Source organism: Zobellia alginiliquefaciens, from assembly GCF_029323795.1.
In the GTDB taxonomy this organism is placed as follows: Bacteria; Bacteroidota; Bacteroidia; order Flavobacteriales; family Flavobacteriaceae; genus Zobellia; species Zobellia alginiliquefaciens.
In genome coordinates this window covers 115,344-173,014 of the sequence record NZ_CP119758.1, presented here as the reverse complement: position 1 = coordinate 173,014, position 57,671 = coordinate 115,344, and the positions used below count along the sequence as shown (strand labels likewise).

The window sequence follows — 57,671 nt, the reverse complement described above, 5'->3', positions numbered from 1 at the left end:
GGCGGACTTTATGAAGATGTAAAATTGATAAAAGCCCCAAAAGGGTTCTCAAATACGCATCAGCACATAGAACTTCTACGGAATAAAACATTTGCCGTGGCGCACGAATTTTCTACAAATGAAGTATTTAGCGATAATTTCGAAAAGAAAGTTATTGATGTGTACAGAAAAATGCTTCCTTTTAGAAGATATCTTAATAAAGCGGTAACTGTAGCGTAAAAATCGTATAAAAAATAAATGTTTTATATACTTTTAGTTCAAGTTTGAGTTAATTTTTTAGATTTGAAAGATTTTTCTTACTATATTAAATGCTGATATGGAATTTGAAGAAGTTAATCCCCTAAATATTTGGATTATAGACGATGACCTGGTATCGTTGTTTGCAGCCCGTTATGGTATAGAGCAGCTAGATAAACCATATCATGTTGTAGACTTTGATAGCGCCGAAGTTGCGCTTAAAGTTTTGTCCGATAGTTTTGAAGGAGACGAACAACTTCCCGATATTATTCTACTGGATTTAATGATGCCAAAAATGGATGGCTGGCAGTTTCTGGAAAAACTTGAAGAAATGCCAGAGTATATAAAAACTACACATGTTTATATTTTATCCGCATTTTTGAGCACCAAAGAGAGGCAGCGGGCATCTCAGCACCCTGAAGTAAAAGGTTATTTTGATAAACCTATTTCTAAACGGGCATTGGGTCGTATATTTGGAGAAAAGGAAGAAGCCCAATAATTTTTATTTCATAATTGTGTGGGTTAAGTTTTCTGCAGACCCAAATATTATTCTCAGTGAAAAACGGTAAAATAAAAAATATCAAGAAAGAGGTACTATCTGATAATTGGTACACTCTTAACAAATACGTATATGAGTACCAAAAAGAAGATGACTCTTGGGAAACTCAAGAACGAGAAGCCTATGACCGTGGCAATGGTGCTGCAATTTTATTGTACAACCAGAAAAAAGGAACTGTAGTACTCACCCGTCAATTTCGTATGCCAACCTATGTAAACGGGAATAGTGACGGAATGATGATCGAAGTCTGCGCAGGTCTTTTAGATGGTGATAACCCTGAGGATTGTATTCGTAAAGAAGTGGAAGAAGAAACAGGTTATCAGATTGAAAACGTAAAAAAAGTTTTTGAATCGTATATGTCACCGGGTTCGGTTACTGAAATACTTCACTTTTTTGTTGGTGCTTACGAGGAAAAGATGAAAATAGGCGATGGTGGCGGAGCGGAAGATGAGACCGAAAACATTGAAGTTTTGGAATATCCGTTTGATGTGGCTATGAGCATGATAGCTTCCGGCGAAATCAAAGATGCAAAAACCATGTTGTTGTTACAATATGCCGCTGTTCACAAGTTACTATTGCCATAGTTGCTTTTCATAGGTACCTTAGATTTTATCAATAGGTATCTGCTATCTGGCGGAGTACATTTTGTATTTTCCTCTTTACTTCAGAGGTGGGTTGCTGATAATGATTGTTCATAAAACTGAAAATCAATGTTTTTCCTGTTTTGGTGATGAGGTATCCGCTTAGGCAATAATTGTTGCTTAAGCTTCCGGATTTGGCGTAGAGTTTCGGAAACCCTCCATCATAATCCCATGTTTCAAGAGTTCCTGAAACGCCACTCTCCGGAAAAATGGAGAACAGGCGTTCCTTTGGGATATTTTGGTACATTTTGTTAAGTATGGTAACCATAGATTCCGGTGAGAACAAGTTGTAGCGTGAAAGCCCGGAACCATCCACCCATCTAGGTGGCTGTTTAAGGTCTGCTAAATGATTTTCCAGAATATACTTCCTTGTTTTTTTGCCGCTCAGCGTATCGGAAAGGATTGAAGATGATAAAACTAGCAACTGTTCGGCAATGAAATTATCACTTTCGTGCATCATTCGCACATACAGGGAGTCAGACGGTTGTCCGTAAAGTATTTGTTTTTCGCCGGGAATAAGTTGTTTGGTCAAAGTAATTTTTTTGTTCAGTGCGGATTCCAATAATTGCCTGGTCAAAACAGAATCTGTTCGGTAGGGAATTTCAATAGTGTCCTTACGAGACGGTGAAAAGTAAAAGGTATTATGGTCCAACTCTCGGTTTTGTTTATACCATGTACGCACCACATTTTCTTTAAATAGGTTTGGGGTTACGTTCAGTCCGTTTGTATTTGAGATACTTGTAACATTCCCGTAAAGTGGCAAAGCGGTTATTTCTGGTTGGTAGTAATATTGGTAATCGTCCCACGCCCAACCTTGACCTAATTTTTCGTCTTCTAAGTTATTTAGGTCAAAAACTATAGTATTATAATTTTTTAAAAAATTGAAAGCTGTACGGTCTTCAAAATGCGGATGGAGGAGAGAAGGGTCTCCCGTTCCCTGAACATATAAAGTACGGCCTTCTACCATGTATTTTAAAGCTGGAACATTTTCTGGTAATAATTGTAAAGAAGCAAAGAGTGTAAATATTTTGGTGTTGCTGGCAGGTGTAAAGTATTTCTCACTTTGGTGTGAGTACAGGGTGTCTTTCGTCTCTGGGTCCAAAACTAACAATCCTACGAATTGATTTTTGTAAAAATCGGATAAAATAAGATTGTCCGTAGACCTTTGTATGGTCTTTTTAGTTGAACTACAGCTAGTTGCAAAAATAAGAATAACCAAGGCAAATAGAATTTTTTTCATCTTTTTTTAGTCTGGGACCGCCCGTTATACGGCTATTTAACAAGAATTTAGCTAAGATTTAACTACACTAATGCAATATAGTAAATGCATAATTGTTTAACTTTAGGAAGAGAGAATATCTCTTAAGACAACTAATAACTTAAACATTTTGAAATATGGCTAGAGCTATGCTTGAATACTCTAAAACAGTATTGAAAAAAGTAAGTTTTGACTCAAGATTATTTATTAAAGAATTACAAAAAGCAATATCAATGCTACTTCCAGAAGAAGTAGATGAATTAAAACTCTGGTTACAGCAATTCATTACTGATAAACCGGAGCTAAAACAAACACTTATTTATATTAAGTCATAACAAAAAAAAAGCCCTCCATTAGGAGGGCTTTTTTAGTATTAGAGCTTTATCCTACACTAGTATAGCACACTAAGTGTGGCTTATGAATGGGTCATGGTCTATTTGTTAATAGGACTTATAATTTGTACATCCTGAAAAGCGATAGCTCCTCTAACAATACTGGATATCACATCTCTTAAAGCGTCCGTAATTTGAATTTTCAATTCACTTTTGTGATATATTAAACTTATTTCACGAGCCGGAGAGGGAGCTTCAAAGTATTTTAATTTAATTTTCTTTTTCTCATCCAATACTAAAGTATTCAAATAGGGTAGAAGGGTCATCCCTAAATTTTCATCGGCTAAATTAATCAGGGTTTCAAAGCTGCCACTTTCCAAACGAAACTGCTTATTGTCCAAATTTCTAGGTGCTTTACAAAGATTAATGACATTGTCCCTAAAGCAATGCCCATCTTGCAATAGGAGAACATCACTAATATCCAAATCTTCCGGCTTTAGTTTGTCGGCCTTTCCAAGTCTATGTTCTTTGGGAACATAGCCCACAAAGGGCTCATAGTATAGCGGACGCTCCTTTATAAATTCAATTCCTAAAGGTGTAGCCGCTATGGCTGCATCTATATGCCCGTCTTGAATGTTCCGGATAAGTGTTTCTGTACTCTGTTCTTTTATTATTAAGTTCACTTTTGGATACTTATTAATAAAGGATTTTAGAAACATGGGCAGCAATGTGGGCATTATAGTAGGTATAATACCTAGCGTAAAATCCCCTCCTATAAACCCTTTTTCTTGGTCTACTACATCTTTAATTCTGCTGGCCTCATTGACTATGTTCTTGGCTTGGGCCACTATTTTTTCTCCTACTTCGGTAATGGAGATCGGCTTTTTTCCTCTGTCAAAAATTAACACGTCTAGCTCGTCTTCCAACTTTTGTACTTGCATACTTAAAGTGGGTTGCGTTACAAAGCTTTTTTCAGCTGCTAGGGTAAAGTTTTTATACTCGGCAACGGCCAGTACATATTGTAATTGAGTAATTGTCATTAGCTATAAGTTCGAATGATAAAAATATAAAAACTATCAATGATATCAATCATGAAGCAGGGTCTAATATTCAGTACCTTTATACTATATTTTAAACAACAAGAACCATGAAACTAAATAGTATAGGATTAAGCGAAAAAGATTCAAAATCACTAAGTGAAGATTTGAATGAACTATTAGCCAATTTTCAGAGATATTACCAAAATTTAAGAGGTATTCATTGGAATATAAAGGGGAAACGTTTCTTTGAACTTCACCCAAAATTTGAAGAGTTATACAACGAAGCTAACCTTCATGTAGATGAGATTGCTGAGCGTGTACTTACCCTAGGAGGAGTACCGTTACATACTTTTGAAGATTATATTAAAAATGCAAAAGTTCCTGTAGGTAAGAATATTACCCAAGACGAAGATGCTATTCGATTGATAGTAGATTCATTAAAAGAACTTTTGGTAATCGAAAGACGTATTCTAGATGCTTCGGACAAATCTGGAGACGAAGGAACCAACTCTATGATGAGCGATTTTATCACAGGTCAAGAAAAGACCGTTTGGATGATGAAAGCTTGGTTGGCAGAAGAAATATAATTTTAGTGTTTTAAATGAAGAATCCCTGATGGACAATTGCGTTCGTCAGGGATTTTTTTATTTCTTGTTTTTCTTTTTGCTGCTTTTGGCCAAAGGATTGAAATCTAGGCAGAGTTGAATCCATTTTGCTAAATCTTCATCCGTATCCAATCCATCGGCAAAAACGTAGACATACCCTTTCATGGCACGACCGGTAAAGTTCATTGGCCCGCAATGGGGTTGTTGCAACGCCTTTTCGTAATTTTCTGTTCCTACCCTTGCCATCATACGAGACTCCCCGGATTTTTTATCGGAATCAAGTCCAAAACACATTTTTTCATCGACCATAAAACAAAGACCTCCCATCATTTTCTTTTCTTCAAAGAAGACATGCTTTTGTTTTAAGATTTGTCTGGATCGGTCAGCTAAATATTCATCGTAGGCCATAGTTTTAGTTTTTAAGCATTTTCCCCTGTAACCAAAAATACGCTTTAAAGAGTAACAGTTCATTTATTTCAGGATGAACCCGGCCTGATTATGATGGGTTATGTTTATATTCGAGCAACGAAAAAGCAATAACGAAATGAAGGTCTTATTTATAGGGGGAACAGGGAATATCAGTACGGCATCTAGTCGTTTGGCCGTAGAGAAAGGTATTGAATTGTATCATTTAAACAGAGGTACGAATAAAGCAGGCATGGAAGGTGTCAATACTATTTTTGGTGATATCAATAAACCGGAAGAACTGTCCGAACTACAAAAACATTCTTGGGATGTGGTCGTAAACTGGATTGCTTTTACACCGGAAGATATAGAGCGTGATATTCAATTATTTCAAGGGAAAACCAAACAATATATTTTTATCAGTTCCGCATCATGCTACCAAACTCCATTGCAATACCCTATTATAACTGAATCAACCCCGCTTAGTAACAATTTATGGGATTACTCCCAGGACAAAATTAGAAGTGAGGACCGCTTAATGAAAGCGTATAGAGAAACTGGATTCCCCATCACTATTGTTCGCCCATCTTTAACGTATGACACTGTAATTCCTATTGCAATTGGTGGTTTTAGGGAATACACTACCGCAGACCGAATTTTAAAGGGAAAGGAAATTATTGTTCATGGTGATGGTACTTCCTTATGGACCGTAACCCACGCAGATGATTTTGCAAAGGGTTTTGTAGGGTTATTGGGTCTTACTACCGCAATAGGGCATGCATTTCATATTACTTCAGATGAAATATTGAGTTGGAATATGATTTATACGATTCTTGCCGATGCTTTAGGTAAAGAAGCTAAAATAGTACACATAGCTTCCGATTTTATTTGTAAAATTGAACCTTCGTTTACGGGGACATTATTGGCTGACAAGGCTGAAAGTGTCATTTTTGATAATTCAAAGATTAAAACCTTTGTTCCTGATTTTAAAGCTACGATTCCGTTTTCTGAAGGAATAAGAAGAACTTTGAAATGGCTGGATAATAACCCGCAGCATAAGGTTATAAACAAGGAGAAAGATGATCAGATAGAGCGTATACTAAAAGCCTATCAGTCTTTGTAAGCACAGCTATTTATTTTTCATAGCCTTAGCTATTTCAATGCTCATAGGGTTTTTGGTGTCTTCGAGCTCCTCAATAATTTTCGGGTGGTCCTGTTCTCTGTTTTGAGAAAGTTTATATTTTGCCTGGATATCTGTTATTTCAATCTGAAAACCGACGACGCCTTTTACCTGTTTGAGGGTGTGTGGAGACATATTATGAAGCGAAACAGGATTTTTGGAGTTTGCTTCGTACTTGTCTACCAGTCTATGCATGGAAGCCATTACTTCTTCTTCGCTCAAGATTTTTAACTTCCCATACACATGAACGGCAATATAGTTCCAAGTTGGTACCTCTTCCTCTTTGTACCATGAAGAAGAAATATAGGAATGCGGACCGTTAAAGATACAGAGTACTTCTTCATTTTGGTCAAACTCGCGCCATTGTGGGTTGGCTTTGGCAATATGGGCGGTCAAAACTTCTTTTCCATCAGCATTGATTTCTAGTTCTAAAGGAATATGGGTAGCCCATGGTCTGTCATTATATTGACTTACCAAGATGCCAAAACTGTTCATTTTTAGAAAATCTCTGATTTCAGATGCGTTTTCATTGCGTTGATGGTCTGGAATGAACATAGCTGAATTTAGGTTGATTCGATTTAGATTTTTTCTCTTTAAGAAATTGTAAAAAGTAAGTATTGGGTGAATTTTAATGTCAATCGAGCAATAATCATTACCGTTATTCTTGTAATTTTAAATTCACTTTAAAAATAAATATATGCCATTTATAACGAACAAAAAAGGAAAAGAACCCGTAGATATTTTTTACGAAGATTATGGGTCGGGACAGCCGGTTATACTTATTCATGGGTGGCCTTTGAGTCAAAAAGCGTGGGAGCAACAAGTTTGGAAAATTGTTGAGGAAGGTTACCGCTGTATTTCTTACGATAGACGTGGATTCGGTATTTCTTCAGCACCATGGGGAGATTATGATTATTCGGCACTGGCAAGCGATTTGAATACGATAATAGAAGGTTTGGATCTAGAAGATGCCGTAATTGTTGGTTTTTCAATGGGTGGTGGTGAAGTTGTTCGCTATTTCACGGATTATGGAGCCGATAAAATTGCAAAAGCTGCTTTGATCAGTTCTATTATTCCATTGGTCAAGAAGAAGGACGATAATCCTGATGGTGTACCGGAAGAAGCTTTAGACGGCATTAAGGATGCTTTACAGCAAGACCGAGCCGGCTTTTTACAGGAGAAATTTTTGACCGGATTCTATAATTTTGAAGAAAATAAGGATAGGGTAAGTCAAGCGCAACTAGATTATGATTTCAGTATTGCTTCTCATGCTTCGCCAAGAGCAACAATTGAAACGGCATTGGCTTGGATGCATACCGATTTTAGACCCGAGCTTAAAAATGTTACCGTACCAACCTTAATCGTACACGGTGATGCAGATGCCACGGTGCCTCAGGCCACTTCTGCAAATCAAGCGGCAAAAGGTATAGCCGATAATCAATATGAAGTGATTAAAGGAGCGCCGCATGGGTTAAATGTTACGCATGCAGATGAACTTAATCGTATTTTGATCGATTTTTTAAAAAAGTAAAAGCAAAATAGAATAAACGAAGCCAGGCCAACGGTCTGGCTTTTTTGTACCAAAAAAATATACGGTGCACTAGAGCGAAGGAGATTAATGAGGTATTTTTCAAACATATTTTTGAGTGTAGCAATAGCTTGTTTATTTGTGAACTGTAAACAAGTAAGAAAAGCTACTGATTTGATAACGAATCCTTCAGCACGTGAATTGTACGCGCGTGAATTTGAGGATGATTCCGTGCATTTTCCACAATGGGAAAGAGCGTTCGAAGCTAGTCGTGATGATAGTTTGCAAATTGATTTGCCTTACTCGGAAACGGGCACCTATTTTTCTAAACTCTACAGGTCTTATGCATACGATTTTCATCTTCAAAAAGGAGAAAGCCTGTTTGTGGATGTTGAAACGGATTCCGTTGGTAAAAAGGTGTTTCTGGACTTGTACAATATTTCAACTGATTCTTTAGCAACCTTGAAACACATAAAAAGCAATGACAAAGGAAAGGTTTCATTGGAATACAGCGTAGAACAATCGGGAGAATTTAAGCTAATAGTCCAACCGGAAATTACTACGACCACACGATTCTTTCTCAGAATATATACAAAATCCTTGTTCGGTTTTCCTGTTGCGGGGAAGGACAACAAGGCTATTCAAAGTTTTTGGGGGGCTTCGAGGGATGGAGGGAAAAGATCACATGAGGGACTTGATATTTTTGCCGACCGTGGTACGCCTGTTTTGGCAGTTGCGGACGGTAGGGTGAGCTCAACAGGAAATCGTGGTTTGGGAGGAAAGCAGGTTTGGCAGAGAACAGGGATGTTCGGCTATGCTTTGTATTACGCTCATCTAGATAGTATTTTGGTTTCATCAGGAGCAAACCTTAAAATTGGTGATACTCTGGGACTTGTTGGAAATACAGGTAATGCAAGGACAACCAGCCCTCATCTTCATTTTGGTATTTATGAGGGCTATAGAGGCGCTATAGACCCATTGCCGTTCGTACAAACTTCAGAAATTCCTGAATTTGACTATTCGGAAAATCAGCAGGAATCACCCGTCCTCGTTATAAACGCTTCGCGGGCAAATCTTCGAAATTCACCTACTATAAACGGTCAAAAAATTGGTGAGGCTATCAAAAATGATACACTGTCCCTATTGGGTAAAACAGATGCTTGGGCACATATACAGAACAAGGAAGGTAGGAAGGCATTTGTACATCTTAGCCTAGCTACCATATCTGAGCTCCCCAATTAATTAATCTACTTTAACGCTTAGTTTGGCCAGGACGGGAAGATGATCGGAAATATGTTTGTTATTTTCCATTCGGTCATCAATATGAATGTATTCCTCAACTTCCAAGCCTTCAACAAAAACATAATCTATACGATGGTCCAGTACTTTGGAGTGGTCAAAACCGTTAAAGGTTCCTGTTGGTCCATAAAATGGTTTGGAAGACGCCTCTTGTCCGTCGGTCAGCTCTTTTTTAAAAAATTGAATAGCCGTGGTTTCCGGGGCTAAATTTAAATCGCCCATAAGAACAACTGGCGTGTCATCCGTATTGATTTTATTGATTTGCTCTATGATAAGTTCCGCTGATTTATCACGTGCTGTAGTTCCTCGGTGATCAAAATGAGTGTTGAATATCCAGAATTTTTGTTTTGTAACTATGTTTTCAAACAGCCCGTACGTGCAAATACGCTCCATAGCAGCATCCCAACCCACACTGATTTTATCCGGCGTAGGTGATAACCAAAAGGTATTTGATTGTAGTACTTTAAACTTTTTGCTATTAAACAGAATAGGGGAGAACTCTCCTTTTTTCTTTCCATCATCCCTGCCCACACCTATATATGTATAGTTTTCTAGTGCATCGTTTAGATACGAAAGCTGATGAAACAATACCTCTTGCATACCAACAAATTCAGGAGCGTAATATTTCACAAGATTGACCATAGACGCTCTTCGGTCATTCCAATTATTGACCGTATCGTTGGTATTGTCATATTTTATGTTGTAGCTCATTACCTTCAGGTCTTGGGCATGTGCAAGGTGAATCGTTAAAAAGAAAATTGAAGCGAGAAGTGTTCGTAAAGCCATTTGATTGTAAAGGTTGTTTATTGAAATGGCAATGTAAGTAATTCGGATTGTGATTCTTCAAATCGAAAATTATAAAATCATTATTTTTCTGGAAAGTTTCACTTTTGAACAAAGAAAAACCGCCAATAGAAAAGAAGTCTTGTCTATTGGCGGCAAATCAGTAAATCAGTTGAGTCGCTAGTATTTAATCTTCCCTACGGGATCTATTGGAATTATTACGATTTCGGTTTCCCGAATTTCGGTTACTTGAATTTCCCGAGTTATTGTTTCTGTTCCTATTTCTATTGCGATTCCTGTTTCTATTATTGTTTCTGGAATTGTTGGAATTAGGTCTTTGTCGCGGTTTATTTTCTTCTGCAGGTGCTTCACCTTCATCACCATCTACAAACGGATGCTCTGGCATACGAGGTACTTGTTGTTTGATGAGCTTTTCAATATCCTTCAAATAAGCGCGCTCTTCCTTATCGCAAAAAGATAATGCAATACCACTGGCACTGGCACGGCCTGTTCTCCCGATACGGTGTACATATGTTTCTGGTACATTTGGCAAATCGTAATTTACAACAAGAGAGAGGTCCTCTACGTCAATTCCCCTTGCTGCAATATCGGTCGCAATCAAAACACGGAGTTTTCCGTCCTTAAATTCGCCTAATGCTTTCTGCCTGGCAGTTTGTGACTTATTACCGTGTATGGCCGCGGATTTAATATCGGCCTGGGCTAATTTCTTTACAATTTTATTTGCGCCATGTTTGGTACGTGAAAACACCAAAACGGAATCCGTAGGACGCTCATTGATAAGGTGGACCAGTAATTTTGGTTTGTTAGGTTTTGTAACGAAATAAACCCCTTGTTCAACTTTTTCGGCCGTAGCCTGTTGCGGTTTAATGGTTACCCTTTCAAAATCACCCAATAACGTTTTTGAAAGTTCAACAATACTTGAAGGCATGGTAGCCGAAAAGAAAAGTGATTGTCTTTGTTTGGGCAGCTTCGCGATAATTTTCTTGATATCGTGAATAAAACCCATATCCAACATTTGGTCGGCTTCGTCTAAAACCACAAATTCAATATCCCGCAAAGAGATAATGTTCTGGTTCATTAAATCCAATAACCTTCCTGGTGTTGCAATTAAGGCATCAACTCCATTACGCAATGCGTTTACTTGGCGTTGCTGTTTAACGCCACCAAAAATCACCGTGTTCTTAATACGGGTGTGTTTGCTGTAAGCTGTAAAGTTATCGGCAATTTGAATGGCAAGTTCTCGAGTAGGGGTTACAATCAGCGTGCGTATGCGGCGCTTACCTCTAGTCTGCTCTTGATCCGTATGTAAATGATGAATAATAGGAATACTGAAGGCGGCCGTTTTTCCGGTTCCTGTCTGTGCAACTCCTAAAAGGTCTTTTTTGTTGAGTAAAATGGGAATGGCTTGTTCCTGAATGGGAGTGGGATTCGTATATCCCTGTTCCTCAATAGCTTTGAGTATAGGCAAAGCAATACCTAAATCTTTAAATGTCATGTATGTTTAATATGCCGCAAAGATACGGCTAATGTTTTTGATATACCTGATATTGCAATTGAACATTAAATCACTGGTGTCTACATATTATATTCTACCAACTGCACATTTATACTAATAGAAAAGTTTTTAATAAGATATATTTAGTTTTTGTAATAATAATGTTTTCCAATTTATAAATCGAATTGTAAAAAATCTAAGAGATGAAAAAAGCTAAAATATATATGTTGGTTGTTTTAGGACTTATTTCAATTCAATCAAATTGTCGAAACTCATACAAGCTCACTGCTAAATTTGAGTCGGATACTTCAAATACTTTCCCAGATGTTAGTCTTCCCGGTAATCCTGATGGGGATCGTATAGACTGGTATGGTTCTTCAAATAGTATGTTGCAAGTGGTAAGTCGTACAAATAGCGAAGGAGAAACTTCAAATTGGTTACAGCTTAATCAAACAACCAATGACCCTCAGTTTTATCCAGGATTGTTGTCTTTTGTCCCTGCGCCCGAAACATCTGATGGTGTGGGTTATACTGTAAATTGGAAAGGTTATATTGATGTGCCTCTTGGAGCTGATAATTTATTGGACATTTTAGTAAGCGTGAGCGAAGGTGAAAGTCATAGAAGCGACCGGGTAATTTCGTTTGCAATGAGACCTGAACGATTAGTAGACGGCGAGAGATCCAGAAAATATGGGATTTATCTATTGGAGAATGGTTCTTATTCCAATACCGCTCTTGGTTATGTGAGAACGGGTGGACCTCATTCAATATCCATATTTTTGTTTGAAGAGACACGGGAATACCACATAGTAGGTTTTGGAGAAACGATTGTACGTAATTTTCCCGAAGAAATTGAACTGAATAGACCGTCTTTACATTTCATCTTTGATGGGTTTCCTGGTATTGGTGTATACCGTATGGATAATGTGTTTATCCTGCAAGGAGATAGAACCATTTCGGAATAGTTATGGGAATTTATCAAATTCTAGGTTCTGGTTCGTATAGAAACTCTTTAATTTTAGCGCTTATAGCCCCGCAATCGCAGCCTCGGCACAACGCTCGCCATCCATAGCCGCAGAAACAATTCCACCGGCATAGCCGCCACCTTCTCCACAAGGAAATAGGCCTTCAATTTCCGGATGTTCCAATTTTTCGGTTCTGGGGATGTTTACCGGTGAGGAGGTACGCGATTCCACGCCTACGATATTCGCTTCGGCGGTGTAGTAACCTTTCATTTTATCGCCAAAAGCTTTAAAACCCTGACGCAGCCTTCCTCCAATTAGCTTCGGTAATAGCGAATGCAAGGGAGCGGAATTCAACCCGGGCTGGTAGGAGGTAGGGTTGAGGTCGGCCGAGAGCTTGCCTTCCACAAAATCCGTTAAACGTTGCGCTGGTGCGGTCTGGGTTCTTCCGCCTGCGGTAAAAGCCAGTCGTTCTAAATCTTTTTGGTATTCCAGTCCTTTTAACGCTCCAAAACGTTCGTATTTATATAAATCCTCCTCGGCATTGATTTCAACAACAATTCCTGAATTGGCGAATTTATTGTTTCGCTTCGATGGAGACATGCCGTTTACAACCACTTCTCCGGGAGCTGTGGCTGCAGGAACAATAAATCCACCGGGACACATACAAAAGGAGTATACACCACGATTCTTTACTTGCTCCACTAAGCTATAGGCTGCGGCAGGAAGCAATTCATTACGTTCGCCCGAGCAGTGATATTGAATAGAATCTATGATTTGTTGCGGATGCTCTACCCGAACGCCCATGGCAAATGACTTGGCTTTTAGGCCGATTTTCTTCTCGTCTAACAAATAATAAATATCCCGGGCCGAATGTCCTGTTGCCATTATTATCCGGTTTGCCTTCATCTCATTGCCATTCTGCAGCTGAATGCTTTCTATTTTGCCGTTTTTTACGGTAAAGTTGGTAAGCTTCGTATTAAAATGAACTTCTCCACCATGTTCAATAATCGTTTCTCGAATGTTCTGAACAATCTTAGGCAGCTTGTTCGTACCGATATGTGGGTGCGCGTCTACTAGAATTTCTTCCGTGGCGCCATGATGCACCAAACTTTCAAAAATACGACGCACATCGCCTCTTTTTAAGCTTCGGGTATATAGTTTACCATCGGAATAGGTTCCTGCACCGCCTTCGCCAAAACAATAGTTGGAATCTTCGTTTACGGTATGGTCTTGGTTTATGGCCTTTAAATCTCGTCTTCTATTTTGAACATTATTGCCACGCTCTAGAACAATTGGTTTAAACCCTAATTCCAGACAGCGCAATGCGGCCCACATTCCTGCAGGGCCGAAACCGATGATGTGGACTTCCTTCGCTTTTGAAACATCTTGGTATTTAAAAACGTAGTCGGCCTTTTTAGAAGGTTCTTCGTTGATGTAGACCTCCATTTTATAATTAAAGTAAATAGCAGGTTTACGGGCGTCAATGGACTTTCGCAACACCTTAATAGTGATGTTGTTTTCGTCTTCGCTTAAATATTTAGCTGTTTTTTTTAAGAGGATGTTGGGTTGACTTTCCTCTTTTAGCGATACCCGTAACTGAATTCTTCTGACCATGGTGCAAAGCTACTGCGCTTTACGGTATAAAAAAATACATCCCGAAAATTGTGGGATGCATTTTAAAAACTGATTTGGGTATCGTTAAGCTAGAACCGAAATTTTTTCACGGCATTCCCTGGCGGCTGCTACCATTTCAATAAGCGCCTCCCTGGTTTCTGGCCAATGTCTGGTTTTTAATCCACAATCTGGATTAATCCAAAGTTGCTCCACAGGAATCTGTTTGGCGGCTTTTTCCATTAAAGCGACCATTTCTGCTCTTTCCGGAACTCGTGGCGAGTGAATATCATAAACACCTGGTCCAATTTCATTAGGGTATTTAAACGTTGCGAAAACGTCTAACAGTTCCATCTGGGACCGTGAGCATTCAATGGTGATAACATCGGCATCCATATCGGCAATGTTGGAAATAATATCATTGAATTCAGAATAGCACATGTGGGTATGAATTTGGGTCTCGTCTTTTACGCCACTGGCGGAAATTCTAAAAGCTCTTATGGCCCAGTTCAAATAGGTATCCCACTCTTCTTTGCGTAGCGGAAGTCCTTCGCGAATAGCAGGTTCATCAATTTGTATCACCTGAAGTCCGGCAGCTTCTAAATCTACAACTTCATCTCGTATCGCTAATGCGATTTGGGTGCAGGTTTCTGAACGTGGTTGGTCGTTTCGAACAAAGGACCATTGCAGGATGGTTACAGGTCCGGTGAGCATTCCTTTCACCGGTTTTTCCGTCAACGATTGTGCAAAAGCCGACCATTTAACCGTCATTGGAGTATCTCTTGAAACATCACCGAAAATGATAGGTGGTTTTACACATCTGCTGCCGTAACTCTGTACCCAGCCAAAGCTGGTAAAAGCGAATCCGTTTAGTTGTTCGCCAAAGTATTCTACCATGTCGTTTCTTTCGAATTCACCATGAACCAGGACATCTAGTCCCGTACGTTCTTGGAATTCTATGGTTTCCTTGGTTTCTTTTTCAAGGAGAGCGTTGTATTCATCAATGGACAGATTACCTTTTTTAAAATTGGCCCGCCAGCTTCGCACATCTTTTGTTTGGGGAAAAGAACCAATGGTTGTGGTTGGGAACAGCGGAAGGTCTAATGCTTCTTTCTGAAGTTTCTGTCGTGTTGGGAATGTGCTTTCTCTTTGGTCATCTTTGGCAGATAGTGCACCAACCCGTTGCTTTACTTGTTGATTATGTATTAATGCAGATGTTGCTCTGTTGGCATGCGCTTCACTGTTCTTTGTGAGTTTTTCTAAATTCTCGGAAAGGTTTTCTTTATTGGCCAACTTTTTAAGAGTAGCTACTTCTTCTAGTTTTTGTTTGACGAAAGCGAGCCATTGCTTGAGTTCTGAGCTTAAGTTTTCTTCGTTGGTCTCCAAATTTAAATCGATTGGGGAGTGTAACAAAGAGCATGAAGGAGCAATAAGAATGCGCTCGGCACCTATAAAATCGATTGCTTTCTGAATCAATTTCAACGATTTTTCATAATCGTTTTTCCAGATATTTCTTCCATCAACTACCCCTAGAGATAAATGTGTGTAACTGTTTAATTTTCCAGATTCTATAATGTCATCTAATTGAGATGAGCAACGTACAAGGTCTAAGTGCAGGGTGTGTACAGGAAGGCTTAAAGCTGTCTCTAAGTTATCCCCAAAACAATCAAAATAATTGGCTACTGTAATTTTTAAATCCGGAAATTTTGTAGTGAAATAAGCATATGTTTGGTGTATGGCGCGTTGTTCTTTTTCGGTAAGATTAAGGGCTAAACAAGGTTCATCTAATTGTACATGTTCCGCATCGATATCTGAGAGTTGTTGAAGTATTTCTTCATATGCAGGGAGCAACCGCTCTAGTAAGTCTATCCTGTGGAAATCCTCTTCTTTCTCTTTTCCAAGCAGAAGAAAAGAAACGGGCCCAATCAATACCGGTTTTGTTTTGATGCCTAATCCTAAGGCTTCTTTATATTCATTTACAATTTTATCCGAAGAAACATTGAATGTTTGATTTTTAGTGAATTCCGGCACAATGTAATGGTAGTTGGTGTCAAACCATTTGGTCATTTCCATTGCCGTAATATCTACGCCTTCCTTTTGAATGCCTCTTGCCATGGCAAAATATAAATCGTGGCTGGAGAAAGCAGGGTTGTTGGTCAAGGCGGAATAACGTTCAGGGATACATCCCAGGGTTACGGATAAGTCCAATACCTGGTCGTAAAGGGAAAAATCATTACTGGGAATAAGGTCAATGCCTTGTTCTTTTTGTAATAACCAATTTTCTTTCCGAATAGATTTTGCCGTATCTAATAGGGATTCAACGTTTATTTTGCCCGACCAATACTGTTCCAGGGCTTTTTTCAATTCTCTTTTACTTCCAATTCTGGGATAGCCAAGGTTGGTAGTTTTCATGCGGTGTTTTTTGAATTAATATCTGTGCAAAGCTATCGTAAAGGTTATTTTATCCATAATTGTAATTATAATTAAGAGTATTTAACTGTAAAAGGGTATTTTTATGGTTTAAATACAAAGTTTGTGCCGTATGATAGGCATTTTAAAGACGATTTATCTATGGAAAATTTAGATTTGACCGATTTAGAGTTGTTAAAGCAGCTTCAAAAAAACTCGAATATTACTACAAAAGAGTTGGCAGCCACAGTTAATTTATCCCCCACTCCGGTTTATGAAAGAGTCCGGAAACTGGAGAAAGAAGGGTATATTAAAAGCTATTCGGCTATATTGGATGCTGAAAAAATGGGGCTTGAACTTATTGTTTTTTGCGACATCACCTTAAAACAGCATACAAAAGATATTGGAAATCAATTTGTTAAAGATATTTGTGCGGTGGATGAGGTAACGGAATGCTACAATATATCCGGTGATTATGACTTTAGGTTAAAGGTCTTAGTACGGGACATGAAGCATTATCAAGACTTTGTAATCAATACTTTGGGAGCGGTGAATAATATAGGTAGTGCGCACAGCACTTTTGTTATCGGAACTATAAAACAGAGTTACGGCGTTCCGTTTTAGTGGTTGATGGATACAGTTTAGGACGGTTTATTTACAATTGGGTAGTATTGATTTTAAATATGGCGCTTTGTAAGGCATCTTTGTGTCAGTAAGAAGGGTAATACAAGTCTTTTTCGAAAACAGAAAAAATGGAAGGTAGCAGAATTTTAAAAGACCTCTTTTGGGGTTTTATCATAGGAAACTTGGTCTTCTTTGGGTTTATCTCCTATAGCTATTTTTTAAATGAGCAGCGCTTTGAATTGATTTATGAAGATATCTGGCGGGAGTATTTTACGAACATTGTGTTTTCAATACTCCTGTACTTTGTTAATATGTCTTGGCTGTATTTTCTTCTGAAAAAATTTCAAAGAAACATATATACTTTCAAGCGCATGGCTCTGGCAATTTTGGGTAATGTGGTAGTTACCTGCTTGGGCGTTTTTGTGGCTATTTCTGTGGTTTTGGTGGCACTTTATAATGTGCCAATTGAAGAGACTTTGGCATATCATACCACAATTAATTATGTACGTTCCATACTTATTTCACTAGGTGTTTCTTTAGTTTTTTATGCTATCTTTTATTACAGGTATCGGCAGGAAAATAAAGTTAAAGAGCAGAAAATAATAGCCAATACGGCATCGGCAAAATTTGATGCTTTAAAGAATCAATTAGACCCTCACTTCTTGTTCAATAGTCTAAATGTGTTGTCTAGTCTAATTGAAGAAGACCCGTATCAAGCGCAGAAGTTTACATCTTCCTTATCAAAGGTTTATCGTTATGTACTTGAACAAAAAAGTAAAGATTTAGTGCTGGTTGATGAAGAGCTTCAGTTTGCCAAAACATACGTCCGGCTTTTGAAAATGCGTTTTGAGGATAGTATCGTTTTTGATATTCTGGAAAAGAGTGAGGATCCTGAAGCTAAGATAGTGCCGTTGTCCCTTCAGTTGTTGATAGAAAATGCGGTAAAGCATAATATAGTGACTTCTAGTAAGCCTTTATATTTAAAGGTGTTTGAGCAAGACAGTGAGCTAGTTGTTGTTAATAACGTTCAAGAGAAACAGGTGGTTAAAAAAAGCAGTGGTGTTGGTCTGTATAATATACGCGAGCGATACGCACTTCTTACCGATAGAAAGGTTCAAATAGATAAAACGGCTACCGAGTTTAGTGTTCGTCTACCTATACTTTTAAAGCAAATTTCAACTATGGAAATACAACATGAATATATTGAGGACAAACGCTATAAAAAGGCAAAAGCACGTGTAGAAGCCATTAAAGGTTTTTATGGTAATTTATTGGCATACTGTATTGTAATACCTTGTCTTGCCTATTTAAATTACAGGACAACGAGTTTCCCGTGGGTGATTTTTCCTATTTTAGGTTGGGGTTTTGGTGTTGCAATGCATGCCATGGAGGCCTTCGGAACCAATCCGCTATGGGGGAAACGATGGGAGGAGAAGAAGATGCAAGAGTATATGGATGATGAGAACTTCTAAGTACGGTTTTGGGTAGTCAGTTGTAGTTTTGAATTGAGGTCTACAATTCAGCTGTAAAAAATTACAGTTCAGAAAGTAACATTTAGAAAAAGAATCGCTTTTTACGAAATTTGAACCTGTAATCAATAATCAAAAAACGAACAGTTATTATGGAAAGAGAAAGTAAATATATTAGAGCAAAAGAAAGGGTTGAGAAAGAGAAGACGTTCTACAACGGACTTATTTCCTATGTGGTAACTATAAGCTTCTTGGCTGCTATTAATTATTACACCAATGGTTTTGCGTATGCTTGGTTTTTATGGGCGGCTTTTGGATGGGGAATAGGTATTGTTGCAAGTGCAATAAAAACATTTGGTGTTAGTCCGTTTTTTGGCCGCAGCTGGGAAGAACGTAAGATTAAGCAATTCATGCAAGAAGATGAGCAGGGAACCAGGTGGGAGTAATAAGCTGGTTTAAGTTAAGTAACTATAAAAAAAATACAAATGGAAAAATCATCATTAGATAGAAGAAGTAAGCAGGCAAGGGCCAAGAAAAAAATAGAGCGGTTAAAAGGGTTTTACATTCACCTGGCAGTTTTTATAATAGTGAATATTATGGTTATTTCCGGGTCGGTTGTGGGTCATATGAACAATGGGGGTAGTTTTGCGGAGGCGTTCTTTAATTTTGGAACCTTTTCAACTTTTATTTTTTGGGGAATAGGTGTGCTGTTTCATGGGACTAAAGTGTTTTCGTATAACCCGTTTTTTGGCAAGGCTTGGGAAGAACGTCAAATTCAGAAATATATGGATTCGGACAGGGAAAACATGAAAAAATTCATGTAGTTTATCAACCATCAACCATCAACCATCAACCATCAACCATCAACCTAGAGTATGAAAACCATAATTATAGAAGACGAGAAGCCTTCGGCAAGGCGTTTATCACGTTTATTATCAAATTTGGACGTTGAAGTGTCGGAAATGTTGCATTCTGTAGAAGAGGCGGTAGAATGGTTTTCGAGCAATCCGCACCCAGACCTTATTTTTTTGGATATTCAACTTTCGGACGGGCTGTCGTTTGAAATTTTTGATGCCGTAGAGGTGAAAAGTGCCATAATTTTCACGACTGCTTTTGATGAGTATGCTTTGCAAGCTTTTAAGTTAAATAGTATTGATTATTTATTAAAGCCGATTGATGACGAAGAACTGGAAGCCGCGGTAAATAAATATCGGTCATTTAAGCCTGAGAAGCAAAACATGACACTCAATTTTGATGACATAAAAAACCTACTGGTAAATCCGTTGGAGCGAGAATATAAAAAGAGATTCACGGCAAGGGTGGGGCAGCACTTAAAAATTATAAATGCAGATGAAGTAGAAAGTTTTTATAGTGAAAACAAAGGCACCTATGCGGCTACTTCGGATGGTAGAAATTACCTTTTGGATACGACCTTGGAAAACTTGGAAAACGAGTTGGAGCCACAAACCTTCTTTCGGGTAAGTCGTAAATTTTACATCAATATAAATCACATAAAAGATATTGTTTCTTACACTAATTCTAGGCTTCAAATTAAGTTAAATCACTTTAATGAGCAAGAAATTATCGTAAGTAGAGAACGTGTAAAAGACTTCAAGTTATGGTTGGAATGATGTGTTTTATTTAATTGATTTTAAATCTATTAATTAGTACTATAGATTTTTCTTATAATGCTTATTTTAGTTAAAAACCTATTATTTTTCTATTCGGTTTTCATCAAAAGAGGAAGGAAGTAATTTTGGAATCAATTTTATGAAAATAGGCAGAAGAACCGCTCCACCAGGAAGAATGAAAATAGCTAATGAGGGGATGCTTTTAAAAATATCTATTAGTTGATTTTGCACTTTTTTCTTCTCTTCCGGAGTAAGGTCTTTTAAAGTGGATTTTGAAATAAGATAGACCAGTTCTTTACTTTCTGCAAGCTCTTTTTGTAGTCGTTTGCTATTTCTTAAAATCAGTTTATTTACCATTTTGGACATGTTATCATAAAACTGAATAGCTAAATTCGTGTCCTTTAAAAATGGAATTGTTTTGGAATTTTTAAGGAAGAATGCCTGAACATTTTCAAGAGAATCCTTAATGTAACTTGAGTGCAGTCCTAGGTCCTTTCCCAGTCCAAAAATGAATTCGGATTCTTGGTATTCCAAAGACTTATCTTCCCACACAGCTAGACAGGCTACATCTAGAAAATATCTATTTTCCATTTCCGAGCGGCTCTCAAGTAGCTGTTGACGATATGAACCGTCAAAATCTTCAGCATCACTTTCAATAAAGGTCAAAGAAGAGCCAAATAGTAGGGCTAAGCGCTCATCATTTTTATTTTTCTCTTTTGAACTCAAAGCATGGTAGGTAATATTTATGGTTAAATACTCCAATAATTGCGCTTGTTCCCTTATGTCTTTAGGGTCATGTAAATAGCATTTAAAGAGTAATACGTCTATGAATAATAAGGAGTTGGTAATTACGCTATTAAAAGTCTTGTTAATGAGGGTATCTCCTAAGGATACCCTGGTTTCAATTAGCTTTTCTAATTGTGCAGATGTTTTGGAACCCGTGAGAATTTTGCTTAAAAGCGAAAAATGGGCTATTTCCAGTGCTTTATAGAATTCAAATATTTTTTCAAGGAAAGTCTCAAACTTGTTATCGTTGGTTTCTAAAGTATACGTGCCGTATAGGGCATGAAGCAAATTTATTTTAGCCTTCTCGTCTTCGGAGAGGGTGTACTCCGGAGAAATAAAATCAGGTATCTCCATATTAATGCCATACACAAAGCCCGTATTTCGTAAATCACGATAATGCGACTTGAAATCGGAGTAAAGCCCTTGTTCTTTTTCTACAAGTGAGCCGTATTTGTTAATCCAACCTGAGGCCGAAGGATTCATGGAGCATTGGTTTTGAAAGTGCCAAATTACGTTAAAAGGAGCAAACCTAACTGGCATTTTCATTAGAATTCCATTAAGAAATCCATTTTTCAAAAGACTGAAATATATATGATAGATAATTGCCATTTGTTTAATAATGAAGCTTTTAATTCTGTGGCAGGGGATTGATATAGTGGTTCTGTAGAATAGTGAAGGGTTGAATTTTTCTTTAACTTTTTTTTAACATTTAAAACCAAACCCTCGGATAAAAGCCCCGTAAGTAGGGGTGAATTAATAATCATTAAAAACTTAAAAATGAAAAAGACAAAACTTTTATTTGGCATAGGAATCCTTGCTGTAGTTGGTGCGGTTTTAGTGGCAGCGGATCATATTGATGCGCCAGGTACTACGGGCAATACTGCTGACATTGCCGATTTCTACGGATTTGAATCTCCTTCCAATCCGGCGAACACAGTATTTATAGTTGATTTACAGACCGATGTGCTCCCTGATTTGGCATATGGACCTTTTGATGAAGATGTATTGACAGAGATTAATATTGATACGAACGATGATTTAATCGAGGATTTGGTAATTCAGGCCATTCCTAGAAAAGATACCATGTACTTCTTTGGTCCTGTGGTTCCTGCAGAGACAGGTAAGATGAGTGAAGTAATGGTAGGTTCTCCATTAGGACAAGTTGCTATATCTGGCGAAAGTGCCTTGACTACAACTACTGAGGACGGTATTTCTCTTTTTGCAGGACCAAGACAAGATGCTTTCTTTTTTGATTTTGGACAGTTCAATAAAGTGATCGGAGGTACTGCGCCAGAAGGTTTTTTGCCAGAAGGTGAGGCTGTAGATACTTTTGATGGGGCCAACACTATGGCTTTGGTAATAGAAATCCCGAATAGCATTTTGGGCGAAACTACAGCTAAGAACGCTTTAGGTTTAACGGTTTATAAGACTTGGGTAACTACCAATAGAAAACAATAATAACTAATCTAAAAAATACAAAATAATGAAAATACATACTTTAAAATATATGTTCTTGTCACTTTGTGCAGCCACGATGTTTGTTGCTTGTGATGATGATGACGCTTTGGAAATGGTAGAGACCACCTGTACTGATGGTATCATGAACGGTACGGAAACTGGTGTAGATTGTGGTGGAACTTCTTGTCAGCCATGTGAAGATGGTGGCGGAGATGCAGATGGTGATGGTGATGATATGATGGTAACTCCTCCTGATTTTTCAGGTACTTATGCACAGGTAGATTTTATGGGTAGACCAGGTATAAATACGGTTTTGAGTATTGATGATTTTAAAGATCCTTATAACCAAGCGGTACCCTCTACAATTGCTGAATTTTATCAGAAAGATTTTGAGAATAGATTGGAAGGCTTACATGATGTTTATGCGGAATTATTAGGTCTTGATCCTGATGATGTAAATTACCAGCCTAATATATTAGGGGATATTCTTAACGGACCTGACAAGGATGGTTTTACGGATAACCCGGTGAGTGCTGAGCTGTTGACTACAATTTTGGCTAACGATGTTTTGGAGGTTGCTCCAGATTTGCCAACTACATATTTTAATCCGGGAACTGGTGCTCCAGATTACGAAGGTGCTATTGGTTTAACCGGTAGAACACTACAAGATGATGTTATTGATGTTTCGTTGATTCTTCTTTTCGGAGGTGGCGATGGTGCACGTTTTAACGGTCAAGAAGTAGAAGGTGTTGGTACTTTTCCAAGATTGGTTTCAGATGGTGTTGCTATAACGGCCAACCCTACAGATACATTCCCATACTTGGGAGCTCCTGAATAAGGCGCAAGTCTATGAAAAAGAAGGAGTGGGGAGGATGGATTTCCCGTCCTCCCTTTTTTATCAAATAAAACAAACCGATTTCAAAAATTTTAAAATATGAAGATGAGATACATTACTATTTGCATTGTGTTATTCTTTCTTTCCTCATGCAAAACAGAATCAGAACACCTGTTGACCAATAAGGAAGATTATGATAAATATTTGGCTTCAGAGCCATCTCAAACCACTTCAAAATATTTTGAACTTTGGAATTCCAAGATAAAAGCCGATAGTTCTCAGTTAATGAGCTTTGGTATAGTAGGGGGTGAGTACAATCGCTATTTTCAGAACACGGGTGATATACAATATTTGAAAAAAGCTGAACAAGTCTTAAAAAAAGCAGTAGATATTGCAGCTATAGGTAAGGCTGGTTACTATAGAGCTTTGGCAAGAAACTATATTTCTCAGCACCGCTTTAGGGAGGCTGCACAACTTGCGGATTCCGCCCGTACAATAAATAGTGGGGTTGATCAAACAATGGGGCTTATGTTTGATGTGAACATGGAACTGGGTAGTTATAATAAGGCTAAAACATACTTGGACACCCTTAAAAATATGGATGATTTTGCATATTTGATTCGAGTTTCCAAGTGGAACGACCATAAAGGCGATTTAGGAACTACCATACGTTTTATGGAAAAGGCAAAGAAGAAAGCCGAAGCATCAAAAAATGAAGGCCTAAAATTGTGGTCCTACACCAATCTTGCTGATTATTATGGTCATGCCGGAAGAATAAATGATTCTTATCAGCATTATTTAAAAGCACTGGAGCTTGATCCTGGTAATGCTTATGCAAAGAAGGGAATTGCCTGGATAGTCTTTTCACACGAAAAGAAAGCAGGTGAGGCCATGCGTATTCTAGATTCGGTAACTAAAAATTATAAAGCTCCTGACTATTATTTGCTCAAAGCCGAAATAGCAGAGTATATGGGAGATGATTTAACGAGTCTCTCAAATTTTGATACCTATTTTGAGTTAGTCCAAAACCCGGCCTATGGTGATATGTACAACGCTTATAATGTTTCACTTTATCTAGATAAAACGGATCAGTTTGATAAGGCATTGAAATTGTCACGAAAAGAAGTTGGGAATAGACCAACACCGGAATCATATAGTTTGTTAGCGTACAGCCACCTTAAAAAAGGGGACAAAGAGAAGGCGTTGGAAATTGTTCAGGAGTATATTGAAGGAAAAACATTTGAGCCAGCTATACTACTCTATGCTGCTGAAATTTATAAAGCCACCGGTCAAATTGAAAAAGTTAAAGCCATTAAAACAGAATTAGCTGAGGCAATTTATGAGTTGGGACCTTCCTCGGAAGGAAGTATTGCAAATTTATAGGTAAAGACTTGGTTTAAGTCTTGTTACGTAAACCTCTGATAATGATTTAGGTTTTAGTTTAGGTTGTTTTTTAAAGAGTCAAAACGCAGATTTTGGCTCTTTTCTTTTTTGGAAAAACAAATTATTTGTGTTTTTATTAACTTTAGTGTAGGAAATTTCAAAAGTAATTATTATGTTTACCTTCCAAATAGTACATATGCTATTCTATGTCTCTTGAGTGTGGCTAGAATAAAAGAGATTTAACCTATATAGTCCCCAAAAATAGTATCATTATGGAGTACCTTCTTTTCTTCGCTTGGCTTTCATTTATGTCTATCTTAGTTTACAGAATTGTAATCGCTCGTAAAGAGCTCAGAAAATCCCTCAAAACAGAAAAATAGTAAGCTTGTTTGCTTATTGTTTTCCGATTAATCGGTAGGGTGTGCTTGCTTATAAGTATACTTTTCAGTTTTGGAACAATTCTATTTTAGCCATTTTCTTATTAAAACGGGTAACAATAGCAAGTCCAATATAAGGGCTGTTAAAAGCGTTATGCTTACCAGTAAACCAATGGTTACACTAGGAGCATGTGCCGAAAAGAGTAATATTAAAAACCCAAAGAATAAGGTTGTGGTAGTTATAATCAACGCTCTGCCGGTTTTTAAAAAAGTTACTTCTAAGGCCTCTTCCTTATTCATACCGCCATCTCGGCTTAATTTGTATCTTCCAAGAAAGTGAATGGTGTCATCTACCGCAATGCCAAAAACAATGGCAAAAACTACGGAAATTGTTGATTCTAGTGGAATCTTTAGATACCCCAACAGCGCTCCGGCAAATAATAATGGAACCAAATTTGGGAGCAATGAGATTAAAAGTAATTTTAGATTCTTAAACAAGAGTGCCATAATTAACGCTACCATTAGTAAGCCTGCTAGAAGCCCGGAGATGAGGCTGTCTTGAATGTAATATGAGTTTTTGTCTAAAAGTACCCCGCTTCCGGTTAGTTTAAATTTTACCAGGGTAGAATCTGTTTGTGTTGCCGTAAACTTGTCAAATCTGTCATAAAGTTGGTTCAAGGTGTCGGTGCCAACATCAAGCACCCTGGCGCGTATTCTAGATTTGGTTTCGTTTTTATTTACAAATTTGGCATATTGTTTACGGGCCATTTTATGGATATCATCCTTATAGTTTTTAAAAGTTCTGGGGCTGTTTGGTAAAACAAAAAATTCGGATTTATTTAAATTATGTGCCTTGTGAAGCGTTTTGTAGAAAGATGTTACCGAGCTTATATTTTTAATAGGGCCCTCTGTTCTTAATTGCTGTTCTACTTTTTCAATTTGTTGAAGTATCTCAAAGTCAGATATTTTATTAGAACCTTGGGTCATAACCGCAACCTCCAACGGTCTAAAACCGGAGTAGTGCTCTTGGAAAAATTTAAAATCGTTTGCAATCGCACTATTAGTGGGTAAGCTTTCTTTTATTTGATAATTGGTATCTATTAGTGTAATTCCATAAGCGCAGGTTAGGGTAAATATAAGACTACCGTACAGTATAGGCCTGTGGTGTTTCTTTGTATAATTGTTAAGGCCTAACAGGAGTTTTGGCCATTTTTTGGAAGCTTCTCTTTTAGGTAATAAATATTCTTTCTTGGGAAGTAATATGAGCGGACTTGTTAAGAATATTACAGTTACAAAAGCTGTTAGAACGCCAATAGCGGCATTTAAACCGAAATCGCTAATACTACTGGATTTGGAAGTTAAAAGCGAAGCGAAGCCTATTGCAGTGGTTGCAGACGTTAAAAGGGTTGAAGTCCCTACTTCTTTGAGCGTAGACCAAAGTGCTTTCTCTTTGGTTAGTCCTGTTTTTAGTTTAATGAGATAATCATCAATAATATGAATGACATCAGAAGTACCTACTATAAGCATTAAAATAGGATAAAAGGCTGCCATAGCATTCAGTTCTTTGCCAAGAACGGATAGTAGTCCTAGAAAGAGTAAAAGCGCAATAGTAATAGAGAACAATGCAATACATACAATAAGTATCTTTCTGTAGATTAGCAGAAGCACTAGGAATATGAGAAAAATAGAGGCGATACTGGTTACGGTAACCTCATGTTTTTGCATGGCTACAATCGCTTCGTAGAAATAAGAACGCCCAAGTAGATGATGATTTTTAAGCCCGTGCTTGTCCAATAAAGACCTTACTTTGGTCAATAATAGAATGCTTTGCTCGTAATCCAATTTGTCATCCGTCTCTAGAGCCAAGACAAGAGAAGTTCCTTTTTCATCTATTAAAACATTTGTATATAGGTCATCTTCTTTCAGTTTCTCAAAATCAGATGTATATGATGTAGTGTCGTTCAGGTGAATAATGGGAAGTCGCGTATACCCAAAAGAGGTTTTCAAAGGGTAAAAAAGCGTGGTAAGAGATTGAGATTGGGTAACGAACGGCAGCTTTTTAGCTTCTTTTGAAAGCGCATCAAACCGTTCTAGAAAATCTTTATCTAAAACTGTGGGTTCATTCTCAACGGCAATAAGAAGAAAGTTGTCATCAGTACCAAATTCTTTTATAAACTCGTTATAAAATACAAGGTCGGGGTCTCCTTCGGGATAAAACTGACTAAAATCAAAAGAAAATTTTAAGTTGCCTAAAGCTAGTACGGCAAAAACACTAAGAATGCCAAAAATAACAAGTATGGTTTTCTTTAAGGCAAGTAATTTTTGCATTTGTTATATGAATTAAGCAATTATGAAGCTAAATTACCGTATTCATTAACATTATCAATTACTTTATAGAGAGATAAAATATTTTAAAACCTAGAATGATCCAATTAGAAAGAATAGTCCTGTTATTGTTATTTTGTTGTTGTACCTATGTGAACGCTCAAACGAATACTCAAAAGAACAAAGATTCCATTGTTGATCATTTAAAAATAGCGGCATTTCCCGTGGCTTTCTATACACCTGAAACTGCTTTTGGGTTTGGGGGAATTGGTATCGCTAACTTTTGGTTAAAAAATGAGGAAATTGAAACAAGACCATCATCTGTTCAGTTGGGCCTTAGTTACACCACAAAAAGCCAGTTTTTGCTCTATATGCCTTTTGAATTCTATAAAGATGACCAAAAATGGCGCCTTTTGGGTGAATTTGGATTCTATAAATATTTCTATAATTTTTTTGGTGTAGGTATCAATAGTAAGGAAGAAGATGAGGAAACTTATGAGGTTACTTTTCCAAGGGCACGCTTGGCATTGATGCATGAAGTTATCCCTGATTTCTATTTAGGTCTAGGCTATGAATTTGATAACTTTAGAAACCTTAAAATTGAGGAAGGCGGAACTTTGGAAGCATCTAATGTGCCTGGTAAAAGAGATGGTACGATATCAAATGTAGGTTTACAGGCATTCTATGATACCCGTGATAATATCTTTTTTCCTACCAAAGGTTTTTATATTCAAGGAAATGTCTTTACCTCAAGCAAGATTTTAGGTTCTAGTTTTAGCTATTCAAAATTTGAATTAGACAATAGGTTTTATCAAAAAGTTGGAAAAAAACAGGTGCTGGCCGCAAACGCATTTGTTGGAAGCAGCAGCAAAAACACCCCTTTTTATGATTTATTTTACTTAGGCTCTAAACGAACAAGAGGTATAAACAACAGGAGATTTCAAGATAATGCAGAATTAAGTATGGCGTTAGAATATCGCTTTCCAATAGCAGGTCGTTTTGGAGCTGTGGTTTTTGGTTCCACAGGTACTGTTGCTCCAGCACTAAAAGATACGTTTAAATCTGCGTATAAAAATGCTGGAGGCGTAGGTGTACGTTATATCATTAATAAAAGGGATGGTGTACGTATTCGCGCGGATTACGGCATGTCCAGTGAAGGAGGGAACTTTTATTTTACCATAAAAGAAGCATTTTAGGCCTCTTTTTCTATAATTCGGTCCAATTATCCAAATCCAGAGTCCAGTCGTAATTCTTATATGTTATATCAATTTTTTTGGTAGTAGGAATAATATCATATTCTTTTAAAATGTCCTTTATGCCACTTTTGCATCCAAAATCACCTCTAAACCAATTGAACAAAGAGGTTACCGCAACTTCTTGGGTTTGGTCGTTGTAAATAGAAGTTTTCTTTAAATATTTCTCAGTTCCCTTTTTTAATTGATTATCTAGCTTATTAGCATAGTAAATAGCTACAGGTGGACAATCTTTTGCGCCACAATTTAAAGCAAAGTGAATTCTGTAATCTCTATCATCAACCCGTAATTTCCTTTCAAATTTGTTCGGGAACCATTTTCTTATAAGGCCAAGGCCTAGTTTCCATTGTGATTTTCTAATAATACCGTGTTCTATTTTTTCAAAAGAAACCAGTCTACCTGCTATTGGAATCTGTTCGTTGCTAAAAAATGTTCTACGGTCATCATATTTTTCGGGATGTTCGGACAAAACCACTTGGATGTAAGCATTGTAAATATTAATCCAAAATGCCAATTTTTTGTCATCTGTATTTAAACCTTCTTCAAGTTCTTTGAGGGTGGTGTTGTAAAGTTGAGTACGTATTTCATTGGTATCCTCGTTGTTACGAACTTTGGTCAAAAAGGATTCGGAAAGGCTGTTCAAGTCCAAAATTTTTGAATTATCCATTTGCCCATATGAAGGAAAAACCCATATTGTTAGTAAGAATAGGATAACAGGATATTTAAATGGGATTGCGCTCATGGATTGTGATTTAGAGTTGTAATATTGCTATATACGTAAAAGTAAAAGCAAGGGTTTGGTCGAATCTTTTTTAAAACCTTTCTTTCAAAATTACGTAGATGTGGTTGTCAGGAGCAGCTTTATTGAATAATAAATTAGCACTTGAAGGGACCTATAAATTGTTTTATGATATCTATTATTATACCAGCTCATAACGAAAGACAAAATCTTTCAAAACTGCTACCATCACTACAAACGAAAACTCGTAAGGCTGGTGTAGAAATAATTGTTGCGCTTTCTTGTGATAACGCGGATAATTCAGAAAATCTGACTACTGGTCTCTCTAACCTAAAGTTTATTAAATGTGAAGGAAAAGGTAGGGCCGTGCAAATGAATACAGGTGCTTCTTTGGCTTCTGGTACGGTTCTAGTGTTTTTACATGCAGATGTGAAGCCACCTGAATCGTTTTTGGAAGATATTGAATGTACACTGGATAAAAACTATGAGGCCGGATTTTTTTCATATCGGTTTGATAAAAGAAGTTTTTGGTTGGATATAAATGCTTCTTTTACGGCTAAGGACGGTATTTTTACAGGAGGTGGGGATCAATGTCTTTTTATAAAAAGAGATGCTTTTAATGCTTTAGGAGGGTTTGATGAAAATCAAGTTTTAATGGAAGATTTTGAATTCTTCAAGCGAATGAAAAAGAACAAAATAGCGTACAAAATCATTAAAAATGATTTGATAGTTTCAGCTAGGAAATATGAGAGTAATTCATACTTACGGGTAAATCTATCTAATTTATTACTTGTGCTTCTTTTTAAAGTGGGACTTTCATCGGAAAAACTTAAAACTATTCACAACAGACTTCTCAAAATGCCTTATCAGCATAATGCATAAATCCTATTAGATGCAAAAAATTATAAATGGAATTCAGCAAATAGGTATTGGTGTTGCAGATGCTAAAGCTGTTTTTAACTGGTATAGAGTTCATTTAGGGTTTGATATTATGGTTTTTAATGATGTCGCTACCGCTAAATTAATGACTAGGTATACAGCAGGTACGCCAGAACAACGCCAAGCTATTTTGGCATTGAATATGACCGGTGGTGGCGGATTGGAAATTTGGCAGTTTAAAAACAGAAAACCACTACCCCCGGATAATTCCATTCAATTTGGAGATTTAGGAATTAATGCCATAAAAATCAGGTCTGCTAAAATAGAGGAGGTACATAAGGTACTTCAAAATTCTAACGTAACTGAGCTTTCTGAAATTTTAGAAGGTAGTCATTTCTATTTTAAAGACCCCTGGGGCAACTGGGTGCAACTGGTTAATGAGCCTTATTATTTTGCGAAGAAAGATGATGATTGCGGCGGAGTTTTGGGAGTTGTCATAGGAGTTTCGGATATGGATGCTTCGCTTCATTTTTATAATAAGCTGCTAGTCTATGACAGGGTTTTGAGCGATTCTTCTGCTGTTTGTAAGGAGTTTGGAACCGGAAAAGGCAGTGCGTATAGACGTGTCTTACTTTCAAGAAGTGATCAACGGTCAGGAGGTTTTGGAGAATTATATGGTCCGTCTCAAATTGAGCTGGTACAGGCATTGGATAGAATTCCTAATTCTATATTTAAGAATAGACTATGGGGAGATTTGGGATTTATTCATCTGTGTTTTGATGTGTCCGGTTTAGATGTTTTACGGCTTGAAGCGGAAAAAGTAGGTCATTCGTTCACCGTAGATAGCGCCAATAGTTTTGATATGGGCGATGCAGCCGGTAGGTTCGCATACATGGAAGACCCAGATGGAACATTAATTGAATTGGTAGAGACCCATAAAGTTCCGGTTTTTAAGAAATGGGGAATTTTCATCAACCTAAAAAAGAGAAACCCGAAAAAACCTTTACCTAAGTGGATGGTGAAACTAATGGCCATTCACAAAGTGAAAAGGGATTTGTAGTCCAAGTTTTGGTATTTTAATAAATTAATGGGGCAAATAAAAAGAGCTTTACAAGTTAATGTAAAGCTCTTTTTAAGTTTAAGTGATACTTCTTTATGAAGCGGCTACTGCTCCTAAGGTATATAACTGTTCTAAATTTGGTGACTCACTACCACCTGCTGGTTCAAGTGTAATACCAAATGCTTCCGTCTGATTTGGATTGTCCAAAGTGAAAATTTTGTTTTCATCCTCGGCAAAATCCTCAAGAAGTCCCATACTTGTTGGGGTTAAAGGGTCTAGTTTTAGAGACCATACCTGGTATACCATTCCATCTGGTGGTTCCGGTAATCCTTGGGCATCTATATAAACCTTGTTCTCCGTTTTGTTCCAATACGCCTTTGCATATGAGGTAGGGGAAACTTCTTGGCCACCTAGCGGTGTTATGGTAATATCTTTATCTCTTAAATTGTTCAACAAGGCATTAGTGCTGGCCAATGAGCCTCGCGCTTCAAAAATCTGTTGCTCCAGGATTTGCTTTTCCTGCTCAACAACCTGTATGTCTGTCTTAAGCTGCGTATTTTCATTGTAGAACCATGCCAAACCAACACCCAGTAAAATGGCTGCGGCCCAACCTGTATATGTACTCCAATTTGATTTTTCTTTAGGAAATTGAACAACTTTAGTGTCTTTTCTTTCTCCTATACGCACTTTAACGTCATTAAAGCCTTTTCTGTTGGCAATAGATGGAGCCACTGATTTTGTCAACTCCAATATAGATGCTTCTATAGCCAATATTTCTTCTCGTATTTCGGCATGCTCACGAGCATGCTCAAATACCTCCATATTTTGTTCTTCCGTTAGCGTTCCCGCTACGTAAAGTTCCAAAATTCCCGATGCTATGTATTTGTCTACTTCCATTCTAATGTAACATTTTTCCGTAATTGGGAAATACAACTTCTATTTCTTGTCTTAACGGTACCTAGGGGAATATCTAGTTCTTGAGAAGCTTCAGTTTGGGTATACCCCTTAAAATAAAGCATTTCAATGATTTCAAGACATTTTTCCTTTAGGTTCAGTACTAATTTTTTAAGTGCGGAAGTGTCAATCTCTTCATTGTTTTCTTCAGGACTATCCGCTCTGTTCAAAATACCTACGAAGTAATCTGCGGACAGGTTCTTTTTTTGGTCTTTATAGGATTTTGAGCGCACTTTATCGATTGCCGCATTACGGGCAATGTTTAAAATCCATGTAAAAAAGCGCCCTTTAGAGGGGTTGTAGCTATCGGAATTGTTCCAAATCTTAGTAAAAACATCTTGGCAAATTTCTTCGGCCAGGAATTTATCTTTTACAATCGTGTGAATGACGCCGCATATATTTTCCCAATACATATCGTATAGCGTTTCAAAAGCTAGAATATCCTTTTTTTGGAAGCGAACCACCAATGCATCTAAATCCATATAAAAATAACTTGAGTTAAAGATAGAAAAAACCGCTGTTTAAAGCGGTTTTTAGTGTTAAAGTGTTGTATGATGTTATTTAGTAATACCTGCGCAACCTACGCGAGAACCAGCATCACCACTTGGTTGGGATGTAAAATCATCTGTACCTTTATGTACGATTACCGATCTGCCAATTATATTTTTCTTTTCATCATCACAACCTAAGCACCACTGATCCGTAGAAAACTCTACCGTAGCGTTACCATCTGCATCTGCAGTAAAATTGCCAATATCCCCTTTATGGTACCCTTCTTCAGCATTCCATTTTCCGTGAGGTTCGTCTGTAGGGTTCCAATGTCCACCTGCCGACTTACCGTCGTCCGAAGAGCAATCTGCATTTTCGTGTAAATGAATGGCATGTGAGCCTTGATCTAATCCCGTAAAATCAGCTTTCATTGCAACTTCATCACCTTCTTTGGTAAAGATTATCTCACCGTTAACATTGCTATTGCTTTTAGAGGTCATCATTACGGTTAAAGTCTCATCCATTGCCTCGTCGGTCATGTTCATGGTATCCGACTCCATTTGGCCAACTTCGTTTTCCATGTTGTCCATAGATTTATCCGCATCTTTTTTGGTTTCTTTACAGTTCACCATTGCTATTGCGAGCATCGCTATAACTCCTAGTTTTATATTTTTCATTTTCTTTAGGTTTTAAGATTTGAGCGGAAAGTAACAAGAAATATGTGCGATTTCAAACGGCGGAACCTTATGTGGCACAAATATTCTTTATTGCGTTAAAAATTAGCACCCATAAAAAAAATCCACCTAGCAAGTTGATAAGCTAGGTGGATTTTAAGGTTGTATGTATTCGAATGGACTCTAGGCCCATTTCTTGAAGTTTTAGTTTTTTTGAAGCAATACTTCCGCGTGAACGGCAACTTCGCTCCATGTTTTGCTAACACCATCCTTACCTGTGTGCAATGCCTCACAAGCCTTGTTTATGGAAGCAACTGCATCTAGTGCATCCCAATTTTCTAGATTCATAACACCATCAAACGTAAGGGCGTTATCTGAAACGATTTTATGGGTTAGAGCTATATTTTCTGTTTTTCCGTTTAAGGTAACATCAATAGAACATGAGTTGTCTGCTGCAACTTTAAATACACCTGAAATAAGTTCAGTATTGTCCATTACACCAAAAAAGAATTCCAAAATCTTTGGATCTCTTGTGCCCGTAGCATCGTTAGTGAACAAACTACTTACGGGAATACTGAATTCAGTACCGTTTAAGGCTTCAATAGCGGAATCGCCTTCGCTGGTTTTGGTAATGTTTATTTTTTTAAATTGACCACCCACCGGTAATTTTTCAGTGGTTTTATAGGCAGTGAAGCTAACTTGTGTAGAGTCTTGTACCAAACTATAAGTTTCCGTTGCAGCCTGTGCTTCCGTGCTTTGTTCAGTATTTTCTTTTTTGGCGTCTTTACAGCTAAAAGCACCAACTAACAGTAACCCAAGGGCTATAAGTTTAATTTTTTTCATGTTCACTCTGAAGTTTTAGGTTTACCGTCAAAGTTAAACATTCTTAGAGCTAAACCAAGAAGGTATTCATGTGATTTTAACACTTGAAAATCTTTCCGGTTACCGTTCCTTTTATTAAGTTGATTAATGGCTTATTCCACCAATTTGGTGATGACCTGAGTTTTGCTATGTAAGGTCTTGTGAACCGGGCATTTATCGGCAATTTGAAGAATTCTTTTTTTCTGTTTTTCGTCTAAATCTGCTGTAAGCCTTATATCCCTTTCAAAAGTATCTATTTTGGCGGCATCGGATTCGCAGTCCGCACAATCTGCAGCGTGGCTTCTACTATAAGAAGTATGTACCTCTATATTATCTATTTTCCAACCTTTTCTTTTAGCATACATCTGTACGGTCATAGCGGTACAAGCGGAAAGGCCACCAGAAACCAATTCGTATGGCGAGGGTCCAAAATCGTTACCGCCAACATTTGTAGGTTCATCTGCCGTTAAAAAGTGATTGCCTACTTTCATTTGTGTAGTAAATCCTTCGGAATCATCTAAACTTGCTACAACTTGATGTTTTGTTTTCGGGGTTTCCGGTTGTTCCGTTTCAAGCATTAAATAACGTTTGGCCCACCCCGCAATTATCTCGCCAGCATAAAACGAATCTTTTTTATCTGTTAATAAGTGATCCGCACCATCTAATGAAACAAAACTTTTTGGGTGATGTGCCGCCAGATAAATTTCTTCTGCGTTTTTAATTTCTACGGTGCCATCCTGCGGCGAGTGTAAAATTAGGATAGGTTTACGGAGTCTACCCAGTGTTTGAGCTAATGGCTTGTGTTGTAAATCGTCTAAAAATTGTTTCTTGATGGTAAAATCCCTACCACTAAGGTTAATAACGGCCTTACCGGTTTCTTCAATTTCAGGAATTCCACTTTGTAATAAATGTTCAATATGAACCGGATTGGATGGAGCGCCAATAGTAGCCAGAGATTTTATAGAATCTATTTTCTCAGCGGCAAAAATTACGGCCGCCCCCCCCAGGGAATGTCCAACTAAAAGAGTTGGGGCTTTATAGTTTTCTTCTAAATAATGGGCAGCAGCCACTAAATCTTCAACATTACCGGAAAAATTGGTATCGGCAAAATCGCCTTCACTTTCTCCTAAACCTGTAAAATCAAAACGCAATACGCCAAATCCATTCGATGTTAGCGCTTTACTGATATTACGAATAGCCGTGAGATTCTTATTACAGGTAAAACAATGGGCAAAAATGGCAAAATTGTGAGGATGCCTATTGGCCGGCAATTCCAGTCTTCCAACCAATTCTTGTCCGCCCTTGTTTTTAAAAGTAATTTTCTGAAGGTTCATACTACTTATTTTGAATTGACGAAGAAGGGAGTTTCTTTAACTTCCGGTATCGTTCTTTTTAAATATACCCCTTAAGTCGGGATTATAGATGACACCTATCTGTAAACGGTCAAAATTTGCTGATGGAAAATGATTTTTTAAATAACCGGCCTGTACGCTAAGGTTGTTGGTTACATTAGCACCAAGTGCTGCGTATAAACGATTTTGACCAAAAACATCATCCTGTAAATTCAGAAAAATTTCATCATAAAAATTAACAAAGAAAACATCGGTTATGGGTAACGTAACTTGTATTCTGTATCTGGCACGATGCTGCGTGTCCGTTCGGTCGCCGAAGTCTATAAACCGTTGCTCTAATCGATACCGATGCTCGAACAGAAATTCCCAAACCTTGTTCTTAAGGATAAGTTGCTCAAAAATACGGTGTTCTTTGGAGTTGGTCTCGTCTGGAAATTCTTCAAAAGTACCGTCTGTGGTTATGTAACCGTACCCCATAGTAGCTATCGCATTAGGATTTATATGATAGTTTAGTCCGGTACGTAATAATAACTGATTGAAGTTTTCGGCATGTTCGTAATACCTTAACTGGCCTTCTGTATGGATACTGAATTTATCAGAAACCCTATTGGTTCCAAAATACATATGCCATGTACCTAGGCTACTTTCACCGGTTTCTTGGGCACTACTTAAAATTGAACATACTAACGCTAAGCTGAGTAAAATTCGTTTCATCAAAATTTAGGGATTTGGTTTTCTCTAGGAAAACAAGTTGAGTTATTCGGAAAGTGATAAATATACCAAAACTTTAAATTAAAATTCTTAAAAGCTTGTTAAGGACGAAAGGGCCATTTGTCCTCTACCAGAATTTACAGTTTTATGATTATGCCAAAAAGCACTTTGATTTTTAGAAATAATGCGATAAAAATTGATAAAAGAAAAGTCCTGCTTTCCAATGACTATCAAACATTGAAAACAGGACTTGATACAAAAAAATATACGTTACAAATTTATATTTAGATAAACCGAAAGCCGGTTTCGTAATTCTACTTTATCATTATTTAAGTTTTGATTAATAGGTAGCATTCCGGTTAAACCTAATGCATATCTATTATAACTGGCCTCAACACTCAATTTTCCTAAAAAAATATCACCTTTAGTATCGGCTACATCAAATCCCAATTCTTTATTGGTTCCGTATATTTCTTCGGCAACCCCAATTATTGGTGTCAAGGAAATATCCCCTACATAATAGGTTTTAAAGGCATTGATGCCCAAATTTAACTGGTTGCCAAATTGATAATCTTTAGGGTTTGTAGTTTTAACGGTATAATTGACCAACTAATTCCCCAATTTTTATAGGTGAAACCATAATTGATGGCAAGCACATAATCCCAGCTACCATTGCCCAATTGAAAACTTGGATTTACAATTCCTTCATTGTTTTTCTTATCATATTTACCGGTTGGCATTTTAATACCGCCCCCTAATTGGAGAAAATGTTGCGGTTTAATACTCACCAATAACAATTGGCAGGAACACTGAATCTCATTATATCTTTTGAAAAATTCCAAAAAGCTCATTCCCTTTTCTTGGAGGAATAGAATTGTAGCAACTTTCAAAAGTTATAGTTTTAAAAAACGGACTTAAATGCTTCAAATAGATTTCTCTGTTGCCCCCAAAAGGTCTTTTTTCCATATCGTCCGTTAGTGGAATGTTGAACCAAACACCTACTAGTTTGCCTTCGGGTTTTAGAATAGAATCCATTTTTTTGGTATATGTATTTCGGTTTTGATCGGTGGGTACAAATGAGCAGAAGAATGTCTGTTCTAGAATAAGGTCGTACTGCCCTGTATGTTCAAAGAAGTCTTCAAGTAGTAACTGTGTTTTTGGAAAATCAGGATTTCTTTCTTTAAACTTATCCAAGGGAACTTCGGAAATATCCATCACGTAAATATTCTTGAATCCCTTTTTCCAAAGATACTCCGCTTCATAGGCATTACCAGCTCCGGGTATTAGTATTGAAATATTTGAATCGGTAAGTTGGTCAACATAATCTTTGATAGGAGTAGAAGGGTAGCCAATATCCCAACCGGTGTTATTGGATTTATAACGTTGCGTCCAATATTTATTCTCATTGTGCATGGCAATTTTGTATTTGAAGGTGAGCTTAATTTTCCACTATTGATTAATTTTTACTCAAAATGTATTAATTTTTTCCCAAAACCATATTTCTAACACTTCATTTTGGGCGATTAGATAGCTAATGATTACATTTAAAACTTGTTTCAAACTAAACCAAATTTCAATTATTTCTTTTTATGAAAAAAACAGTAACTATATTGGTCCTTGTGATAGGGCTGATTCTTGCCAGCTGTGGTGATGGCAGTCAGAAAAGGGAGGGTGCGCCTAAAGTTTTGGTATTCTCTAAAACTGCGGGATTTCAACACAAATCAATTCCGGCAGGTATCGCAGCCATTCAGAAGCTTGGAGGTGAGAATGGATTTCAAGTCGATACTACTAAAAATTCCGAACTTTTTAACGAAGATAATTTAAAGCAGTATTCTGCCATTATCTTTTTGAGTACCACTCTAAACGTTTTAGATGCAAAACAAGAGGCCGCTTTTGAGCGCTACATCCAAGCGGGTGGTGGGTTCGTTGGCGTACACGCTGCAGCAGATACCGAATATGATTGGGGCTGGTATACAAAATTGGTGGGTGCACAGTTCAGAAGCCACCCAAAAGGTACGCCAGAAGCCGATTTTATAGTAACCGACAAGAATTTTGCCGCTACTGAATTTTTTACAGATTCTATTTGGCATAGGAATGATGAAATTTACAACTACAACAAACTGAACCCTAATGTAAACGTGGTGATGACCGTAGATGAGTCTACCTACGAGGGTGGGACAAACGGGGATAATCATCCATTTGCTTGGTATCATGAATATGATGGTGGTAGAGCTTTTTATACCGGGGCAGGTCATACGGACGAAACGTTTTCAGAAGAGCTTTTCCTAAAACATTTATTGGGTGGTATTAATTATGCTATAGGCAAGAACGAGGTTTTGGATTACACCAAAGCAACTTCTCAGATACCACCGGATGTAGACCGTTTTACCAAAAAGCAGTTGAGTGTTGGTGAGTTTTTTGAACCTACTGAAATGGCCGTATTACCAAATAACGATGTACTCATTGCGCAGCGTCGAGGTCAAGTTCTACTGTTTTCGGATGCTACCCAAGAATTAACGGAAGTAGCTTCTTTAGATGTATACTATAAAACCCTAAATACACCTGGTGTAAATGCGGAAGAGGGATTGATGGGGCTTCAAAAAGACCCTGATTTTGCCACTAATAATTGGATCTATCTATTTTATTCCCCAACGGGAGATGAATGGGTGAACCGCTTGTCTCGTTTTAAGTTCGTAGATGGCGTTTTTGATATGGACTCAGAACAGGTGATTTTAGATGTGGATTCACAACGTGAAATTTGCTGCCATACCGGTGGTTCCATTGCTTTTGGTCCTGATAAGTTGTTATACCTTTCTACAGGTGATAATTCAACTCCGTTTAACGAAAAAGGAGCAAAGTATGTAAATAACGGTTATGCACCGTTAAACGATATCCCTGGGCGTGAGCAGTACGATGCCCGTAGGTCTTCTGGTAATACCAACGATTTAAGAGGAAAAATCATTCGTATAAAAGTAAACGAAGATGGTAGTTGTGATATTCCAGAAGGAAATTTATTTGCTGAAGGAACGGAAAAAACACGACCTGAAATCTATACCATGGGTCATAGGAATCCATACCGTATTTCTGTAGACCAGAAGAATAGTACATTGTATTGGGGCGAAGTTGGTCCTGATGCCCGTAATGACAAATTTGAAAAACGAGGTCCAAAGGGGTATGATGAAATGAACCGTGCCACTGAAGCAGGAAACTTTGGTTGGCCATTGTTTATTGGAGATAACAAACCTTATGTGGATTATGATTACGAAAATGGTGAAAGCGGTATCACTTTTGACCCGCAAAAACCCATCAACGATTCTAAAAACAATACAGGGCTTCGTGAGCTTCCACCGGCAAAAGAAGCTTATATCTATTATCCATATGTGGATTCTAAAGAATTCCCTGAAGTAGGTAGCGGTGGTAGAAATGCCATGGCAGGACCAACCTATTATTCAGACCTATACCCGAACGGAGGTGGATTGCCGGATTATTTTGACGGAAAAACCATTATCTATGATTGGATGCGCGGATGGATGAAAGCGGTAACTTTCTTTGAAGACGGAACATTCAATAAAATGGAACCTTTTGCTTCGGATATAGAAGTGAATAGTTTAATTGATATGGAGATGGGACCTAACGGTAGAGTCTATCTATTGGAGTATGGTAGTGGTTGGTTCACTCAGAATGATAATTCTGCCTTAAGTTATATAGAGTTTAACGGAGGAAATCGTCCACCCATTATAGATTATATGATTGTTGATCATACCTCAGGTAAATTACCGCTAACCGTTACTATTAAGGTTGATGCAAGAGATCGTGAAGATGATGCTATTACCTATACTTGGAATTTAGGTAATGGTGAAACCAAGGAAACTACAGAGCCAAACCTGACACATACTTTTGATGCAGCTGGTGATTATAGAGTCTCGGTAGAAGCGAAAGACGATAAAGGCGATGCTGCAATGAGCGAGGTTATTTCTATAGTTGCAGGTAATTCAAGACCGGAAGTGGCAATTAACGTAGACGGAAGCGTAACCACTTTTGAGAAAGGTGTGCCCGTAAAATATAACGTAGAAGCAACTGATGCCGATGGGGAAACAATTGACCCTAAGAACATTTTTGTGTCTGTAGATTATTTAGAGAGTTTTGACGAACAGAATATGTCACTGGGTCACCAACAGGTTTCGGCCGCTGTTACGGGTAAGGCACTTACTCAGGGAATGGACTGTAAGACGTGTCACAAAGAAAACGGACCGTCTATTGGGCCAAATTATACGGATGTGGCGGAGAAGTATAAGAAGGACAAAAAGGCCAAGTCGTATTTGCAGAAGAAAATCGTATCCGGTGGTGGCGGTGTCTGGGGTGAGGTTGTTATGCCGGCGCACCCAAATATTACAAAAGACGAGACCAGACAAGTTGTGGAATACATCATGTCATTAGCTGATACTTCCGCTAAGGTAAAATCACTTCCGGCTAAAGGTAGTATTGTGCCAAAACCTACTAAAGACGATAAAGTAATGGTGATTACCGCTAGTTATACGGATAAAGGAGAAGAAGGCACTATTCCATTAACGGGAATGAAAACCGTAGTGCTTAAAGAGAAAGCGGCAGCTGACGCTTCAAAGTAAAACAAACAGGAGTAAAATAGAAAAGCGGTCCACATATACATGCGGACCGCTTTTTTTATAGGGTATATTTTCTATTGCACTTGCTTGTTATTCACATAGTAATTGCGGTCTACTTCTAATGTAGAAAGGTCACCTTCTAGTTTTTGGGTTTGCCATTCTGCCGTTGGTGTTAGCTTATGTTCCTTTTCATCTATGCGTATTTTAAGAGGCATATTGAAACCGTCAACAACGTTCGTATATCTATATTCTAATGTATTACCATTCACCTTGTATTCAAAAACGGGAATTTTGGTAGTACGTAAATACTGGTCAAATACTTTGGAAAGGTCTATTTCGGTTTTCTCCGAGACATAATCTTCAATCTGCTTTGATGTCACGGTTTGGAGATGGAAATCAATATTTAGGCCACGTAAAACCTGGCGCCATTTTTCGTCATCGTTTATCAACTGTCTTATGGTATGTAACATATTGGCACCCTTAAAGTACATATCTCCGGAGCCTCTGCTATTAACGTTATACGTTCCTATAATTGGTTTATCATTTTTTATATTCTTACGTAATCCGATTACATAATCGGCGGAAGCCTCTTTACCGTAATAATAGTCTATAAAAATGTTTTCCGTATAAGTGGTAAAGCTTTCATGAATCCACATGTCCGCAATATCTTTATAGGTAATGTTGTTAGCGAACCATTCATGACCAGCTTCGTGAATGATAATATAGTCGAATTTCAGTCCATGACCAGACCCGGAAAGGTCTCTTCCCATGTACCCTTTCATGTATTGATTTCCGTAAGTAACCGAACTTTGGTGCTCCATTCCCAGATAGGGTACTTCCACCAATTTAAAACTGTCTTCATAAAAAGGGTAGGGGCCAAACCAATGCTCAAAAGCCTTCATCATCTTTGGAGCGTCTTTAAAATGTTCTTTTGCTTTTTCTAGATTATCACGAAGTACGTAGTAGTCCATATCCAGAGTTCCTTTTTCCCCTTCATACTTTTCTCCAAAATGTACATAATCACCAATGTTGATGTTTACACCGTAGTTGTTTATGGGGTTGGCAACAAACCAATGGTAGGTGTTAGTGTCTTCGTCAACTTTTCGCAAGCGGCCGTTGGAGATGTCCATTAATCCTTTTGGTGCTTTTATGCTGATGAGCATACTGTCTACTTCATCATACATATGGTCCTTGTTGGGCCACCAAACGCTGGCACCCAGGCCTTGGTTGGATGTAGCGACAAAATCTTTACCATTGCTATCTTTTTTCCAGGAAAAACCACCATCCCAAGGTGCGCGTACCGCTTCTTTTGGGTGACCGGAGTAATAGACCTTTATCTCATTGAAATCGCCTTTTTTTTGTTTTTTTTCTAATTGTACAAAATGGGCGTTTCCATTATGGATAACTTCAAGTGTTTTTCCGTCTTGGGTAACTTTTTCAATTTTTAAAGGTGGTTGAAGGTCTACCTGCATTACCTGATTTTTCTTCAAGACTTTGTAGCGTATGACATTGCTTCCTGAAATAAACTTTTTATCGGGTTCAACGGCTACTTCAAGATGATAATAATTAAGGTCCCACCACTCTCGTTCAGAGGTGATGCTACCTCGTAACGTATCTTGTTCGGTAAATTCTTGTGCAAAGGTTGTGGTGGCAACCATGAGGAGCACTAATGCTGCTATTAGTTTCATTGTAGTTAGGTATAAAATGGAAATAAGCTCAATATAACGGTTTATAGTGTTTTGAGTAGTCTATTGTAAAATATTTTACGAAATAACATTGAGAGCTATCTAAAGGTGCAAAATCATCTCTATCCTTCACTTTATTTTCGCAAAATCATACTTTGATTTTAAGTATTCATAATTGGGTTATAATGAACCTAATTAAAGCGAGTAGGGTTATAAGGAAAACTATTGGGTTGGTGTTTAAGCTTGATTTTTCATCAATAGGCTAGCAATATTTTTTGCTTTTTAAGAATCGACATTAATTAAAATTGCCTTTAAACCATTTCAAGATCTAAAATAGCTTTTCTTCCCTTATAAATCTTCTCCATTTTACGGATCTTTACCAGTTCATCTACCAATTTGTCTAAAAACCGTACTTCTTGGATTAAGGGGGATGAAACCATTATCTGTCTTTATTCAAAAAACAACGGCTATACTATTATTTCTAAAGCCCAAAGTTCTGTTTAAAGTTTCTAATTCCGTCTTTGCCTTGCTTTTTAGAAGGTAGAAATACTCGATACCAGATATTTAAACCTGAATTCTGGCAGACATTCAGCAATAAAAAAAGTGCAAACTATCAATGTTTGCACTTTCTTATACATCTCATAATCGGGTTTGTGAACTAGCCCAATAACTAAGCTTTCTCCAAAGTAGGGTAGGTTAAGTACCCTTCTTCACCTAGTGAGTACATGGTATCCTGATCCACTTCATTGAGCTCGGCACCTTCCGCAATACGCTCAATTAGGTCAGGGTTTGAAATAAAAGGAAAACCTATTGACACTAAACTATCTTCGTTTTCGGAAACTATTTTTTCCGCACGCTCTAGGTCATAACCCAAACCGCCATTGTAAATTACAGTTCCGTTAAATGTTGCACCTAATTCTTGTAAATACCCTTCAGGAATTTTGGGCGACATGCCAGCCATATGCAAGTATGCTAAATTTAAACCGTTTAATTGCTCAACCAAATAGGCATAAGTTTCGCGCATGTCATCAAAAATAAGCATGTCGTTAAACTCGCTAAACGGAGAAATACGAATTCCGGTTTTATCGCTTCCAATAGTATTGGCAATTTTTGTTGCTATTTCTATTACAAAACGCGTTCTGTTTTCCACAGAGCCGCCATACTTATCTGTTCTTTGGTTAGCACCTGTATTGATAAATTGCTCTGCCAAATACCCGTTTGCGGCATGAATTTCAATTCCATCAAAACCTGCTTCTACTACATTTTTGGCCGCTTGTACAAACTCTTCTTCTGCTTGTTCAATTTCGGCAAGGGTCATTGCACGCGGCGTGGTGTGTGCTTTTGGGCCTTCGTTCGTAAAAATTTCGCCAGCAGCCTGTATTGCCGATGGCGCAAGAACTTCGCCACCTTCCGGTAAATTTAATGTATGTGCAATACGACCGGTGTGCATAATTTGGAGGAATATTTTTCCGCCGTTGGCATGTACCGCATCGGTGGTTTTTTTCCAGCCTGCAATTTGTTCATCAGAATAGGCTCCAGGAATGTTGGGGTAACCTAATCCGTTTATAGAAGGCGAAGTAGCTTCTGTTATAATTAAACCTGCACTGGCGCGTAAACGGTAGTACGTAGCCATAATATCGTTTGGTGTATTATCTAAAGCACGAGAACGTGTCATTGGCGCCATAACCACATGATTGTTTAAACTAAGACTGTTGGACTTGAATGGAGATAATAGCTTTGAATTTTTCATTATTTTAAGTTTTATGATGGATTAGAAGAAAGGAATTTTATTATTTCAGCTGGTTCCGCTCTGTTACGGTATTCTGCATCTAGAAAGGCATATGAGATAGTTCCATCTTCATTGATGATGTAAGTGGCAGCTAACGGAAGCTCATTAGAATCGTCCCCATTGTAGTCGTTTAAACCAAAGGAGCTGTTGTAGTTTTTTGCAACGTCATCTGTTAGTTTGTAAACAATGCCATACGCTCTAGCAATTTTGTTTCCTAGATCGCTCAGTACTTCAAACTCTAAATTGTGTTTTTCAGAGGTACTTAATGATTGGTCCGGAACTTCTGGAGTTAAGGCAATCAAAGTAGCGTTGTTCGCTTTAAAATTGGGTAATTCTTGCTGAAGTTGACGCAAAGTTAAATTGCAGAAAGGACACCATCCACCTCTGTACCAAGTTAAAACTACCTTCCCTTTTTTGAGGTATTCTTGTAGCTCTACAGGTTTTCCCAAGGCATTGTTCAGCGTAAAGTTAGGAGCCTTATCTCCTACGTTTTTAGCATTTTCTACAACACTACTTTTAACCACGGCATCAATACCGTCATTATATATTTTTATGATGGATTCATCTGCTTTAGACTCAAAGTTGTTCTTTACCTCGTCTAACTGTGCTTGTAGTTCTTTTTCTTTTACTTGCATATTTTTCTTTATTAGTTGTTCTGCTTTTTTTGGTTTTACGTACTTGTTAAAAGGTCTCAATTGTTTCTAAACAATCGGTTAGTTTTAGATTAAAAAAAAGGTTATATATTTTTAAATATCATTTCAATATAGTTTTCAATGTCCTCTTTGCTACTTACCCTAGAGGTTGTAGGAAGTGAGTGTAATGACAGCAAAATAAAGCTAGCTTCTTTCAATACGGTATCTTCGTTTTTTGAATTGTCCATTTTCAGCTTTTTAATTATAATATCCTTAAGGTCTTTGCGTCGTTCTATTTGGTACATTACCAATTCATCATCGCTATCTGCAAATTCATTATGTGTGTTGGTCATAAAACAACCTTTCTTTTCATTGGAAAACCATATGTTTTTAAAATCATGGAAAAGTTGTATAATATCTTCAACACCGCCCTCTGAGTTTTTAAAACTCAAATAAATATTCTTGGTTTTTTCGTTATACCTTTTTAAGCATTCTACAAAAACACCATGTTTACTGCCAAAGCTAGAGTAAATGGAAAATTTATTAATCCCCATTTCCTTTTCAAGCATTTGCATAGAAGTACCTTTAAAACCATGTATCCAGAATACGGACATGGCTTTTTCTATTACTTCTTTCTCACAATAATTTTTTGCTCGTGGCATGTTCAACCTTAATTATGATACAAAACTAAACAATCGGTTAGTTATAAAATATAGTTTAACGCTTTTTTGGGTTTTTACATGACTTTCATTCAGTTTCATTCTAAGAAAATAAGTGTTACAACCCTCGGTAGGAGGTATAGGGGTTGACATTTTTTAAGAGTCCTATATCCTAATCGAGCTAAAATATACCCAAACGATAAACAGGATTTGTGAGGGAACCCTAAACCATAGGTACATTAACCCTGGTCCGTCAAAATTTCCCGTTTGGTAGTTCAAATTATAAAAGCAAGCCTTTATGTTCGCAGGAAGCATAAGAACAAAGAAAAAAATCAATAACCAAGCGGTCATTGTTCTGAAATTTGCCATATGGAGACCGATTGCTGCTGTGATTTCAATGAAAGCCGTTAAATAGACCAGTTCTTTTTTAAGCGGAATGAAGTCAGGAATCATCATTGCCATACCCTTCGTGAACATAAAATGACCCAATGCGGTAAAAAGTAACATGGCTGTCATTCCTATTCGCGCAGAACGCGGAATATCATAAATTCCGTCAATGCATTTAAATATAAGCAGTGCAATTACGGTAACCGTTATAAGTACGAGTAATGGTTTCATTTTTTTTTGCAGCAAAGTTCGGTGAAACGTATGCACAGCACAATGAACCCAAGTTAAGAAATTCGCTTTCTGATCCGGCTTAGGGCTTGGGGTGTTACACCAATGTAGGAGGCAATAAATTTTAGAGGTATTTCTCTAATGAGTTGAGGGCGTTCTGTGAATAGGGATACATACCGTTCTTCTGGCGTTAGGTTCAAAAGCGATTGCTCACGTTCCGACTTATTTAAAAACAAACTTTCAGCCGTCAATCTGCCAATGGTATTTCCTATTTCGGTTTGGGCATAGACCTGTTGTAAGTCCTTGTGCGAAATTTGCCAAAGCGTGGTCTCCGTGATCGTTTGCAATTCATACGAACACGGATTTTGACTCAAAAATGAATCATATGCACTTACAAATTGGTTTTCAAAACAAAACCCGAAAGTCAAATCGTTTTCTTGCTTTGGAATATAAAGCCGAACAGCCCCCTTTTCTATAAAAGACAAATATTTCTCTGTTTCTCCAAGCTTTAATAGGATTGTTTTTTTTGGATGCTCGCTTTTAATTAGTTTAGAAGAGAATATAAGCCAATCGCTATCTTTCATTTCTACAATTTGCTCAAACTGTTCCCTGATTTTATTCACTTCCAAGCTGGTTTAATACGAAAAGATACGGTTACTCATTTATCAATTTCTAATTTACCGATTTTGAGTTACAATAGGTATTTAAGGAGCTACATTTTCAGGAAGAGTGAAACTGTCTATTAATTTTGTTGAAGAATATCTTAGTAAATCTCATTTAAAAATATAAAGCCTGATGATGTTTACCTAAACATCATCAGGCTTATAGCAATAGCCAATTGTTAAAGTGATAGATTGTTTACTTGGTAAGTGTATGGAAAATTTTATTCGGGTTTTTTCAGATGGTCTATAATACCACTTCTGAATACAGTTTTTAAAGTTCTTTCAGGTTTGTTTTCGTAACCGACTATTATGGAGCTATGTACAATCATTTTTTTAAAATCAAAAACTAGGGTCAAATAGTCTTTTTTTCCGGTTTCATGCCAATTGATTAAGTAAAGGTCGTCACCAATTATACGGGAACGGTAAGGAATGTCCTGGTTTCCATTTCCTTTTGTAGGTCCGGCTATCCATTCATACTTTGCTTTACCATTATTAAATTCCATATGAATGGCGGTTCCATTTTGATATTGAAAATTGAGCGAATACCCATCTATAAAGTGTTCCGGTGCTCCAAATTCGAATTTATTTTCTTCAGATGTGTTGTTTTGCGAGAAAGCAAATACGGTACCTAACAGAGCAAGACAAATGCATGTAACTAATTTCGTTTTCATTTTCTATGATTTAATATTTACTGCAAATTTCAGTCTTTACTACATGGTCCGGTAGGTCAATCTTTGGCCAATTTTGGTAAATTTGAGAACAAAAGGTTGTTGTTTATTCTGTACAGTTATAAAAACAGTTTGCTTTTGTCTTTCATCTGTAATTCATAATTCTAAAGAAGGTTTTTGCAAATGCTCCTAGGTTCATTTCTATGGGCTAGGGTTTAGAATTAAATATATTTCAACCAAATAAAAGTTTTTTTTATTCGTTAGATCTACTCTGAACTTAAAAATAGATATAGATGAAACGTAAGTTTATTATCCCAAGTCTTGTATTGGCTTGTAGTACCTTTTTTATTTCCTGTTCAACGGATGAGACGGACGAAGAAAGTTCTTCGGAATCAGAAATTACCACAGCTGCAGTATCAGGTTTTTTAAATTCTGAAGCCTTTACTCCGGCAACTACGCATTTTACAAAAGGAGAAAGTTTTGGAGATGCAGGTTATGAATTTAAACTTTTTAGTGAAACGGAAGAATGCGATGAATTTCAATCTGTTGGAGATATTTCCTTTTTTATAGAGTCTGATGTGGAATTAACTGTAGGCGAGTATGATGGAAATGGTCCTTATTTTTTCTATACTGATGGGGAAGATTTTGGAACAGCTTCTTATTTTGGTGCAGAAGTTATTATTACGGAAGTTACTGAAACTACAATTTCAGGAAGAGTAAGAGGAGGAGATTCCGAAAAAGGAGAGAACAGTATAGACGGTGCCTTTACAGCAACTCTTTGCCAAAAATAAAACCTTTACTGTAGTATAGAATTAAGGTGAAGTATTTAGCTTCACCTTTTTTATAGAGGGTGTTTTATTCTGCTTTAATTTTCATCATTGTATAAGGCTCTAGCTTGTTCGAGTCTAGAATCTTATTGGTATCACCGTCCAGATTATCTATTTGTGTATTTGTAATAAAATAGATGTAGCCGTTAGAAATATCAAAAGTGGTGGGTATTCTGAAACGCTCTGTAAACTCTACTAATTTTTTACTCTTTTCAATTTCTGTACCCGTAGAGTGAAGCTCAAATTTATAAAGTCCGTTTTGAGTATTATCTCCCCAACCATTTACTATTCCGTATAATTTGTTTTCATAAAATTTTAGGCCATCTACACTGGAATATTCCTCTTTAGGTTTGTTGAGTAATTCTTTGGACGTTACATCAACAACTGCAATTCCGTTATTTGATGCCAAGTACAATAGTTGTCATTAGGAGAAATAGTAATGCCGTTGCAATTTGGAATAGCTTTAGAGTCCACATAGACTTACAGAATAGCGTAATATTTAGAAAGGATTCTTGGTTTTGTATGTATTATCAATGATTATTATCCAACTAGGCTGTTAGCGCACTTAAATACAGAGCATTAAAAGAAACACTAGAAAAAGGATTTTGACTTGTAACTAAATTTCTATCCTATATGGCAAAATCAGCTTTTGGCAGCCCACTTTTATATTTCAATTCTGGTTTTCTTTGTTGTTTGGAGAGTATGTAGTTTTACTTGGTTATATTTTTTACCAAAAAAATGAACCCAATTCAACAATAAAAAGAGTCCTTGATTGTGCAAAGATAGCCATGGAGAAAATAGAGGAGAAGTAATGAGGTTAAATTATTTTAGAAGGGAATAAAAACTAATCCCTGTGTATAGGTTTCCCTTCTTCTTTTTAAGCTTTTGTACGTGTTTTTCCAAGTAAACCTATAAGTCCAATTGCAGGTCCTAAAGCTAATGCGGTAAAGAGGTAAGTAACATCAATAGTTTCGGATAACAAAGAAAGTAGCTGAATGCTAAAGATACTAACGGCATAGCCAATGCAGTTCACCAATGTTAATGCAGTTCCCTTTAATTCCGGAGGCACGGAAGCTGCCACCAAATTAGAAAATTGGGGGGAATCTGCCGTGACGGCCATACCCCAAAGTCCCCATCCCAATAAAAACAACTGTACGGGAAGAGAAAAGAGTAGGGGAGATAACATACATAATAACCCTGAAATTATAAGTGAAATTATAGCCACTTTACGGCTTCCCGTTCGTAAGGAGATTAGTCCACCTAAAACACATGATAATCCACCTAAAGCAATTATAATTCCCGTAGACAAGGCAACGGAAAGCTCGGAACCGCTAATTTCATTGTACGTCTGAACGGCAAGTGGGGTAAAGGCCCAAAAGGCGTAGAGTTCCCACATATGCCCAAAATAGCCAAAAGCGGCCTGTCTAAAACTATGGAGTTTAAAGAGTAATGGTCCCGCCCCTAAGGAAAGTTTAGCGCTTGGTTTACGAAACGGGCCATTGGGAACAAAGAGCCATAACCCCAAACCGCCTGCAACAGCGAGTGCCGAAGTTATTTTTATCACCAAAGTAAAATCACTTCCCAAACTGGTACCACTCACAAAATACGGAAATGCAGTTCCCAAAACGAGTGCACCTACCAAATATCCTAAAGCTTTACCTAATCCTTTTTGGTAATAATCCGCAGCTATTTTCATTCCAACAGGATAAATACCGGCAAGAAAAAATCCCGTTCCAAAACGAGCGAATAACAGCGTCCATTTGGATAAGGTATCCGCAAGTAGCAGAAAGTTGCAAAGTGCCGCTAAAATGGAGCAAATCATAAATACGCGAGAAGGAGAAAAACGGTCGGCAATCATAAATAGTCCAAAAACCAAGGTGCCAATTATAAAACCGAACTGTACTGAAGAAAGTACATAACCGATAATTTCAGAACCTAATCCCGTTTTTAAAGTTAGCTCGTCTACAATAGCATTGCCTGCAAACCATAAAGAGGTACAGGCAAATTGAGAGATAATTATGACGGGGAGAATATGCGCGCGTGGTTTCAATAGGGTGTTTTAGTAGGGTAATCTGGGCAAATTTACCATTTTTTGACCATGCAGATCATTATTATAGAACGCATTCTGACTAGCCAAATAAAAAAGCCCGAAAGACAAACTGCTATGCTTTCGGGCTTAAGTCTTTAAGGAATAATAAGCGCTATGCTATGCTTGCGCGAACATTATCGAATAAGGTTAGATTTTAATTTTCAGCAAATTTTTGTAAAAGGACCCTAACTTTTTGCGTGTTCTCTACGTAGTATTTTGCAGCGGTTTTTTGCCGTCCTACTTTTACGCTAACCGTACTTTCTGGTAAATCTTGGAACATAAACTCATCTGTCCAATCATCACCTATAGCGAAAACAAAATCATATTCCCCTTCACCTTCGCCAAGAATACGCATAGACGCGCGGCCTTTGTTTACGTTACTGCTTTTTACTTCAACCACTTTGTTCCCGTTAAGCAAGCTTAGATCATCCGTACCTATTAAGCTGGTAAGCGTTTCCGAAAGTTCTGTTGCTCTTTTATCGCCAAAATCAGGGTCGGTCTTTCTGTAGTGCCATGCTAGACTGTAGTTTTTCTCTTCTATAAAACTTCCAGGAGTACGGTCCACGAAAGATTCTAAAACGGGGCGCACGTTTTCCATCCAATCATTTTTTACATTTTCAAGCATTTTAAAAGGTTCTCCTTTTTGGGAAATCCAAACGCCGTGCTCTACGATCATATTGTATTTTTTAGGTAAGAACCATTTGGTAAAAGTGTCCTTGTCCCTACCGCTAATAAGATAGACCACGGTGTTTTCTTGCTCATGGAGTATGTCTAGCAACTTGTATAGCTCCTCATCGGGGCCTGCTTTTTGTGGATCATTGTGAAAGCCGGAAAGGGTTCCGTCATAGTCTAAAAACAGCAATCGTTTTTTTGCTTTCGAATATTTTTCGGTAATCTTCTCTAATAGGGTTTCATTTAGTTTACGGGAAACATTGGAGGCTTCACGTTCATTCTGAGATTTTAATGAGGTCATAAAATCATTGGCCCATTTTTCAACATTATATCTGGCCAGTCTTTTCTGAAGCACTTCATTTCTTGATTTTTGTTCTTCTACCGGCATATTTATGGCCTCGTGCAAAGCATCTGCCGTCTGTTCAAAATTATTAGGGTTAATAAGTAGCGATTCGTTCATTTCGTTAGCGGAACCTGCCATTTCACTTAAAATTAAAACCCCGGTTTTATCGGTTCGGGTAGCAATATACTCTTTCGCCACAAGGTTCATCCCGTCCCTTAGTGGGGTTAGCCAAGCAATATCGCTAGAAGTGTAAAGGTCAATTAGATTCTCAAACGGCATAGAGCGGTAGAAATACCAGATAGGCGTCCAGCTAACAGTTGAAAATTCTCCATTAATACGGCCTACCAGTTCGTCTATTTCTCTTTTTAACAATTGGTATTGTGGTACATTGGAGCGGGAGGGAACCGCTAATATAATCAACCGTACTTTTTCTTTGTATTGCGGGTATTTGTTAAGGAAATACTCAAATGCGTACAAACGTTTGGCTATACCCTTACTGTAATCCAACCGGTCTATGGACAAGAAGAATTTTGCGTCCGGGTCTGTTTTCTTGTGTGTATTCAACCGTTGTTGTAACTCGGACTGTTCACTTTCGGCTTTATCAAAATGTACCTTTGCAGCGTCGCTGAATTTCTTGTAATCGATACCCATTGGGAAGGAATCCACCTTTATCAAACGGTCACCAATGGATATGTCGTTAAAACTGACCTCAAGGCCTAACAAACGCCTTACCGAACTTAGAAAATGGCGTTCGTAGTCGTATGTGTGAAAACCTATTAAGTCTGAACCGAGCACACCTTCTAACAGTTCTTCACGCCAAGGTAAGGTCCTGAATATTTCAAAAGATGGAAAAGGAATGTGCAAAAAGAAGCCTATGGAAACATTGGGTCTTTCTTTACGCACCATTTGTGGTACCAACATTAATTGGTAATCATGTACCCAAATGGTATCGCCATCTTCGGCATTTTCTAAAATGGCATCCGCAAATTTTTGGTTTACTTGTTTGTAGGTATTCCAATAGGCCAATTGAAACTCCGAATACTCTAGAAAGTAATGAAATAAGGGCCAAATGGTTCGGTTACTAAACCCGTAATAAAACCCCTCTATTTCTTCTTCGGTCAGGTTTACTTTAGAAGAACCGTGTTCCGCAAGTGCTTTATCTATTTTGGGCTCCAATTCTGGTGAGATATCCTCTTCTGTAAGCCCACTCCAGCCGATCCATAGGCTATCACCACCGGAATGTACTGATTTCATACCTGTGGCTAACCCACCTACGCTCGGTATTGCAGTAATGGCTCCGTTGCTAATTTGTAACTGAACGGGTAGTCTATTTGAGATTATGATAGTTTTGCCCATAAATTGGATATTTTGCTGTTTTTTATATTTAATTTCTCTAAATTTCGTGAAAAAGAAGGGTAATTACAATACGTTACTCTATTGAATTAAGAATTTTATCGAATGGATAATTTAGACTACGGAATAATAGGAAATTGCCGAAGTGCAGCGTTAATATCAAAAACAGGAAGCGTAGATTGGTGTTGTTTGCCGGAATTTGATTCGCCCTCGGTTTTTGGAAAATTATTAGATGAGGAAATAGGGGGCAGTTTTGAATTTTTAGTGAGTGACGACTATACGATTGAACAAAGTTACGAACCCAAAACCTGTATTTTAATTACGACTTTCGATGATGGTGAAAATTGTTTTGAAATTCATGATTTTATGCCACGTTTTCGCAAAGATGACGGTACATATATTGCACCGCCAGAATTTGTAAGGTATGTAAAATTGATAACCGGGAAACCTAAATTTAAGGTGCTGTATAATCCTAGATTAGAATATGCCGCTGGTGAAACCAAAAGTTATGTGAAAAAGGATTTTATTGCCAGCCTGACGCATGAGGTTAAATTCGATACTGTTTTTCTATATACAAGTTTTAAGAAAGAAGATGTTCTTGCAGGTAAAGAACTGACTTTATACGAAGATGGCTTTTTTCTAATGGGGTATAATGAGAAGATATTCACGCCCACAACGACCCAGGCGTATCTAGAACTTGAAAAAACCAAGGTCTACTGGTTAAATTGGTCAACCAAGACTCCTACATATAAAAAATTCAACAAAGAGATTTCGCGTAGCGCACTTACTTTAAAGCTACTAAGCTATGATAAGTCTGGTGCTGTTTTGGCGGCAGCTACAACATCATTACCAGAAACAATAGGGGAGGTCCGTAATTGGGATTATCGTTTTTGCTGGATACGCGATGCTTCTATGGTAATAAAAGTGGTCTCCGAGTTGGGACATAAAAATATAGCTCGCCGTTACCTGAAGTTTATTATAGACCTTATTCCTGATAAAGCAGAGAAACTGCAGATCATGTACGGAATCAATAAAGAGAAAAAGCTAACGGAAGAGACTCTAGAGCACTTAAGTGGTTATAAGGGGTCAAAACCTGTTCGTATCGGTAATGCGGCGTACCATCAAAAACAAAATGATATTTATGGTATCCTGATGGATGTCATCTACGAACAAATGGTAAAGTTTAGCGTAGATATTGAAAATGGCGAAGATTTATGGTCCATAACCAAAGGTATTGTCTGGATTGTAGGAAACAACTGGAAAGAAGCCGATAAAGGAATATGGGAGTTCAGAACCGAAGATAGACATTTTACCTTTTCAAAAGTATTATGTTGGACGGCCTTGGATAGAGCTATTAAAGTAGCCGAAATGTTAGGTAAGAAGCATAAAATTGAAAAGTGGGAGCCGCTTCGTGAAGAAATTTGGAATGATATCTATGAGAATGCATGGAACGAAGAAGTGGGAGCGTACACCCAATCCTATGGTTCTAAACACTTGGATGCATCTGTTTTACTTATGGAGTCTTACGGCTGTGTAGATGCTTCCGATGAACGTTATAAGAAAACAGTAAAAGCAATTGGAAAAGAGTTGAGTAACGATGGGCTGTTATACCGTTATAAGAATGAAGACGATTTTGGTCTGCCTTCATCTTCCTTTACGGTCTGTACATTTTGGTACGTAAACAGTTTGTTTAAAATAGGCGAGCATGACGAAGCGCTAAAACAATTTGAAAAGTTGCTGAGCTACAGTAATCACTTAGGGTTGTTCAGTGAGGATTTAGATTTTAAAACCAAAAGGTTGTTGGGTAACTTCCCGCAAGCGTATTCACATTTGGCTTTAATTGAATGTGCCGTGAATTTCTCTAAAAAAGAAAGTGCAGAGAGTATCAGGGAATCTATGCGTAGTTAAACTTCAGAAAATTAGGATATAAAAAAAACACCCCGACAGGGGTGTTTTTTTGTTATAACAAACACTTGAATTATATACTAATCAAAAGTATATGCGTTATCTGCGGCAACTTTATCCGCTATTTGCGTACGTAAAGCAACTACATTAGGATTATTTGTGTATTTGGTAAAGCGTTTCAAGCCCATTAGCATCATACGTTGCTCATCACCTTCGGCAAAAGAGATAATCGCTTCTTTTCCTTTTTGTATGATGGTCTCAGTAGCATTGTATAAATACAATTTGGACATGGCAATTTGCGTTTGTTGAGAGTCTTCACCAGAACGTTTGGCATTTTTCTCTGTTCTTAAAATGGTGCTTTCAGCCATATAAATTTCAATAAGAATATCTGAGGCAGAAAGCATCAGTTGCTGATGTTTTTCTAATTCAGGACCATATTTCTGTACGGCACTACCAGCAACCATTAAGAATACTTTTTTCAATCGCTTAATTAAATCTTTTTCTTCGGCAAAAAGCTCAGAAAAATCGGGTGTATCAAAAGAAGGGATTCCCATTAGCTCTTCACCAACAGCAGTAGCTGGTCCTAATAGGTCAACATGGCCTTTCATGGCTTTTTTAACAAGCATTCCTACAACGAGCATTCGGTTAATTTCGTTGGTGCCTTCATATATTCTAGAGATTCTAGCATCTCTCCAGGCCTTTTCCATAGGAGCATCCGCACTAAAGCCCATTCCTCCAAAAATCTGAACACCTTCATCCGTTGTGTTTTGAACGTCTTCGGAAACGGCAACCTTTAAAATAGAACACTCAATGGCGTATTCTTCCACACCTTTTAGTTCTGCTTCTTGGTGAGAGTTGCCCTCTGCTTCACGAATGGCAATACGGTCTTCAATATTTTTTGCGGCACGGTAACTTGCTGATTCACCAGCGTAGGCATTGGTGGCCATATTTGCAATCTTTGCTTTTATGGCACCGAAGTTCATAATAGGTGTTTTAAATTGAATGCGCTCATTAGCATACGTAACAGCTTCTTTGATGACACGTCTTTGTGCATCCAAACAAGCCGCAGCCAATTTAATACGACCCACGTTCAAAGCATTCATGGCAATTTTGAAGCCATTGCCACGCTTAGAAAGCATATTTTCAACTGGTACTTTTGTATCGCTAAAAAATACTTGGCGAGTAGAGGAGGAGTGAATACCTAATTTTTTCTCTTCATCACCTAGAGAGATACCATTGTCTGGTTTGTTCTCTACGATAAACCCTGTAATGTTCTTGTCGTCCTCAATGCGAGCAAATACAATAAACAAGCTACAGAAGCCAGCATTGGAAATCCACATTTTTTGTCCGGTTATACTATAGTGTTTTCCGTCTTCGGAAAGTACAGCTTTGGTCTTACCGGAATTGGCATCCGAACCGGCACCGGGCTCTGTTAAACAATACGCTCCGAACCATTCACCTGAAGCTAATTTTGGAACATATTTTTGTTTTTGCTCTTCCGTTCCATACAAGGTTATTGGCATAGTCCCAATACCCGTATGTGCACCAAATGCAGTACTAAAAGAGCCCGTTGCCCCTGAAATATAATCACAAACTAACATGGTAGAGACAAAGCCCATACCCATTCCTCCATACGATTCTGGAACGGCCACACTTAAAAGACCTAGTTCGCCGGCTTTGCGCATACATTCTTCGGTATAGGCATAGTCCTTTTTTTCAAAACGTTCCCAATGCGCCCAAAGTTCGCGATCAACGAACTCTTTGGTACTGTCACGCATCATTCTTTGCTCTTCGTTCAAATCTTCTAAAGTGAAGATGTCCTCGCAATTGGTTTCCTTGACAAGGAATTGGCCGCCTCGTAGAATTTCTTTATTTGTTGATTCTGTACTCATGTTATTAATAGTATTTAGAAGTTAGAAAAGAGAAAAGAGATTTACGAAAGACTATTTTGAAAACTCATAGTCATTTTCTGAAATTCTTCTATTTTATCTTCAAGTAGTTTTAATTTATTATCGGTTATATACTTTCTATTCTTGGCAATTAATAATTGTGTTCCTAATTCAAAGGAAGAACCCAAAGAGATATTAATAAAATGGCTAAATGATTTATCAGTTCTAGCAGATCCTTCCGCAATGTTGCTTGGAATTGAAATGGAGCACCTACTCATTTGCGAACTTAAATCGAATCTTTCATGCTTTGGAAAACTTATATAATAGATCAGAAATGTCATTAGCAATTTCCAAACCCAGTTTCCAAATTTTTAAATTCTTATAGTTATGACGCTTAGCCATTCAGTCCTTATTCTATTTTCTTTTCTCTTCTTAAGAAAGAAACTCAAAAATACCCGCAGCCCCTTGTCCGGTGCCCACGCACATGGTTACCATACCATACTTACCTTGCATGTTTCTCTTTCTCATTTCATCGAACAGTTGCACGGATAGTTTACCTCCTGTACATCCTAATGGGTGACCCAATGCAATAGCGCCACCATTTACGTTTACAATATCTTTGTTTAGACCAAGTTCACGAATTACTGCTAGTGATTGCGAAGCGAATGCCTCATTCAGTTCAATAAGTTCAATATCATCTTGCTTTAATCCTGCTTGTTTTAGAGCTTTTGGAATAGCCGCAACAGGACCTATACCCATAATTCTTGGAGGGACACCGGCAGCTGCATAATTTACCAAACGGGCAATAGGCTCCAGATTCAACTCTTTCACCATATCTTCGCTCATTACCATTACAAAAGCAGCACCATCGCTCATTTGAGATGAATTACCTGCAGTTACGCTACCGCCAGCTGCAAAAACAGGACGTAGTTTATTTAGCACTTCTACCGAAGTGCCCTTTCTAGGACCTTCATCTTTAGTTACCGTATACTTTTTTGTTGCTTTTTTACCGTTTTCATCAATGTAGGTTTGC

The 57,671-nt window shown here is 37.7% G+C and carries 56 protein-coding genes and 1 pseudogene (2 of these 57 cut by a window edge); 23 read left to right on the top strand and 34 right to left on the bottom strand.

Annotation, left to right across the window (positions count from 1 at the left end; translation table 11 throughout):
- From P0077_RS00810 to nudK, 3 genes are all read left to right on the top strand, one after another.
- Nucleotides 1–219, top strand: the final stretch of a protein-coding gene (locus P0077_RS00810; protein ID WP_276167283.1) for a DUF2461 domain-containing protein. 438 nt of this gene lie to the left of the window's left edge; 219 of the gene's 657 nt are visible here — the last part of the coding sequence; its start codon lies beyond the left edge, outside the window; it ends in the stop codon at nt 217–219.
- 97 nt (nt 220–316) lie between these two features.
- Nucleotides 317–736: a response regulator gene (locus P0077_RS00805; RefSeq protein ID WP_276167282.1), complete on the top strand. Its 420-nt coding sequence runs from the start codon at nt 317–319 to the stop codon at nt 734–736.
- A 56-nt stretch (nt 737–792) separates the two neighbouring features.
- Nucleotides 793–1,380, top strand: coding sequence for a GDP-mannose pyrophosphatase NudK (gene nudK / locus P0077_RS00800; RefSeq protein ID WP_276167281.1), 588 nt, complete (start codon nt 793–795; stop codon nt 1,378–1,380).
- Nucleotides 1,381–1,408: 28 nt separating this feature from the next.
- Here nudK and P0077_RS00795 read toward each other — a convergent pair whose 3' ends face one another.
- Entirely contained in the window at nt 1,409–2,677 is a 1,269-nt protein-coding gene (locus P0077_RS00795) for a D-alanyl-D-alanine carboxypeptidase/D-alanyl-D-alanine-endopeptidase (RefSeq protein ID WP_276167280.1), read from the bottom strand.
- Nucleotides 2,678–2,832: 155 nt separating this feature from the next.
- On the opposite strand from P0077_RS00795, the gene P0077_RS00790 reads away from it, so the two are divergent.
- Nucleotides 2,833–3,030: a hypothetical protein gene (locus P0077_RS00790; protein WP_276167279.1), complete on the top strand. Its 198-nt coding sequence runs from the start codon at nt 2,833–2,835 to the stop codon at nt 3,028–3,030.
- Nucleotides 3,031–3,128: 98 nt separating this feature from the next.
- Here the strand turns inward: P0077_RS00790 and P0077_RS00785 are convergent, their stop codons facing one another.
- Nucleotides 3,129–4,067, bottom strand: coding sequence for a LysR substrate-binding domain-containing protein (locus P0077_RS00785; protein ID WP_276167278.1), 939 nt, complete (start codon nt 4,065–4,067; stop codon nt 3,129–3,131).
- A gap of 107 nt (nt 4,068–4,174) precedes the next feature.
- Between P0077_RS00785 and P0077_RS00780 the strand changes: the two genes are divergently transcribed.
- Nucleotides 4,175–4,654, top strand: a complete 480-nt coding sequence (locus tag P0077_RS00780) for a Dps family protein (RefSeq protein WP_276167277.1) — start codon at nt 4,175–4,177, stop codon at nt 4,652–4,654.
- 57 nt (nt 4,655–4,711) lie between these two features.
- Here the strand turns inward: P0077_RS00780 and P0077_RS00775 are convergent, their stop codons facing one another.
- The gene (locus P0077_RS00775) at nt 4,712–5,080 is read right to left on the bottom strand and encodes a TfoX/Sxy family protein (protein ID WP_194527846.1); all 369 of its coding nucleotides are present in this window, start codon (nt 5,078–5,080) and stop codon (nt 4,712–4,714) included.
- Between the two features lie 136 nt (nt 5,081–5,216).
- On the opposite strand from P0077_RS00775, the gene P0077_RS00770 reads away from it, so the two are divergent.
- Entirely contained in the window at nt 5,217–6,200 is a 984-nt protein-coding gene (locus P0077_RS00770) for an SDR family oxidoreductase (RefSeq protein ID WP_276167276.1), read from the top strand.
- Between the two features lie 6 nt (nt 6,201–6,206).
- On the opposite strand, the gene P0077_RS00765 is transcribed toward P0077_RS00770, so the two are convergent.
- A complete protein-coding gene (locus tag P0077_RS00765; RefSeq protein WP_276167275.1) occupies nt 6,207–6,812 on the bottom strand; it encodes an FMN-binding negative transcriptional regulator in 606 nt (201 codons plus the stop codon).
- A 142-nt stretch (nt 6,813–6,954) separates the two neighbouring features.
- Between P0077_RS00765 and P0077_RS00760 the strand changes: the two genes are divergently transcribed.
- Both P0077_RS00760 and P0077_RS00755 read left to right on the top strand, forming a co-directional pair.
- The gene (locus tag P0077_RS00760; protein ID WP_276167274.1) at nt 6,955–7,788 is read left to right on the top strand and encodes an alpha/beta fold hydrolase; all 834 of its coding nucleotides are present in this window, start codon (nt 6,955–6,957) and stop codon (nt 7,786–7,788) included.
- A 138-nt stretch (nt 7,789–7,926) separates the two neighbouring features.
- Nucleotides 7,927–9,027 (top strand): M23 family metallopeptidase, encoded by a 1,101-nt coding sequence (locus P0077_RS00755; protein ID WP_276167273.1) that lies wholly within the window; start codon nt 7,927–7,929, stop codon nt 9,025–9,027.
- Here the strand turns inward: P0077_RS00755 and P0077_RS00750 are convergent, their stop codons facing one another.
- Both P0077_RS00750 and P0077_RS00745 read right to left on the bottom strand, forming a co-directional pair.
- Entirely contained in the window at nt 9,028–9,870 is an 843-nt protein-coding gene (locus tag P0077_RS00750; protein ID WP_276167272.1) for an endonuclease/exonuclease/phosphatase family protein, read from the bottom strand.
- A gap of 184 nt (nt 9,871–10,054) precedes the next feature.
- Nucleotides 10,055–11,383, bottom strand: coding sequence for a DEAD/DEAH box helicase (locus tag P0077_RS00745; protein WP_276167271.1), 1,329 nt, complete (start codon nt 11,381–11,383; stop codon nt 10,055–10,057).
- A 203-nt stretch (nt 11,384–11,586) separates the two neighbouring features.
- Here P0077_RS00745 and P0077_RS00740 point away from each other — a divergent pair, with 203 nt between their 5' ends.
- Nucleotides 11,587–12,348, top strand: a complete 762-nt coding sequence (locus P0077_RS00740; RefSeq protein WP_276167270.1) for a hypothetical protein — start codon at nt 11,587–11,589, stop codon at nt 12,346–12,348.
- 60 nt (nt 12,349–12,408) lie between these two features.
- Here the strand turns inward: P0077_RS00740 and P0077_RS00735 are convergent, their stop codons facing one another.
- Nucleotides 12,409–13,962, bottom strand: a complete 1,554-nt coding sequence (locus tag P0077_RS00735; RefSeq protein WP_276167269.1) for an NAD(P)/FAD-dependent oxidoreductase — start codon at nt 13,960–13,962, stop codon at nt 12,409–12,411.
- A gap of 84 nt (nt 13,963–14,046) precedes the next feature.
- Nucleotides 14,047–16,371, bottom strand: a complete 2,325-nt coding sequence (metE, locus tag P0077_RS00730; protein ID WP_276167268.1) for a 5-methyltetrahydropteroyltriglutamate--homocysteine S-methyltransferase — start codon at nt 16,369–16,371, stop codon at nt 14,047–14,049.
- Nucleotides 16,372–16,530: 159 nt separating this feature from the next.
- Between metE and P0077_RS00725 the strand changes: the two genes are divergently transcribed.
- The 5 genes from P0077_RS00725 (at nt 16,531) to P0077_RS00705 (ending at nt 20,092) form a co-directional block, all read left to right on the top strand.
- A complete protein-coding gene (locus P0077_RS00725; protein WP_276167267.1) occupies nt 16,531–16,992 on the top strand; it encodes an Lrp/AsnC family transcriptional regulator in 462 nt (153 codons plus the stop codon).
- 128 nt (nt 16,993–17,120) lie between these two features.
- Nucleotides 17,121–18,464, top strand: coding sequence for a 2TM domain-containing protein (locus P0077_RS00720; protein WP_276167266.1), 1,344 nt, complete (start codon nt 17,121–17,123; stop codon nt 18,462–18,464).
- A 149-nt stretch (nt 18,465–18,613) separates the two neighbouring features.
- Nucleotides 18,614–18,907, top strand: a complete 294-nt coding sequence (locus P0077_RS00715; RefSeq protein ID WP_276167265.1) for a 2TM domain-containing protein — start codon at nt 18,614–18,616, stop codon at nt 18,905–18,907.
- 39 nt (nt 18,908–18,946) lie between these two features.
- Complete coding sequence (locus P0077_RS00710; RefSeq protein WP_276167264.1) at nt 18,947–19,285, top strand: 2TM domain-containing protein; 339 nt, start codon at nt 18,947–18,949, stop codon at nt 19,283–19,285.
- A 51-nt stretch (nt 19,286–19,336) separates the two neighbouring features.
- Nucleotides 19,337–20,092, top strand: a complete 756-nt coding sequence (locus P0077_RS00705; protein ID WP_276167263.1) for a LytR/AlgR family response regulator transcription factor — start codon at nt 19,337–19,339, stop codon at nt 20,090–20,092.
- Between the two features lie 81 nt (nt 20,093–20,173).
- Here P0077_RS00705 and P0077_RS00700 read toward each other — a convergent pair whose 3' ends face one another.
- Nucleotides 20,174–21,424 carry an LETM1-related biofilm-associated protein gene (locus tag P0077_RS00700; RefSeq protein WP_349292967.1) on the bottom strand — a complete coding sequence of 417 codons (1,251 nt, stop codon included), beginning with the start codon at nt 21,422–21,424 and terminating at the stop codon, nt 20,174–20,176.
- 231 nt (nt 21,425–21,655) lie between these two features.
- On the opposite strand from P0077_RS00700, the gene P0077_RS00695 reads away from it, so the two are divergent.
- From P0077_RS00695 to P0077_RS00685, 3 genes are all read left to right on the top strand, one after another.
- On the top strand, nt 21,656–22,336 hold the full coding sequence (locus tag P0077_RS00695) for a DUF4331 family protein (RefSeq protein WP_276167262.1): 681 nt from the start codon (nt 21,656–21,658) through the stop codon (nt 22,334–22,336).
- Nucleotides 22,337–22,361: 25 nt separating this feature from the next.
- Complete coding sequence (locus P0077_RS00690; RefSeq protein ID WP_276167261.1) at nt 22,362–23,174, top strand: DUF4331 family protein; 813 nt, start codon at nt 22,362–22,364, stop codon at nt 23,172–23,174.
- 96 nt (nt 23,175–23,270) lie between these two features.
- Nucleotides 23,271–24,554 (top strand): tetratricopeptide repeat protein, encoded by a 1,284-nt coding sequence (locus P0077_RS00685; protein ID WP_276167260.1) that lies wholly within the window; start codon nt 23,271–23,273, stop codon nt 24,552–24,554.
- A gap of 461 nt (nt 24,555–25,015) precedes the next feature.
- On the opposite strand, the gene P0077_RS00680 is transcribed toward P0077_RS00685, so the two are convergent.
- Nucleotides 25,016–27,259 (bottom strand): efflux RND transporter permease subunit, encoded by a 2,244-nt coding sequence (locus tag P0077_RS00680; protein ID WP_276167259.1) that lies wholly within the window; start codon nt 27,257–27,259, stop codon nt 25,016–25,018.
- A gap of 95 nt (nt 27,260–27,354) precedes the next feature.
- Between P0077_RS00680 and P0077_RS00675 the strand changes: the two genes are divergently transcribed.
- Complete coding sequence (locus P0077_RS00675; RefSeq protein ID WP_276167258.1) at nt 27,355–28,452, top strand: BamA/TamA family outer membrane protein; 1,098 nt, start codon at nt 27,355–27,357, stop codon at nt 28,450–28,452.
- A gap of 10 nt (nt 28,453–28,462) precedes the next feature.
- Here the strand turns inward: P0077_RS00675 and P0077_RS00670 are convergent, their stop codons facing one another.
- Nucleotides 28,463–29,251 carry a DUF547 domain-containing protein gene (locus tag P0077_RS00670; RefSeq protein WP_276167257.1) on the bottom strand — a complete coding sequence of 263 codons (789 nt, stop codon included), beginning with the start codon at nt 29,249–29,251 and terminating at the stop codon, nt 28,463–28,465.
- Nucleotides 29,252–29,416: 165 nt separating this feature from the next.
- Here P0077_RS00670 and P0077_RS00665 point away from each other — a divergent pair, with 165 nt between their 5' ends.
- Entirely contained in the window at nt 29,417–30,130 is a 714-nt protein-coding gene (locus P0077_RS00665) for a TIGR04283 family arsenosugar biosynthesis glycosyltransferase (RefSeq protein ID WP_276167255.1), read from the top strand.
- A gap of 10 nt (nt 30,131–30,140) precedes the next feature.
- Nucleotides 30,141–31,187: a VOC family protein gene (locus P0077_RS00660; RefSeq protein ID WP_276167254.1), complete on the top strand. Its 1,047-nt coding sequence runs from the start codon at nt 30,141–30,143 to the stop codon at nt 31,185–31,187.
- A 93-nt stretch (nt 31,188–31,280) separates the two neighbouring features.
- Here the strand turns inward: P0077_RS00660 and P0077_RS00655 are convergent, their stop codons facing one another.
- The 9 genes from P0077_RS00655 to P0077_RS00615 all read right to left on the bottom strand — a co-directional run bounded on the left by P0077_RS00655 (nt 31,281) and on the right by P0077_RS00615 (nt 37,641).
- Nucleotides 31,281–32,084 (bottom strand): anti-sigma factor, encoded by an 804-nt coding sequence (locus P0077_RS00655; protein ID WP_276167253.1) that lies wholly within the window; start codon nt 32,082–32,084, stop codon nt 31,281–31,283.
- Nucleotides 32,075–32,623 carry an RNA polymerase sigma factor gene (locus tag P0077_RS00650; protein WP_276167252.1) on the bottom strand — a complete coding sequence of 183 codons (549 nt, stop codon included), beginning with the start codon at nt 32,621–32,623 and terminating at the stop codon, nt 32,075–32,077. The genes P0077_RS00655 and P0077_RS00650 overlap by 10 nt, the downstream gene beginning before the upstream one ends.
- Nucleotides 32,624–32,698: 75 nt before the next feature.
- The gene (locus tag P0077_RS00645; RefSeq protein ID WP_276167251.1) at nt 32,699–33,307 is read right to left on the bottom strand and encodes a superoxide dismutase family protein; all 609 of its coding nucleotides are present in this window, start codon (nt 33,305–33,307) and stop codon (nt 32,699–32,701) included.
- Between the two features lie 201 nt (nt 33,308–33,508).
- A complete protein-coding gene (locus tag P0077_RS00640) occupies nt 33,509–34,147 on the bottom strand; it encodes a hypothetical protein (RefSeq protein ID WP_276167250.1) in 639 nt (212 codons plus the stop codon).
- 131 nt (nt 34,148–34,278) lie between these two features.
- Nucleotides 34,279–35,499: a bifunctional alpha/beta hydrolase/OsmC family protein gene (locus P0077_RS00635; RefSeq protein WP_276167249.1), complete on the bottom strand. Its 1,221-nt coding sequence runs from the start codon at nt 35,497–35,499 to the stop codon at nt 34,279–34,281.
- A 36-nt stretch (nt 35,500–35,535) separates the two neighbouring features.
- Complete coding sequence (locus tag P0077_RS00630; RefSeq protein WP_276167248.1) at nt 35,536–36,231, bottom strand: DUF2490 domain-containing protein; 696 nt, start codon at nt 36,229–36,231, stop codon at nt 35,536–35,538.
- A gap of 267 nt (nt 36,232–36,498) precedes the next feature.
- Entirely contained in the window at nt 36,499–36,837 is a 339-nt protein-coding gene (locus tag P0077_RS00625) for a hypothetical protein (RefSeq protein ID WP_276167247.1), read from the bottom strand.
- Nucleotides 36,777–37,079 carry a hypothetical protein gene (locus P0077_RS00620; RefSeq protein ID WP_276167246.1) on the bottom strand — a complete coding sequence of 101 codons (303 nt, stop codon included), beginning with the start codon at nt 37,077–37,079 and terminating at the stop codon, nt 36,777–36,779. Before P0077_RS00620 ends, P0077_RS00625 begins: the two co-directional genes overlap by 61 nt.
- Entirely contained in the window at nt 37,048–37,641 is a 594-nt protein-coding gene (locus tag P0077_RS00615; protein WP_276167245.1) for a methyltransferase domain-containing protein, read from the bottom strand. The genes P0077_RS00620 and P0077_RS00615 overlap by 32 nt, the downstream gene beginning before the upstream one ends.
- 176 nt (nt 37,642–37,817) lie before the next feature.
- Between P0077_RS00615 and P0077_RS00610 the strand changes: the two genes are divergently transcribed.
- Nucleotides 37,818–40,853, top strand: a complete 3,036-nt coding sequence (locus tag P0077_RS00610) for a ThuA domain-containing protein (protein ID WP_276167244.1) — start codon at nt 37,818–37,820, stop codon at nt 40,851–40,853.
- Between the two features lie 71 nt (nt 40,854–40,924).
- On the opposite strand, the gene P0077_RS00605 is transcribed toward P0077_RS00610, so the two are convergent.
- From P0077_RS00605 to P0077_RS00575, 8 genes are all read right to left on the bottom strand, one after another.
- Nucleotides 40,925–42,538 (bottom strand): M1 family metallopeptidase, encoded by a 1,614-nt coding sequence (locus tag P0077_RS00605; protein ID WP_276167243.1) that lies wholly within the window; start codon nt 42,536–42,538, stop codon nt 40,925–40,927.
- Nucleotides 42,539–42,846: 308 nt separating this feature from the next.
- Nucleotides 42,847–42,975 (bottom strand): DUF2200 family protein, encoded by a 129-nt coding sequence (locus tag P0077_RS20940; protein WP_432422795.1) that lies wholly within the window; start codon nt 42,973–42,975, stop codon nt 42,847–42,849.
- 230 nt (nt 42,976–43,205) lie between these two features.
- Entirely contained in the window at nt 43,206–44,285 is a 1,080-nt protein-coding gene (locus tag P0077_RS00600) for an alkene reductase (protein WP_276167242.1), read from the bottom strand.
- Nucleotides 44,286–44,296: 11 nt separating this feature from the next.
- Nucleotides 44,297–44,959, bottom strand: coding sequence for a peroxiredoxin-like family protein (locus P0077_RS00595; protein ID WP_276167241.1), 663 nt, complete (start codon nt 44,957–44,959; stop codon nt 44,297–44,299).
- Nucleotides 44,960–45,060: 101 nt separating this feature from the next.
- Nucleotides 45,061–45,618, bottom strand: coding sequence for a TetR/AcrR family transcriptional regulator (locus tag P0077_RS00590; RefSeq protein WP_276167240.1), 558 nt, complete (start codon nt 45,616–45,618; stop codon nt 45,061–45,063).
- Nucleotides 45,619–45,780: 162 nt separating this feature from the next.
- Entirely contained in the window at nt 45,781–46,233 is a 453-nt protein-coding gene (locus tag P0077_RS00585; RefSeq protein WP_276167239.1) for a DoxX family protein, read from the bottom strand.
- A gap of 53 nt (nt 46,234–46,286) precedes the next feature.
- The gene (locus P0077_RS00580) at nt 46,287–46,853 is read right to left on the bottom strand and encodes a Crp/Fnr family transcriptional regulator (protein ID WP_276167238.1); all 567 of its coding nucleotides are present in this window, start codon (nt 46,851–46,853) and stop codon (nt 46,287–46,289) included.
- Between the two features lie 260 nt (nt 46,854–47,113).
- A complete protein-coding gene (locus tag P0077_RS00575; protein WP_276167237.1) occupies nt 47,114–47,563 on the bottom strand; it encodes a MoaF-related domain-containing protein in 450 nt (149 codons plus the stop codon).
- A 290-nt stretch (nt 47,564–47,853) separates the two neighbouring features.
- Between P0077_RS00575 and P0077_RS00570 the strand changes: the two genes are divergently transcribed.
- Complete coding sequence (locus P0077_RS00570; protein WP_276167236.1) at nt 47,854–48,351, top strand: hypothetical protein; 498 nt, start codon at nt 47,854–47,856, stop codon at nt 48,349–48,351.
- Nucleotides 48,352–48,415: 64 nt separating this feature from the next.
- On the opposite strand, the gene P0077_RS00565 is transcribed toward P0077_RS00570, so the two are convergent.
- The 3 genes from P0077_RS00565 to P0077_RS00555 form a co-directional block, all read right to left on the bottom strand.
- On the bottom strand, nt 48,416–48,796 hold the full coding sequence (locus P0077_RS00565) for a hypothetical protein (protein WP_276167235.1): 381 nt from the start codon (nt 48,794–48,796) through the stop codon (nt 48,416–48,418).
- 468 nt (nt 48,797–49,264) lie between these two features.
- Complete coding sequence (locus P0077_RS00560; RefSeq protein ID WP_276167234.1) at nt 49,265–50,437, bottom strand: MFS transporter; 1,173 nt, start codon at nt 50,435–50,437, stop codon at nt 49,265–49,267.
- A 193-nt stretch (nt 50,438–50,630) separates the two neighbouring features.
- Nucleotides 50,631–52,847: a bifunctional alpha,alpha-trehalose-phosphate synthase (UDP-forming)/trehalose-phosphatase gene (locus P0077_RS00555; RefSeq protein ID WP_276167233.1), complete on the bottom strand. Its 2,217-nt coding sequence runs from the start codon at nt 52,845–52,847 to the stop codon at nt 50,631–50,633.
- 102 nt (nt 52,848–52,949) lie between these two features.
- Here P0077_RS00555 and P0077_RS00550 point away from each other — a divergent pair, with 102 nt between their 5' ends.
- Nucleotides 52,950–54,752 (top strand): glycoside hydrolase family 15 protein, encoded by a 1,803-nt coding sequence (locus P0077_RS00550; protein ID WP_276167232.1) that lies wholly within the window; start codon nt 52,950–52,952, stop codon nt 54,750–54,752.
- Nucleotides 54,753–54,829: 77 nt separating this feature from the next.
- Here the strand turns inward: P0077_RS00550 and P0077_RS00545 are convergent, their stop codons facing one another.
- The 3 genes and pseudogenes from P0077_RS00545 to P0077_RS00535 form a co-directional block, all read right to left on the bottom strand.
- A complete protein-coding gene (locus P0077_RS00545) occupies nt 54,830–56,641 on the bottom strand; it encodes an acyl-CoA dehydrogenase FadE (RefSeq protein WP_276167231.1) in 1,812 nt (603 codons plus the stop codon).
- Nucleotides 56,642–56,682: 41 nt separating this feature from the next.
- Nucleotides 56,683–57,040: pseudogene (locus P0077_RS00540) on the bottom strand (four helix bundle protein).
- Between the two features lie 30 nt (nt 57,041–57,070).
- Nucleotides 57,071–57,671: the 3' portion of an acetyl-CoA C-acyltransferase gene (locus P0077_RS00535; RefSeq protein WP_276167230.1), read on the bottom strand. The gene runs 590 nt beyond the window's last position; 601 of the gene's 1,191 nt are visible here — the last part of the coding sequence; the start codon falls outside the window, past its right edge — the gene reads right to left on this strand; its stop codon occupies nt 57,071–57,073.

Coding starts and splice junctions, on each gene's coding strand:
- P0077_RS00550 (WP_276167232.1), top strand. CDS start 52,950: ATGGATAATTTAGACTACGGAATAATAGGAAATTGCCGAAGTGCAGCG.
- metE (WP_276167268.1), bottom strand. CDS start 16,371: ATGAAAACTACCAACCTTGGCTATCCCAGAATTGGAAGTAAAAGAGAA.
- P0077_RS00715 (WP_276167265.1), top strand. CDS start 18,614: ATGGAAAGAGAAAGTAAATATATTAGAGCAAAAGAAAGGGTTGAGAAA.
- P0077_RS00705 (WP_276167263.1), top strand. CDS start 19,337: ATGAAAACCATAATTATAGAAGACGAGAAGCCTTCGGCAAGGCGTTTA.
- P0077_RS00795 (WP_276167280.1), bottom strand. CDS start 2,677: ATGAAAAAAATTCTATTTGCCTTGGTTATTCTTATTTTTGCAACTAGC.
- P0077_RS00745 (WP_276167271.1), bottom strand. CDS start 11,383: ATGACATTTAAAGATTTAGGTATTGCTTTGCCTATACTCAAAGCTATT.
- P0077_RS00670 (WP_276167257.1), bottom strand. CDS start 29,251: ATGAGCGCAATCCCATTTAAATATCCTGTTATCCTATTCTTACTAACA.
- P0077_RS00720 (WP_276167266.1), top strand. CDS start 17,121: ATGGAAGGTAGCAGAATTTTAAAAGACCTCTTTTGGGGTTTTATCATA.
- P0077_RS00785 (WP_276167278.1), bottom strand. CDS start 4,067: ATGACAATTACTCAATTACAATATGTACTGGCCGTTGCCGAGTATAAA.
- P0077_RS00740 (WP_276167270.1), top strand. CDS start 11,587: ATGAAAAAAGCTAAAATATATATGTTGGTTGTTTTAGGACTTATTTCA.
- P0077_RS00645 (WP_276167251.1), bottom strand. CDS start 33,307: ATGAAAAATATAAAACTAGGAGTTATAGCGATGCTCGCAATAGCAATG.
- P0077_RS00575 (WP_276167237.1), bottom strand. CDS start 47,563: ATGAAAACGAAATTAGTTACATGCATTTGTCTTGCTCTGTTAGGTACC.
- P0077_RS00790 (WP_276167279.1), top strand. CDS start 2,833: ATGGCTAGAGCTATGCTTGAATACTCTAAAACAGTATTGAAAAAAGTA.
- P0077_RS00610 (WP_276167244.1), top strand. CDS start 37,818: ATGAAAAAAACAGTAACTATATTGGTCCTTGTGATAGGGCTGATTCTT.
- P0077_RS00640 (WP_276167250.1), bottom strand. CDS start 34,147: ATGAAAAAAATTAAACTTATAGCCCTTGGGTTACTGTTAGTTGGTGCT.
- P0077_RS00780 (WP_276167277.1), top strand. CDS start 4,175: ATGAAACTAAATAGTATAGGATTAAGCGAAAAAGATTCAAAATCACTA.
- P0077_RS00690 (WP_276167261.1), top strand. CDS start 22,362: ATGAAAATACATACTTTAAAATATATGTTCTTGTCACTTTGTGCAGCC.
- P0077_RS00695 (WP_276167262.1), top strand. CDS start 21,656: ATGAAAAAGACAAAACTTTTATTTGGCATAGGAATCCTTGCTGTAGTT.
- P0077_RS00585 (WP_276167239.1), bottom strand. CDS start 46,233: ATGAAACCATTACTCGTACTTATAACGGTTACCGTAATTGCACTGCTT.
- P0077_RS00545 (WP_276167231.1), bottom strand. CDS start 56,641: ATGAGTACAGAATCAACAAATAAAGAAATTCTACGAGGCGGCCAATTC.
- P0077_RS00710 (WP_276167264.1), top strand. CDS start 18,947: ATGGAAAAATCATCATTAGATAGAAGAAGTAAGCAGGCAAGGGCCAAG.
- P0077_RS00760 (WP_276167274.1), top strand. CDS start 6,955: ATGCCATTTATAACGAACAAAAAAGGAAAAGAACCCGTAGATATTTTT.
- P0077_RS00635 (WP_276167249.1), bottom strand. CDS start 35,499: ATGAACCTTCAGAAAATTACTTTTAAAAACAAGGGCGGACAAGAATTG.
- P0077_RS00665 (WP_276167255.1), top strand. CDS start 29,417: ATGATATCTATTATTATACCAGCTCATAACGAAAGACAAAATCTTTCA.
- P0077_RS00675 (WP_276167258.1), top strand. CDS start 27,355: ATGATCCAATTAGAAAGAATAGTCCTGTTATTGTTATTTTGTTGTTGT.
- P0077_RS00595 (WP_276167241.1), bottom strand. CDS start 44,959: ATGCAAGTAAAAGAAAAAGAACTACAAGCACAGTTAGACGAGGTAAAG.
- P0077_RS00735 (WP_276167269.1), bottom strand. CDS start 13,962: ATGGTCAGAAGAATTCAGTTACGGGTATCGCTAAAAGAGGAAAGTCAA.
- P0077_RS00615 (WP_276167245.1), bottom strand. CDS start 37,641: ATGCACAATGAGAATAAATATTGGACGCAACGTTATAAATCCAATAAC.
- P0077_RS00655 (WP_276167253.1), bottom strand. CDS start 32,084: ATGGAAGTAGACAAATACATAGCATCGGGAATTTTGGAACTTTACGTA.
- P0077_RS00570 (WP_276167236.1), top strand. CDS start 47,854: ATGAAACGTAAGTTTATTATCCCAAGTCTTGTATTGGCTTGTAGTACC.
- P0077_RS20940 (WP_432422795.1), bottom strand. CDS start 42,975: ATGGTTTCATCCCCCTTAATCCAAGAAGTACGGTTTTTAGACAAATTG.
- P0077_RS00630 (WP_276167248.1), bottom strand. CDS start 36,231: ATGAAACGAATTTTACTCAGCTTAGCGTTAGTATGTTCAATTTTAAGT.
- P0077_RS00770 (WP_276167276.1), top strand. CDS start 5,217: ATGAAGGTCTTATTTATAGGGGGAACAGGGAATATCAGTACGGCATCT.
- P0077_RS00775 (WP_194527846.1), bottom strand. CDS start 5,080: ATGGCCTACGATGAATATTTAGCTGACCGATCCAGACAAATCTTAAAA.
- P0077_RS00685 (WP_276167260.1), top strand. CDS start 23,271: ATGAAGATGAGATACATTACTATTTGCATTGTGTTATTCTTTCTTTCC.
- P0077_RS00555 (WP_276167233.1), bottom strand. CDS start 52,847: ATGGGCAAAACTATCATAATCTCAAATAGACTACCCGTTCAGTTACAA.
- P0077_RS00600 (WP_276167242.1), bottom strand. CDS start 44,285: ATGAAAAATTCAAAGCTATTATCTCCATTCAAGTCCAACAGTCTTAGT.
- P0077_RS00605 (WP_276167243.1), bottom strand. CDS start 42,538: ATGAAACTAATAGCAGCATTAGTGCTCCTCATGGTTGCCACCACAACC.
- P0077_RS00805 (WP_276167282.1), top strand. CDS start 317: ATGGAATTTGAAGAAGTTAATCCCCTAAATATTTGGATTATAGACGAT.
- P0077_RS00620 (WP_276167246.1), bottom strand. CDS start 37,079: ATGAGCTTTTTGGAATTTTTCAAAAGATATAATGAGATTCAGTGTTCC.
- P0077_RS00590 (WP_276167240.1), bottom strand. CDS start 45,618: ATGCCACGAGCAAAAAATTATTGTGAGAAAGAAGTAATAGAAAAAGCC.
- P0077_RS00725 (WP_276167267.1), top strand. CDS start 16,531: ATGGAAAATTTAGATTTGACCGATTTAGAGTTGTTAAAGCAGCTTCAA.
- P0077_RS00700 (WP_349292967.1), bottom strand. CDS start 21,424: ATGAAAATGCCAGTTAGGTTTGCTCCTTTTAACGTAATTTGGCACTTT.
- P0077_RS00750 (WP_276167272.1), bottom strand. CDS start 9,870: ATGGCTTTACGAACACTTCTCGCTTCAATTTTCTTTTTAACGATTCAC.
- P0077_RS00650 (WP_276167252.1), bottom strand. CDS start 32,623: ATGGATTTAGATGCATTGGTGGTTCGCTTCCAAAAAAAGGATATTCTA.
- P0077_RS00680 (WP_276167259.1), bottom strand. CDS start 27,259: ATGCAAAAATTACTTGCCTTAAAGAAAACCATACTTGTTATTTTTGGC.
- P0077_RS00660 (WP_276167254.1), top strand. CDS start 30,141: ATGCAAAAAATTATAAATGGAATTCAGCAAATAGGTATTGGTGTTGCA.
- P0077_RS00765 (WP_276167275.1), bottom strand. CDS start 6,812: ATGTTCATTCCAGACCATCAACGCAATGAAAACGCATCTGAAATCAGA.